Origin of the sequence: Streptococcus sp. ST16, assembly GCF_046098135.1 — a bacterium.
Lineage (GTDB): Bacteria > Bacillota > Bacilli > Lactobacillales > Streptococcaceae > Streptococcus.
This window is the reverse complement of sequence record NZ_JBJUSE010000003.1, coordinates 1-57,671: the sequence shown is the minus strand read 5'-3', so window position 1 is coordinate 57,671 and position 57,671 is coordinate 1. Positions and strand designations below refer to the sequence as shown.

At 41.2% G+C, this 57,671-nt stretch carries 55 protein-coding genes; 15 read left to right on the top strand and 40 right to left on the bottom strand.

Annotated features, from left to right (window positions below):
• Nucleotides 1–288: 288 nt before the first annotated feature.
• Both ACIY14_RS03055 and ACIY14_RS03050 read left to right on the top strand, forming a co-directional pair.
• Nucleotides 289–534 carry a MarR family transcriptional regulator gene (locus ACIY14_RS03055; RefSeq protein ID WP_409001487.1) on the top strand — a complete coding sequence of 82 codons (246 nt, stop codon included), beginning with the start codon at nt 289–291 and terminating at the stop codon, nt 532–534.
• A 214-nt stretch (nt 535–748) separates the two neighbouring features.
• Entirely contained in the window at nt 749–2,011 is a 1,263-nt protein-coding gene (locus tag ACIY14_RS03050; protein WP_409001486.1) for an NRAMP family divalent metal transporter, read from the top strand.
• An 80-nt stretch (nt 2,012–2,091) separates the two neighbouring features.
• Here ACIY14_RS03050 and nrdI read toward each other — a convergent pair whose 3' ends face one another.
• From nrdI to ACIY14_RS03025, 5 genes are all read right to left on the bottom strand, one after another.
• Nucleotides 2,092–2,562 carry a class Ib ribonucleoside-diphosphate reductase assembly flavoprotein NrdI gene (nrdI, locus tag ACIY14_RS03045; protein ID WP_007520838.1) on the bottom strand — a complete coding sequence of 157 codons (471 nt, stop codon included), beginning with the start codon at nt 2,560–2,562 and terminating at the stop codon, nt 2,092–2,094.
• 77 nt (nt 2,563–2,639) lie between these two features.
• The gene (locus ACIY14_RS03040) at nt 2,640–3,173 is read right to left on the bottom strand and encodes an ABC transporter permease (RefSeq protein ID WP_409001485.1); all 534 of its coding nucleotides are present in this window, start codon (nt 3,171–3,173) and stop codon (nt 2,640–2,642) included.
• 58 nt (nt 3,174–3,231) lie between these two features.
• On the bottom strand, nt 3,232–4,518 hold the full coding sequence (locus tag ACIY14_RS03035) for a response regulator (RefSeq protein WP_409001484.1): 1,287 nt from the start codon (nt 4,516–4,518) through the stop codon (nt 3,232–3,234).
• Nucleotides 4,519–4,529: 11 nt separating this feature from the next.
• A complete protein-coding gene (locus ACIY14_RS03030; RefSeq protein WP_409001483.1) occupies nt 4,530–6,200 on the bottom strand; it encodes a histidine kinase in 1,671 nt (556 codons plus the stop codon).
• Nucleotides 6,178–6,792: a YesL family protein gene (locus ACIY14_RS03025; protein ID WP_409001482.1), complete on the bottom strand. Its 615-nt coding sequence runs from the start codon at nt 6,790–6,792 to the stop codon at nt 6,178–6,180. Before ACIY14_RS03025 ends, ACIY14_RS03030 begins: the two co-directional genes overlap by 23 nt.
• A 133-nt stretch (nt 6,793–6,925) precedes the next feature.
• Here ACIY14_RS03025 and ACIY14_RS03020 point away from each other — a divergent pair, with 133 nt between their 5' ends.
• On the top strand, nt 6,926–7,495 hold the full coding sequence (locus ACIY14_RS03020; RefSeq protein ID WP_409001481.1) for an MptD family putative ECF transporter S component: 570 nt from the start codon (nt 6,926–6,928) through the stop codon (nt 7,493–7,495).
• 174 nt (nt 7,496–7,669) lie between these two features.
• Here the strand turns inward: ACIY14_RS03020 and dltD are convergent, their stop codons facing one another.
• The 17 genes from dltD to ACIY14_RS02935 form a co-directional block, all read right to left on the bottom strand.
• The gene (gene dltD, locus ACIY14_RS03015) at nt 7,670–8,842 is read right to left on the bottom strand and encodes a D-alanyl-lipoteichoic acid biosynthesis protein DltD (protein ID WP_409001480.1); all 1,173 of its coding nucleotides are present in this window, start codon (nt 8,840–8,842) and stop codon (nt 7,670–7,672) included.
• A 47-nt stretch (nt 8,843–8,889) separates the two neighbouring features.
• On the bottom strand, nt 8,890–10,044 hold the full coding sequence (gene dltB / locus ACIY14_RS03010; protein WP_409001479.1) for a D-alanyl-lipoteichoic acid biosynthesis protein DltB: 1,155 nt from the start codon (nt 10,042–10,044) through the stop codon (nt 8,890–8,892).
• Nucleotides 10,045–10,204: 160 nt separating this feature from the next.
• Nucleotides 10,205–10,897: a methionine ABC transporter permease gene (locus ACIY14_RS03005; RefSeq protein ID WP_409001478.1), complete on the bottom strand. Its 693-nt coding sequence runs from the start codon at nt 10,895–10,897 to the stop codon at nt 10,205–10,207.
• Nucleotide 10,898: 1 nt separating this feature from the next.
• A complete protein-coding gene (locus ACIY14_RS03000) occupies nt 10,899–11,960 on the bottom strand; it encodes a methionine ABC transporter ATP-binding protein (protein ID WP_409001477.1) in 1,062 nt (353 codons plus the stop codon).
• Nucleotides 11,953–13,326, bottom strand: a complete 1,374-nt coding sequence (locus ACIY14_RS02995; RefSeq protein WP_409001476.1) for a M20 family metallopeptidase — start codon at nt 13,324–13,326, stop codon at nt 11,953–11,955. The genes ACIY14_RS03000 and ACIY14_RS02995 overlap by 8 nt, the downstream gene beginning before the upstream one ends.
• Nucleotides 13,327–13,449: 123 nt before the next feature.
• Entirely contained in the window at nt 13,450–14,304 is an 855-nt protein-coding gene (locus ACIY14_RS02990) for a MetQ/NlpA family ABC transporter substrate-binding protein (RefSeq protein ID WP_000694518.1), read from the bottom strand.
• A gap of 153 nt (nt 14,305–14,457) precedes the next feature.
• Nucleotides 14,458–15,300, bottom strand: coding sequence for a transporter substrate-binding domain-containing protein (locus ACIY14_RS02985; protein WP_409001475.1), 843 nt, complete (start codon nt 15,298–15,300; stop codon nt 14,458–14,460).
• A 102-nt stretch (nt 15,301–15,402) separates the two neighbouring features.
• Nucleotides 15,403–15,726 carry an AzlD domain-containing protein gene (locus tag ACIY14_RS02980; RefSeq protein WP_000253936.1) on the bottom strand — a complete coding sequence of 108 codons (324 nt, stop codon included), beginning with the start codon at nt 15,724–15,726 and terminating at the stop codon, nt 15,403–15,405.
• Nucleotides 15,716–16,411: an AzlC family ABC transporter permease gene (locus ACIY14_RS02975; protein WP_409001474.1), complete on the bottom strand. Its 696-nt coding sequence runs from the start codon at nt 16,409–16,411 to the stop codon at nt 15,716–15,718. Before ACIY14_RS02975 ends, ACIY14_RS02980 begins: the two co-directional genes overlap by 11 nt.
• Nucleotides 16,412–16,569: 158 nt before the next feature.
• A complete protein-coding gene (locus ACIY14_RS02970) occupies nt 16,570–17,796 on the bottom strand; it encodes an MFS transporter (protein WP_409001473.1) in 1,227 nt (408 codons plus the stop codon).
• Nucleotides 17,797–17,866: 70 nt separating this feature from the next.
• Nucleotides 17,867–18,532 carry a lysostaphin resistance A-like protein gene (locus ACIY14_RS02965; protein ID WP_409001472.1) on the bottom strand — a complete coding sequence of 222 codons (666 nt, stop codon included), beginning with the start codon at nt 18,530–18,532 and terminating at the stop codon, nt 17,867–17,869.
• A gap of 11 nt (nt 18,533–18,543) precedes the next feature.
• A complete protein-coding gene (locus tag ACIY14_RS02960) occupies nt 18,544–19,218 on the bottom strand; it encodes a lysostaphin resistance A-like protein (RefSeq protein ID WP_409001471.1) in 675 nt (224 codons plus the stop codon).
• Between the two features lie 322 nt (nt 19,219–19,540).
• Nucleotides 19,541–20,404, bottom strand: coding sequence for an XRE/MutR family transcriptional regulator (locus tag ACIY14_RS02955; protein WP_409001470.1), 864 nt, complete (start codon nt 20,402–20,404; stop codon nt 19,541–19,543).
• Nucleotides 20,405–20,506: 102 nt separating this feature from the next.
• A complete protein-coding gene (tsaD, locus tag ACIY14_RS02950) occupies nt 20,507–21,517 on the bottom strand; it encodes a tRNA (adenosine(37)-N6)-threonylcarbamoyltransferase complex transferase subunit TsaD (protein ID WP_409001469.1) in 1,011 nt (336 codons plus the stop codon).
• Nucleotides 21,507–21,944 (bottom strand): ribosomal protein S18-alanine N-acetyltransferase, encoded by a 438-nt coding sequence (gene rimI, locus ACIY14_RS02945; RefSeq protein ID WP_409001468.1) that lies wholly within the window; start codon nt 21,942–21,944, stop codon nt 21,507–21,509. The genes tsaD and rimI overlap by 11 nt, the downstream gene beginning before the upstream one ends.
• Nucleotides 21,941–22,624, bottom strand: coding sequence for a tRNA (adenosine(37)-N6)-threonylcarbamoyltransferase complex dimerization subunit type 1 TsaB (gene tsaB, locus ACIY14_RS02940; RefSeq protein ID WP_409001467.1), 684 nt, complete (start codon nt 22,622–22,624; stop codon nt 21,941–21,943). The genes rimI and tsaB overlap by 4 nt, the downstream gene beginning before the upstream one ends.
• A gap of 332 nt (nt 22,625–22,956) precedes the next feature.
• Entirely contained in the window at nt 22,957–23,172 is a 216-nt protein-coding gene (locus ACIY14_RS02935; protein ID WP_000492029.1) for a hypothetical protein, read from the bottom strand.
• 1,002 nt (nt 23,173–24,174) lie between these two features.
• Between ACIY14_RS02935 and ACIY14_RS02930 the strand changes: the two genes are divergently transcribed.
• The gene (locus ACIY14_RS02930) at nt 24,175–24,408 is read left to right on the top strand and encodes a DNA-dependent RNA polymerase subunit epsilon (RefSeq protein ID WP_409001466.1); all 234 of its coding nucleotides are present in this window, start codon (nt 24,175–24,177) and stop codon (nt 24,406–24,408) included.
• Nucleotide 24,409: 1 nt separating this feature from the next.
• A complete protein-coding gene (rnjA, locus tag ACIY14_RS02925) occupies nt 24,410–26,089 on the top strand; it encodes a ribonuclease J1 (protein WP_409001465.1) in 1,680 nt (559 codons plus the stop codon).
• A 142-nt stretch (nt 26,090–26,231) separates the two neighbouring features.
• On the opposite strand, the gene mnmG is transcribed toward rnjA, so the two are convergent.
• The 7 genes from mnmG to ACIY14_RS02890 form a co-directional block, all read right to left on the bottom strand.
• Nucleotides 26,232–28,145: a tRNA uridine-5-carboxymethylaminomethyl(34) synthesis enzyme MnmG gene (gene mnmG / locus ACIY14_RS02920; RefSeq protein WP_409001464.1), complete on the bottom strand. Its 1,914-nt coding sequence runs from the start codon at nt 28,143–28,145 to the stop codon at nt 26,232–26,234.
• Between the two features lie 8 nt (nt 28,146–28,153).
• Entirely contained in the window at nt 28,154–28,609 is a 456-nt protein-coding gene (locus ACIY14_RS02915; RefSeq protein ID WP_409001463.1) for an NUDIX hydrolase, read from the bottom strand.
• 140 nt (nt 28,610–28,749) lie between these two features.
• Nucleotides 28,750–29,871: a tRNA 2-thiouridine(34) synthase MnmA gene (gene mnmA, locus ACIY14_RS02910; RefSeq protein ID WP_409001462.1), complete on the bottom strand. Its 1,122-nt coding sequence runs from the start codon at nt 29,869–29,871 to the stop codon at nt 28,750–28,752.
• 161 nt (nt 29,872–30,032) lie between these two features.
• Nucleotides 30,033–31,424, bottom strand: coding sequence for an argininosuccinate lyase (gene argH / locus ACIY14_RS02905; RefSeq protein WP_409001461.1), 1,392 nt, complete (start codon nt 31,422–31,424; stop codon nt 30,033–30,035).
• A 27-nt stretch (nt 31,425–31,451) separates the two neighbouring features.
• Nucleotides 31,452–32,648 (bottom strand): argininosuccinate synthase, encoded by a 1,197-nt coding sequence (locus ACIY14_RS02900; protein WP_000031910.1) that lies wholly within the window; start codon nt 32,646–32,648, stop codon nt 31,452–31,454.
• Nucleotides 32,649–32,663: 15 nt separating this feature from the next.
• Entirely contained in the window at nt 32,664–33,470 is an 807-nt protein-coding gene (locus ACIY14_RS02895; RefSeq protein WP_409001460.1) for an ABC transporter substrate-binding protein, read from the bottom strand.
• 277 nt (nt 33,471–33,747) lie between these two features.
• The gene (locus ACIY14_RS02890; protein WP_000060311.1) at nt 33,748–34,353 is read right to left on the bottom strand and encodes a LysM peptidoglycan-binding domain-containing protein; all 606 of its coding nucleotides are present in this window, start codon (nt 34,351–34,353) and stop codon (nt 33,748–33,750) included.
• A gap of 241 nt (nt 34,354–34,594) precedes the next feature.
• Between ACIY14_RS02890 and sdaAB the strand changes: the two genes are divergently transcribed.
• The 3 genes from sdaAB to ACIY14_RS02875 are packed head-to-tail and all read left to right on the top strand — an operon-like array spanning nt 34,595 to nt 36,798.
• The gene (gene sdaAB / locus ACIY14_RS02885; protein WP_001191181.1) at nt 34,595–35,266 is read left to right on the top strand and encodes an L-serine ammonia-lyase, iron-sulfur-dependent subunit beta; all 672 of its coding nucleotides are present in this window, start codon (nt 34,595–34,597) and stop codon (nt 35,264–35,266) included.
• Between the two features lie 8 nt (nt 35,267–35,274).
• The gene (gene sdaAA, locus ACIY14_RS02880) at nt 35,275–36,147 is read left to right on the top strand and encodes an L-serine ammonia-lyase, iron-sulfur-dependent, subunit alpha (protein WP_242746408.1); all 873 of its coding nucleotides are present in this window, start codon (nt 35,275–35,277) and stop codon (nt 36,145–36,147) included.
• A gap of 21 nt (nt 36,148–36,168) precedes the next feature.
• Nucleotides 36,169–36,798 carry an HAD-IA family hydrolase gene (locus ACIY14_RS02875; RefSeq protein ID WP_001139318.1) on the top strand — a complete coding sequence of 210 codons (630 nt, stop codon included), beginning with the start codon at nt 36,169–36,171 and terminating at the stop codon, nt 36,796–36,798.
• A gap of 95 nt (nt 36,799–36,893) precedes the next feature.
• On the opposite strand, the gene ACIY14_RS02870 is transcribed toward ACIY14_RS02875, so the two are convergent.
• Nucleotides 36,894–38,744 carry a nucleoside-diphosphate sugar epimerase/dehydratase gene (locus ACIY14_RS02870; RefSeq protein ID WP_001035719.1) on the bottom strand — a complete coding sequence of 617 codons (1,851 nt, stop codon included), beginning with the start codon at nt 38,742–38,744 and terminating at the stop codon, nt 36,894–36,896.
• Between the two features lie 75 nt (nt 38,745–38,819).
• The gene (locus tag ACIY14_RS02865) at nt 38,820–39,650 is read right to left on the bottom strand and encodes a glycosyltransferase (protein WP_409001459.1); all 831 of its coding nucleotides are present in this window, start codon (nt 39,648–39,650) and stop codon (nt 38,820–38,822) included.
• A gap of 221 nt (nt 39,651–39,871) precedes the next feature.
• Here ACIY14_RS02865 and ACIY14_RS02860 point away from each other — a divergent pair, with 221 nt between their 5' ends.
• The 6 genes from ACIY14_RS02860 to ACIY14_RS02835 all read left to right on the top strand — a co-directional run bounded on the left by ACIY14_RS02860 (nt 39,872) and on the right by ACIY14_RS02835 (nt 46,431).
• Nucleotides 39,872–41,038 carry a CynX/NimT family MFS transporter gene (locus ACIY14_RS02860; RefSeq protein WP_409001458.1) on the top strand — a complete coding sequence of 389 codons (1,167 nt, stop codon included), beginning with the start codon at nt 39,872–39,874 and terminating at the stop codon, nt 41,036–41,038.
• Between the two features lie 297 nt (nt 41,039–41,335).
• Nucleotides 41,336–43,387 carry a retron Ec67 family RNA-directed DNA polymerase/endonuclease gene (locus ACIY14_RS02855; RefSeq protein ID WP_409001457.1) on the top strand — a complete coding sequence of 684 codons (2,052 nt, stop codon included), beginning with the start codon at nt 41,336–41,338 and terminating at the stop codon, nt 43,385–43,387.
• Nucleotides 43,388–43,574: 187 nt separating this feature from the next.
• Complete coding sequence (locus ACIY14_RS02850; RefSeq protein WP_000273860.1) at nt 43,575–43,901, top strand: PadR family transcriptional regulator; 327 nt, start codon at nt 43,575–43,577, stop codon at nt 43,899–43,901.
• Nucleotides 43,888–44,481, top strand: a complete 594-nt coding sequence (locus ACIY14_RS02845) for a DUF1700 domain-containing protein (protein WP_409001456.1) — start codon at nt 43,888–43,890, stop codon at nt 44,479–44,481. Before ACIY14_RS02850 ends, ACIY14_RS02845 begins: the two co-directional genes overlap by 14 nt.
• Complete coding sequence (locus tag ACIY14_RS02840; protein WP_409001455.1) at nt 44,474–45,406, top strand: DUF4097 family beta strand repeat-containing protein; 933 nt, start codon at nt 44,474–44,476, stop codon at nt 45,404–45,406. Before ACIY14_RS02845 ends, ACIY14_RS02840 begins: the two co-directional genes overlap by 8 nt.
• Before the next feature lie 62 nt (nt 45,407–45,468).
• Entirely contained in the window at nt 45,469–46,431 is a 963-nt protein-coding gene (locus ACIY14_RS02835) for a DUF6574 domain-containing protein (protein ID WP_409001454.1), read from the top strand.
• A gap of 62 nt (nt 46,432–46,493) precedes the next feature.
• Here the strand turns inward: ACIY14_RS02835 and ACIY14_RS02830 are convergent, their stop codons facing one another.
• The 8 genes from ACIY14_RS02830 to ACIY14_RS02795 form a co-directional block, all read right to left on the bottom strand.
• Nucleotides 46,494–47,354 (bottom strand): DUF4299 family protein, encoded by an 861-nt coding sequence (locus tag ACIY14_RS02830; protein ID WP_409001453.1) that lies wholly within the window; start codon nt 47,352–47,354, stop codon nt 46,494–46,496.
• A 121-nt stretch (nt 47,355–47,475) separates the two neighbouring features.
• On the bottom strand, nt 47,476–48,462 hold the full coding sequence (locus ACIY14_RS02825; protein WP_409001452.1) for a rhodanese-related sulfurtransferase: 987 nt from the start codon (nt 48,460–48,462) through the stop codon (nt 47,476–47,478).
• A 129-nt stretch (nt 48,463–48,591) separates the two neighbouring features.
• Nucleotides 48,592–48,888 carry a bacteriocin immunity protein gene (locus ACIY14_RS02820; RefSeq protein ID WP_409001451.1) on the bottom strand — a complete coding sequence of 99 codons (297 nt, stop codon included), beginning with the start codon at nt 48,886–48,888 and terminating at the stop codon, nt 48,592–48,594.
• A 66-nt stretch (nt 48,889–48,954) separates the two neighbouring features.
• Complete coding sequence (locus ACIY14_RS02815; RefSeq protein ID WP_409001450.1) at nt 48,955–49,644, bottom strand: lysostaphin resistance A-like protein; 690 nt, start codon at nt 49,642–49,644, stop codon at nt 48,955–48,957.
• Nucleotides 49,645–49,804: 160 nt separating this feature from the next.
• On the bottom strand, nt 49,805–51,289 hold the full coding sequence (locus ACIY14_RS02810) for an ABC transporter substrate-binding protein (RefSeq protein WP_409001449.1): 1,485 nt from the start codon (nt 51,287–51,289) through the stop codon (nt 49,805–49,807).
• A 107-nt stretch (nt 51,290–51,396) separates the two neighbouring features.
• Nucleotides 51,397–52,320 (bottom strand): carbohydrate ABC transporter permease, encoded by a 924-nt coding sequence (locus ACIY14_RS02805; protein WP_409001448.1) that lies wholly within the window; start codon nt 52,318–52,320, stop codon nt 51,397–51,399.
• A 13-nt stretch (nt 52,321–52,333) separates the two neighbouring features.
• Nucleotides 52,334–53,263, bottom strand: a complete 930-nt coding sequence (locus tag ACIY14_RS02800) for a sugar ABC transporter permease (protein ID WP_000714584.1) — start codon at nt 53,261–53,263, stop codon at nt 52,334–52,336.
• 211 nt (nt 53,264–53,474) lie between these two features.
• Nucleotides 53,475–54,590 carry a DUF4767 domain-containing protein gene (locus ACIY14_RS02795; RefSeq protein WP_409001447.1) on the bottom strand — a complete coding sequence of 372 codons (1,116 nt, stop codon included), beginning with the start codon at nt 54,588–54,590 and terminating at the stop codon, nt 53,475–53,477.
• Between the two features lie 742 nt (nt 54,591–55,332).
• Between ACIY14_RS02795 and ACIY14_RS02790 the strand changes: the two genes are divergently transcribed.
• Nucleotides 55,333–55,593, top strand: coding sequence for a hypothetical protein (locus ACIY14_RS02790; RefSeq protein ID WP_000542374.1), 261 nt, complete (start codon nt 55,333–55,335; stop codon nt 55,591–55,593).
• A gap of 254 nt (nt 55,594–55,847) precedes the next feature.
• On the opposite strand, the gene ACIY14_RS02785 is transcribed toward ACIY14_RS02790, so the two are convergent.
• Nucleotides 55,848–57,671 (bottom strand): mucin-binding protein (locus ACIY14_RS02785; RefSeq protein WP_409001446.1); only part of this gene is annotated, 1,824 nt, incomplete at its 5' end.

The following is a 57,671-nucleotide window of genomic DNA, read 5'->3' as shown; positions in this document are numbered from 1 at the left end:
TATATGCGGACTAGCTAACTGCTTCACTAGTCAGGGGCCCCTAAATATAATCGATTTAGAGACCCTGACGTCGTAACTACGGTAATTTGGCTAGGCGCTTCACTAATTCACCGAACCAAATAATTTCGATTTATTTCAAGATATGTCGTAATCTTTTAAATCACTTAATTGTGAAGCAATCTGAAAGGTTGAGGCAAAATAATATTCATATTTTGTTCGGCCTTGCAGTTGTTCAATGAAACAATGTATTCACTTTTACTATTTCTTTATCATACTGGGAGATACCTTATGAGCCAATATGCTTATATCCTCGTTGTACTTAGCTTGGTTTTCCTTTTTCTGCTCAATAAGTACGAGAAGGAAAGACTTCAAAAGCTCTACCAAGAGCAACTCTTGAAGGATGAAATATTTAAGGCTGACATCAAAGAGAAAATTCACACGACTGACAACATCAATGATGTCATTGCACATATCAATAAAACTTACCATCTGGGAATGTTGCTATCAAAAGATATCACAGATCGATTAAAATGACCAAAGTCCGAGAAGAAAACTTCTCGGATTTTTATTCACTCTAGTCAACATTATCCTCTCGAAACAGTCATAGTTATTTTCATATGATTTTTGTGAATCTTTTCATGATTTCCCAACTTTTTTCAAAATATTCTTGCATTTCTCCTAAATTTTTTGTAGAATAGAAGCTACCTATTCAGATTATTCTGAAAATTCAAAAATAGGAGTGTTTATTATGTCACAAGTTACTTCATTAAATCAGTCAACCTGGACAAGCAAACTAAAGGCAATGGGGCCAGGTATCCTCATGGCTTCTGCCGCCGTTGGAGGTTCTCACATCGTATCCTCCACTCAAGCTGGTGGTTCTTATGGTTGGTCGCTACTCCTCTTAGTTATCTTAGCCAATGTTTTCAAATATCCATTTTTCCGTTTTGGTGCCGAATATACTGCCGATACTGGTAAAACCTTGGTCGAAGGCTACGCCGAAAAAGGCAAGTTCTATCTCTGGATCTTCTTTATCCTCAATGTCTTTTCTGCTATGGTCAACACAGCTGGGGTCGCTATCCTTTGTTCAGCCATCATCGCTAGCGCCTTCCCTATGATTGGTCTTAGCATCACTCAATGGTCCCTTATCCTTGTTGCGGTCATTTGGGCCATGCTACTCTTTGGTGGCTACAAACTGTTGGATGGTATGGCAAAATGGATCATGTCAGCTTTGACTATTGCAACTGTTCTTGCAGTTATCATTGCAGCAATTAAGCATCCAGAATACAGTTCTGATTTTGTCGAGAAGACACCTTGGCAAATGGCAGCCCTCCCTTTTATCGTTTCCCTCCTAGGATGGATGCCTGCCCCTATTGAAATTTCAGCCATCAACTCACTCTGGTCTGCTGAAAAGAAAAAGACTGTCAACTTTAATACAGAGGACGCCCTTTTCGACTTTAACGTTGGTTACATTGGAACTGCTATCCTGGCTGTATTCTTTGTAGCACTCGGAGCACTCATTCAGTATCCTACAGGACAAGCAGTTGAGGCCGCTTCGGCCAAATACATCTCTCAATTCGTGGGTATGTATGCCTCTGTTCTTGGAGAATGGTCCCGTTACTTGATCACCTTCATCGCCTTTCTCTGTATCTTTGGAACAGTCATTACTGTTATCGATGGCTATTCCCGCGTTAATCAGGTTTCCCTACGACTCTTGTTAAGTCAAAAAGAGGATGATAGCAAATCTTTGAACATCTGGATGACCCTCACAGCTGTTATCGGTATCATCATCATCAAGTTCTTTGCTGGTCAGGTATCAACCATGCTTCGCTTCGCCATGATTGGTTCTTTCCTGACAACACCATTCTTCGCTCTTTTGAACTATGTATTGGTGACACGTGAAAATAAAAACCTTCCTTCTTGGCTAAAACTCCTCGCTATCGCAGGATTGATTTTCCTCTTTGGCTTCGCTATCTTCTTTATCTATGCACTTGCTATCGGAAAAGCAGGATAGTTTATAAATGGCACCCTTACGGGGTGCTTTTTGTATACACAAAAAGCAGTTGAAAATCTCAACTGCCCCTCAGTACTACTTTATTTTTCTGTTTCTAACTCATACAAGTCTGCAATGATCGCTGCGACCTTTTTAATATCTCCCAGCATACCACGCATTTCAAAGTCAGCCAAAACTGGGAAACCAAAGCGCTGACTATACTGCTTGGCTGTCAGGCAGTATTGATTGTTAAAATTGCGATTACCAGATCCCACTACCCCAAAACACTTACTAGCATTGTCCCCATAGGCGATAAAGTCGCCCAGTGGAGTTGTTAGAATCTCAACATCGCCGTTATCGACACCATTCCCACCTTCTAGATAGGTCGGCAAAAAAGCGATATAGGGATGTTCCATTTCAAAGAATTCTTGACCTTCCTTGACTAGGTCCTTGATATGGATTTTTTGGACCTCAATCCCTTCGTACTGGGACAAGAGATAGTCCTTGAGTCGGGTTACAAAACTCTCTGTATTCCCACTCAGACTGATATACACTAAGGATATTTTTTTCATGTTGACCTCGATTTTTATGTTTACGATATAAAAAGAACTACCAAAATTGTAACTTGATAGTTCTCTTTTGTCAATACTTAGGCAACATCTTCTGCTTCGACTTCCTCAGTCAAGTCCTTTTGTTGGCGCCACATCTTGTAAAAGACTAAGGCTAAAAAGAGAACATTGATGATGATGAACAAAATATCCGTCCCTTTTGCTAATGCTCCCATTCCTAAGCCAAGGGCACTATCTTTGATTAATTGAACTGCATCTTGAATGTTCATATAGCTATAAACCAGACCAACAATAGCTAGTAAAACATAGCCAATATAAGTATAGTTTGCAAGTTGCACGTTTTTACGTACGAGAAATACAAAGGCTACTACAACTAAAATTGCAGATAAAATAATCAACAACATATTAAAAATAGAGTGAGAGGATTCTGACACTTTGTAAGTATAGTTGACCGTGTCTTCTAATTGCTGGGCAGTAAGCGTCCCGCTATTCGCCAGGCTAGCACGAAGCGCATCTTTACTTGGCAATGGACTCAAGATTCCAAATAGTGACATAGATGAAATGAGGGCTGATAGGACTAACAAAACCCAAAGATAAATAGGATTCTTTTTCATGTTTTCCTCCATAAGATATTTTGAACATTATAGCATTTTTTGTACAGGAATACAACTTTTACAAGTTGGTTTCAACTTGTTTCCGATAGGCTTTCGGTGATTTTCCGCACAATTTACGGAAAACCTTGTAGAAATATCCAACATTACTGTAGCCAACTGCATAGCAAATATCTTCGATGCTATCACTGGTCGAAAGTAAGAGTTGCTGCGCTGCCTTAATTCGCTGTTTATTGAGCAGTTCCGCAAAGGTTGAGTTGGTTTCCCTCTTGATCAGCTGACCGAGATAGACAGGATTGATAAAGAGATCCTTGCTAATATCCTTAAGTGAGAGCTCTTTCTGGTAATCACGCCCAATCACTTCCAGAACGCTCACCACATTTTCATTCATGCGGTACTGGCCAAAGAACTTGGTCAAGGTGTCCTTGATATAGGCAACCAATTCTTCAAAGGTGTTAATGGCATGGATGGCTTTGACAATCTCGGTCATATCATCTGCTTTTAGGTGTTCAAACAAATGAAAGACATCCATGACAAACTGGGTGAAGAGCTGCTTCGTGATGGCCACGCGCGGGGTATTTTCCAAGACGACCTTCTCTAGCAGGGTTAATTCTTCGATGATTTGATTGATATTCCCTTGGATAATCACCCGATAAATCGGCTCGTAATAAGCAAACAAACTCTCGGATTTTTCTAGATTGACTGAACCGTAGAAGAGGGCTTTTTCAGCATTGATCTTCCAATTCTCAAAGGATGGCTGATAGGGTGCTTCAAATGGTGTCACGACGATGCCATCGAGCGGTTGATCAGAGATGAAAATCTGCCAGTCTTGCCCCAAAACATAGTAAGGAATGGTAAAAGAGCCTTGCTTTTCCTTTGAAAGTCCTATCCACCAGTTTTCTTTACCTGCTAAAAAACTGATAAAGCCTTCTTCATCTAATTCTTGACTGAGGGTCTGACTTTGCTCCACCTTTTCTTGAAGCTGTCGCGCAATCTTTTCTAGTAAATTGCCCAACTCCACCTTGTCTACTGGCTTGACCAGATAATCCACGACACTAAGGTTCATGGCTTTTTTGACATAATCAAACTCCTGATAACCAGACAGCAAGATATAATAGGTATCTGGAAGTAGCTCTTTCATTTCCCTAATCATCTCAAGCCCTGTCTTATCTGGCATGTTGACATCGGAAATGATCACATCTACTGGATTTTTCTTAACATAGTCCAAAGCATCATCTGCGTGATTAGCTGTCGCGACGACTTGCATATCCCATTTTTCAAAGGGAATTAATCGCTTGAGCCCCTCTGTCACCATGTACTCATCGTCTACTAATAAAACTTTATACATTTCTACCCTTTCTATTCATCTTGGATAGTGATCTGGTAACGAACACCTTCTTGCTCAGCTGACTCTACACTGATTTGGTAGCGATCCCCAAAGTAGAGAACAAAGCGTTCGTGTACATTTACTATTCCAATTGATTGCCGCTCTCCACTGTAGCTTGCTTCGTGTTCAAAACTTCGCCGAGTTAATTTTTCTTGCAGGCTAGCTAGTTTCTCAGAAGACATTCCCCGACCATTGTCTTCCACTAAGATTTCAACGAAACCTTGGCCCTTCAAGGCTTTGATACTGATGACATTATCTGTTCTGCGATGGTCAACACCATGGGCAAAGTAGTTTTCTACTAATGGTTGGAGTGTAAATTTTGGAATCCTCATTTCTTCCAATTCTGGTGCAATCTTGAAACCATAGGCAATGGATTTAGGATAACGCACCATGCAGAGATAGCTATATTTTCGGCAGAATTCCAACTCCTGCTTCAGCGTGGTTTCCCGCTCGTCGGAGATATTGTTGCGTAACAAGCTACTAAATTCATAGATAATATCTGCCAGTTCATCCTGACTTGCCATAACGGCATACATCCGTAAAAACTCTAGAGTATTGTACATAAAGTGAGGATTGATTTGAGCCTGCAGGGCTCGCATATTGGCATCCTTTTGACTGAGCTCTAGCTGATAGATATCGTGGATATTTTTTTCCAGGCGATCCAACATATCATTGGTTGTTTCTGCAATGAGAAGCAACTCTTGGTCTTTTTCAGAGGTATCAATTCGAAGTCCTTCTTCTCCTTGAGCAATCACCTCGATCGAATCTACTAGATCTACGACTTGTTTTTGGTAATTTGAGAAAGTCTGTCTAAGAGTCACGTACAAAATGATGATAAAGAGGATACTTAGCCCAATAATAATAGCTGAACTCGTCAAAGTTCCAGTAAGAACAAAATTTTTAGGAACAGCAGCTCGAACCTGATAACCGTGAGAGGTAACACCTACAAACCAGTTCTCCCTCTCGACTGATACCTTCTCCCCAATATGGAACATCTCAGTCTCAAAAGGCGAAGTTACTGTTACAGCCATCGGGATATGGCCCCTTGTATTGTCAATAGCTCCATGGAGAACATCTGGCGATAAGGAGATATAGATCACTCCTAAATCCTTGTCAGACACAGGATCGGAAACGGGAATGGCAAAACTGTTGGCTGTCGGCTTAAAATCCTCCGCAGGGACTTTCTCTCCGCTGCGTTTTTCTCTAGTCGAAACATACACTTCCTTATAGTCCTGAAGGACAATAGCCACTCCAGTCACAAAATCATTCCGAACATAGATATTATCAATATTTTCATACAAGGATACAGAAATATAAGGCGAAGTTTTACGCTCTAATTGCCAATAGAAATAGTCTGGGGTGCTAAGACTGAAATACTTGTAAATCCCTTCAATTCGGGCTTGATTTTCAACCAAAGACTGAGCGAGTTGAGTTGACTCTCTGTGATAATATTCCACTTCACTCACTGTCCGAGTGGTCACACGTTCTGCAACCCTTTGGGCCTCTTTCTCACGCGAGTCCCAGTCAGCATACGATAGCATAATCGCAAAACTGGCAATGACCACGATCATAACCAAACTATAAATCCGTAAAAGAGAGTGAAGCCAGAACTGCTTCATTCTATTTTGTCGCCAATTTTTCATGGATACTTTCATAAATAGGTTCCAACATATCACTGATAAAGAAATGCCATATTCCAATTCCTACAAAAAAGAGCAAGGCAGGCATATAATAACCAACTCCTACAAGGAGAGTCGTCCCGAGTAAAACCTTGGCAATCGCAGGTAGGCTCATGAAAATCCCGATAAGGGACAGTTTCAAGGTATTTTGGTAGGATAAATCAAAGTACACCTGAAGTTTCAAGGAAACAGTATAGGCTAGAAAGACAAAAACAACTACAAGGACATTGAGAAAGGTCGCCAAGAGATGGAAAATCGTCTGGTGGGGCAATTGAACTAGAAGATACAAACCATAAACTAGGACAAGATCCACAAATACAAAACTATAGAAAGCTAGATTGCTCTTGACAAAATTACTCTTATACAATTCCCAAGCTTCCTTCAAATGGTATGCTCGATAGGTATAACCATGCTCCGCATACAAACTCATAAGGGTGGCGCTAGCCGGTGCCAAACCAAAGACCACTCCTCCTGCTAGTGTTAATAGCCAGAAATAAGCCGTCGCAATCATTCCCAAAAAGATACGATTAAAGACAAATTCTAGAAATTTTCCCATATTACTCTCCTTAAACTAACAATGTAACCATTATATCATATTTCAAACGTTTTCAAAAACATAGAGCACCCATTTACAATCCTCAAAAAGCGTGATACAATTGGTTTTGTTAATTTGCATCAAGGAGATTCTCATGAAGAAAAATATCTTAACCACCCTCTTGGCCGCCGTCCTCTACTTCCTCTGTGTGGGGATTGGAGTCTTCCTAGGACATCTGGTCGACCAGACAGGCAATATGTTCTACGCGCCTGCCTTTTCTGTCCTTGTCGGTGGCAGTGTCTACATGCTTCTTTTGACGAAGGTCCCTCGTTTTGGCGCTATTACAACTCTAGGACTTTTTATGGCACTTTTTTTCCTAGCTAGCAAGCATGGTGCTGGTGCTTTTCTTCCAGGTATCGTCTGTGGTCTTGTAGCAGATGCTATCGCTTGTCTAGGCAACTATAAAGACCGAATCAAAAACATCCTCTCCTTCCTTGTCTTTGCTTTCAGCACAAGCGGCCCTATCCTCCTCATGTGGATCAGTCCCAAAGCTTACATGGCCACCTTACTCGCGCGTGGAAAGTCACAAGAATACATCGACCGTATCATGGTCGCTCCAGAGTTGGACAAAATCCTTCTCTTTGTTTCAAGCATCCTCCTAGGTGCCTTGATGGGAGCTGTGATGGGGCAATTTCTAAGTCAAAAAATCACCGATAAAATGTAACGTAAAAGCCCTGAAGACTAGCAATGTCTAGTTCCAGGGCCTTTTTGTATACAATCTTAGAATTCACTATAAATAAATTCTTGAATATTCGAAAAATCAGTCACAAAACAGTAAATCACGATGCTTAAGATAACCGTATAGAAAAATAGTGTCCACAAGATTAAACGCTGTGTGTTAGTTAGCTTGGTTTGCAAATTTGTAAAGTTCTTTTTCAACTTCCATCCATCCTTTCACTCCAACGTGCATCACGTCAAATAAAAAGTAATCATCATACTCTCTGTTTCCATAGTTTAATACAGTTGCACCATGGCTTTTTGCGACATCTTCTATTTTTTTATAAGTTTTTTCTCGCATCTCTCTTGATACACCAGTGTAGTCATTCCATTTCCCGTTTACTGGGAAAATAATGACCTCAACTTCGATTCCCAATTCCTTAGCAACTGTCAAGAAGAGTTCCATATCTGAATACTCTGGTGACTCTAGGTAACTCAAATCTTTATTAGAATCTTTCAGTGATGCATAGCGGTCTTTTAAGTAAGTATTGTAGTAATTATTATCAACAGCATAGTCATTATTGTCTGTTTTCTTTTTGACCTCTTCCACAAACTGATTCGTCATTTTCTCCCAATCATAGTCTGGGGTTTTGTCTCCTGATGAGGGATAATCTGATTTCTCATGATTTTCATAAAATTTTCGTTTGAGCTTAAAGGAATACATCGCGTTATCTAACTCTAGTAGTTTTTTATCAATTATAGTTCCTTTTCCATCTATGAAATAACTTTTGTATTTTTTGTAGATATCATTTTGTTGCTTATTTCCCTTGGTAATCTCGATAATGCGATTGATTATTTTTTCTTTCGTTTCCTTACTAATCTTGTCATTATCTAGCATGTGGAAGATATGTTCCTGAGAAGCCTTGTTCAAAAAGGCGTCTTGATGAGTCCCATCTTTTTCAAACCACTGAACAGACTCTACTATAGCCACTTTTCGCTTACTCATAGATCCTTCAATAGAGCCCAAGGTCGTAGCCTGAATGATATTTTGAGAATAACTGGTTCCAATCTGCATGATGTTGAAATCGTTGTAGTTAAAAATTCTATTGGGATGATAATCTTCATCCTTTGTCGCAACCAACTCGGATGAGCCCAATAAAACCAGTGTATTGGGAGTGATATTGCTTGTTAAAATATCCCTACTTTTATACTTTTCATACGAGGTGCTATAACGAATACTGTTATCCTTGACTTTATAATAATCATCAATCTTCTTGACATACGTCACATTTAAAAGGGCAAGCGTCGCAATTACGAGCACAAGCGATAGTAAAAATGCTTTTAGTTTAATCATCTCGTTTTATCCTATCCCTTCGATTCTTCCAATCTCTTTTCAATTTCTTATCTCTTTAAAATCGTAAGCAAGATTTTATAGGGTTCACCTGAGAAGATAAAGAAACCAACCATAACCAAATGCATGGTCACAAACCAACTTAGTAGCTTATACCAGTTTTTGTTTTTATTTTTCTTATAAAAATTGCTTTTCTTTTGATACACTTCAAATCCAGCCATCAAGACACCGTGATAAAAACCATAAACAATGTAGCTAACACTAAGACCATGCCAAAAACCCATGACCAACATATTGACCATATAGGCATAGGTTGCATTGTGTAGTCTATTTTTAAACCATTTTTTCCTGATAACCTGCATCAATACTCTTGAAAATACAAAATCTCTCAACCAGGTCGACAAGGTGATATGCCATCTGGTCCAAAAATCCTTGATATCGACACTCAAGAAAGGTTTGTTAAAGTTCATCGGTGTCTGGATACCTAGAATATTACTACTTCCAACGGCCATTAGACTGTAGCCTGCAAAGTCAAAGAACAGATACAAGGTATAGAGGTACATATACTTGATTGAGTAAACGACTGTACCAGTATTATTTAGAGCGAGTAACATCTGGTAAACATAGGTTGATAAAACAACCTTGTAAAGAAGGCCTAGAACGATACGATACACACCGTCCCCTGCTAACTCTAGATACTCTTTTCGAGGCATGACCTCGTTTATCTCTTTTAAAAATCTCCTACTCCGATCAATCGGACCAGCACTAACTGTTGGGAAAAAGAGTAAAAACTGTAGATAATCTTTTACACTGACTTTTTCTTTGATCAAGCCATCCGATATCTCTAGCATAATCTGAATGGTCTTAAAGGACATGTAAGAAATTCCAATAAAGGCCAACAAATGCAGAGAAGTCAGGGCAAAGACTTTATTGATTACCAAAGGAAGAATGGAAAGGAAAACCAGTGGTTTCAGCCGCTTTGCCTCTATCCTCTGTGCTAGAAAAACCAGAAAATATTGATAAATGACAAAGGCAAGCAAATAGACTATCATCGCCCGACTCTTACCATAGATAGCTCCTGCAAAGAAGAGGGAGAGCACCAAAATATAGTAGTCCTTACGTTTTTCAAAAAAGTTTATCATAAAACCAATCAGTAAAACTACAAACAAAAGAAGGAAAAACTCATTCCCCTCGAAATAATTCATACCAGCCAAACTCCTTTACATTATCATCCCTCCCACAGCAAACTTTCTGATTTGCTAATTGAGGGGCCTTTCTTTATTATAGCATATTTCTAAAAAGAAGCTTTACTCTTCTTGCATTTCATTGAAAAAGCAAAAAGGAGTCCCTTTGAACTCCTTCCATTTATTTATGACTCAATTTCTTGGTCAAGAAATCTCCCAAGAACTGGATTGTAAAGATAATCAAAATGATAATAATGGTTGCCAAGATAGTCACATCGTGATTGTAACGATTAAATCCATAGGCAATGGCTACGTTACCAATACCGCCAGCTCCAACCGCACCGGCCATAGCTGTTTCCCCAACAAGGGAAATCAAGGTTACAGTCGTCACACGAATCAAATCTGGAAGACCTTCGGATAGGTATACCCCAACGATATCCCAGAATGTCGCTCCACTAGCCTGCGCCGCCTCAATGACACCGCCGTCCAGTTCAGCCAAAACAACCTGCACCTGACGGGCAAAGAAGGCAAAGACTGCAAAAGAAAGTGGGACAAGGGCTGCATTTGGCCCGATACTAGTCTTGACGATCAAGTGAGAGAGTGGCGACATGATTGCCAAGAGAATGATGAAAGGAACCGCACGGAAAATAGAAGTAATCTTGTCTAAAATCCAAAAGATAATCTTATTTTCCAAGACACCACCTGGCGCTGTCAAGACGAGAAAAAGACCTGCCACCAGCCCCAAGAACCCTCCGATGATAAAGGAAAGAACGGTCATATAAAGAGTGAGGTAAATGGCTGTTCCCCAGCCTGCTTGACCAGCCCAGCCCATTTTATAGACATTTGGTAAGTAAGTTTGAATCAACTCTGTCATTTTACTGTCCTCCCTTCAATACTTTTAGCTGTACACCTGCTTGTCGAATGGCTTCTTGAGCACCTGCTAGTGCTGCTTTTTCACCTGATAAGACTACAATCAATTCTCCAACAGGAGTTCCATCGAGGATTTCGATATTTCCATAGAGGATATTAGCCGTTACTTGGTAATGCTTGTACAATTCATTCAAAAGTGGCTCGTCTGTCGAAGCCCCAGCGTATTTGAGTTGCACTAAGATACTGTTCTCAGATAAATGCTCTACGATTTCTTGCTTCTCAATCTTAACCATGGCTTCGTCAATACCCGTGGCTGTTGAGATAAAGTCCTGAGTCAAAGGTTGTTTAGGATCCGAGAAGATTTCAAGGACACTGCCTTCTTCAATCAAACGCCCATCCTGCATGACTGCCACACGATTGGCGATGTCTTTGACAATCTGCATTTCATGCGTAATCAGGACAACAGTCAAGCCTAGTTTTTGGTTCAAATCTTGCAGTAAAGCCAGAATTTGCTTGGTTGTCTTAGGGTCAAGGGCAGAAGTTGACTCATCTGAAATCAAGATTTTTGGATCATTGGCCAAGGCACGCGCAATGGCCACACGCTGTTTTTGCCCTCCAGATAGTTGAGAAGGGTGGTTTTCAGCACGATCTGCCAAGCCAACCAAATCCAACAACTTAGCAACTTTAGCTTTCTTTTCTTCCTTGCTGAGTCCAGAGTGTTTGAGGGCAAAGGCCACATTCTCCTCTGCTGTCTTTTGACTCATCAGATTGAAATGCTGGAAAATCATCCCGATATCTTGACGCTTGCGACGCAACTGCTCTGCCGTCAAGGTAACCTTACCATCAAAAATCACATCGTTATCAATGGTAATTTTCCCTGCAGATGGTTTTTGCAAGAGATTAATCACTCGGACAAGAGTGGATTTTCCTGCTCCAGAATATCCAACGATACCGTAGATATCCCCTTCTTGGATGCGAATGGTCACATCCTTGACTGCTGTGATGGTTCTTTTCTTTTGGTGAAAAGTCACATCGATCTGATCTAACTTGATAATATCTCTACTCATAGCTTCTAATCAGCTCCTCTACTAATTCAATATGGGTGTAGTAATCGGCGATTCGGACGTTTTCATCTCCACCGTGGTCCCGGCTATTGGCATTTCCTAGACCGAAGGCTACCATTGGCACCTCTAGGGCATCAAAGACCGTATGCATAGGCCCTGTTCCAGCTGTAGTCGGCAAGACTGAAACTCCCTGTGGATAGAATTTCTTGGCCAACTCGATTACGTTGAGAATAGCTGGCGCGCTCATATCGCTTCGATAGCTCATCTCTCCCAAGGTATAGTATAATTCTACCTTATCAAAGCCATTTTTGTCTAGCTGTTTCCGAATTTTTTCCAGAACATCATGCGGTTCTAGGCCAGGAACCAAACGAACCTCTAACTTGGCACTGGCTTCTGCTGGCAAAATCGTTTTAACCCCTTGCCCTTGATAACCTGACTGAATCCCTTCGATATTGAGGGCTGGCTCGAAAAAGAAACGTTTTAGAAAGGCTGCACGTTCCTCTTGTAAGAGAGGCAATTCCAAGCCATAAATGCGACTGATTTCCTCAGGATTACGTTGGGCGTAGGTATCCACCAAGGCTAGTTCTCGTTCATTTGGCTCTTGAACATCCTCGTACAAGCCTTCTACTAAGATACGCCCATCAGCAGCTCGCAGACTACTTAAGGCCTGGATAAGATACCATGGAGCTGATTCCACGACACCACCATAACTCGAGTGGATATCCACATCCGCACTTTTTACCTTAGCATCAAAGGTTACAATCCCCTTGTTTCCACCAGAAATTTCTAACTGCTCCAAGGCGTTCTTGGTTCCTTGTTCCCAGACTAGCAAATCTGCTCCTCGAAGTTTGTCTGCGTGTTTCTCTAAATACTTATCTAGATCCATGGAAGCAGATTCCTCTGCCCCTTCCATGATAAAGCTGATATTGACAGGCAGGTCATCGTGGTGCTGCATATACTTTCTCAAAGCACTCAAACGAGCCGTGATATGGCCCTTGTCGTCGTCAACACCACGCCCATACATAAATCCATTACGCACAGAAAGTGTAAAGGGATCCTCTGTCCAAATCTGATCTCCGTCCGCTGGTACAGTGTCATAGTGGTTATAGAAGATCAAAGTCTTAGCATCTGGACGCGAACTCTTGAAATGCGCCATGACAAAAGGCGCTGTGTAGCTATCATCAATCTCGACTTCAGCTCCCACACGCTTGAAAATCTCACCCAGATAGTTTGCGACTTCCTTGAGCCCGACCTGCTGGGCAAAGACTGATTTCTTAGAAATCAAGGTACGCAAAACTTCAAAGTAATGCTGGGCTACATGATCCTTTTCAAATTTTTCAATCTGTTCTTGTTCGCTAGGAAAAACCATTTTTTCTCTCACTTTCTACTGAGGACTTGTGTCTATGGACGGACTACAAGATCGTCTTCTTCAAAACCAACAGTCTAGACAAAAGCAAGAGGTGGAAACTCTCTCCCACCTCCCTGTGTCTTATTACCAAACTGGTTGGTCCAAACCGTCTGATGTTTCTTCGATAACTTTTTTCACTTCATCAGTGTGGTAAGCTGCGATAATTTTCTTGATGGCATCAGCCTTAGGTGATGATTCCCAATCTTTTTTCGCAACAATGATGTTGTACCATTGTTTTGAGTTTTCATCAGCTTGTTCTTTGAAGAGTGCTTTCTTGTAGTCCAATTTTGCTTCTGTAACGAAGGTATTGTTTACAACGGCAGCGTCAACTGATGACAATGAACGAGCTGTTTGAGTAGCATCCAATTCAGTAATCTTCAAGTTCTTTGGATTTTCTTTGATGTTTGCGATTGTAGCAAGTTCAGTTCCTGAAACATCCAACTTGATCAAACCAGCTGATTGAAGAAGGTAAAGAGCACGGCTTTCGTTAGTAGCATCGTTTGGTACTGCGATTTCACCGTTATCTGGGATTTCTTCCACTTTAGTGTACTTGTTTTCTTCTCCATTTTTACCTGAGTAAAGGCGGATTGGTGAGATATAAGTCTCTGCAATCGCTACAAGATCTTTTCCGTTTTCTTTGTTCCAGTTGTTCAAGAAGTTATAGTGTTGGAAAGCGTTCAAGTCTACTTCACCATCAGCAGTTGCCTTGTTTGGTTGTGAGTAATCTGTAAACTCTGTGAATTCCAATTTAATGCCGTCTTTTTCAACTAATTCTTGGACTTTGTCCCAACGTGCTTCTTCTGAGCCACTACGGTTAACAGTCGCAATTTTAACTGTAGTTGTATTGTCTGCTTTCTTGTCCGAATTTCCGCAAGCTGCAAGTGTAAGGCCTGCTACTGTAGCAATAGCTGCTACGCCTAACCATTTTTTAATTTTCATGATTCTTTCTCCTTTAAAAATAATACCGTAATAGTATCTCATACTTTATTTGATTTCGCAAATTGTTATTAGATAGGCAGACATATAGTTTGAAACTATAAGTCTAGAAGTTGCAAAATCATCCACCTACGAGAGAATGGATGATTTACAAACTTATTTAATATCAGCTTCTGCTGGTAGGTAAGAACCGCCAAAGAACTGTTGAGATAATTTTTCAAGAGTTCCGTCTTTGTATAGTTCTTGGATGCGTTTATCCACAAATTCCTTCAACTCATCTTGGCCTTTTGCAAGAAGTGGGTATACGTAAGGTTGTTGGTCGCTTGGAAGTTCGATGACTTTCAAATTATCCAAACCTTGGTTTTTGATAACTGTCTCTACACCGATTTTATCAAAAATCTTGTAGTCAAACTGGCCATCACTCAAACGAGACATGATTTGTTGGAAATCTGCCTTAGTGTAGTTAAGAACCGTTGGATTATCTGCGTGTTGTTTGTTGTATTCTTCCAATTGTTTAGCTGAGGTTGTTCCTTGAACGACTTCAGTTGATTTTCCACCGATATCATCAAGAGACTTGATGCTGTTGTCGTCCTTTTTCACAACAAGAACGTTAGGATTTTTAGCAATTGGTGCTGCGTAGAGGTATTTTTCTGCCCGTTCTTTTGTATAGCTGATATTGTTAACCGCCATTTGGTAACGATCTGCGTCAAGGCCTGCAAAGATACCTGACCATTCTGTCTTTTCAAACTTAACATCATACTTGTCAGAGTCTTTAAAGATAGCACGGACTACTTCAATCTCATAACCAGTCAACTCGCCATTTTCTTCGTAGTTAAATGGTTTTGGTGAAGCATTGGTTGCAACGATAATTTCTTTCTTAGCAGATGCTGCTTCGCTAGTTGCAGTATCTTTCTTATCTCCACCTGAGCAAGCTGCTAGTACACCTGTCGCAACAAGCCCTAGAGCAGCAAGTGATGAATACTTAACGATTTTTTTCATGATATTTCCTCCAAAATAGAATACCTTACTATCTTATCAGAAAATAATTTTTTTCGCTATTATATGATATCTATCTCGGTGATAGGTTTTTTTTATGGCTGACTAAAAGACCAGACGCAAGACTGCAATCAAGACCACTCCAAAAAGAACTGTGCCCACTAGATTGCGGTAGCGAAAGGCTACCCAAGCCGTTGGAAAGACTGCTAAAAAGTCCAACCATTTGATTTGAGGAAGACTCCCAACCTTGCCTGTCACCACGCTTGAAAGGATCAAGGCAAAGATAATAGAAACAGGCAAAAACTTCAAAAAACGCTCGACGATTGCTGGCAACCCCTTGTACTTGACCAAGATGAAAGGAATCATACGAGGTATCCAAGTCACTAGGCCTGAAAAGATAACGGCTAACAAAAGATATTTACTGACCATCTAAGACCACCTCCATTGTACATCCAAGTAGCGTCGCAAATAGAACAGCTAGAGACTGAGACACCACTGTCAAGAGCAAAAAGAAAGACACCGTAACAACTGCTAGGATCTTCAGCAGATTGCGGACAGGAATCCGTCTTTGCATAATCTGGAACTGCGAAGCAAAAATCCCGATAAACATTCCCACAAGGGCAAAATCAAGGCCAAAGATTTCTGGATTTGGCAGTAAACCACCTAGAGCTGTCCCAACAACTGTCCCAACAAACCAAGCTACATAACTGTTGAGATTATTCCCATGCATCCACATAGGATTGACCTTGTCTGTATGGGCTAATTCTCCCATCAAAACCCCGTAAGTCTCATCTGTCAAGAGACTAGACATACCGATATTTTGCCAGAGACTGGTATGACGGAAATAAGTCGACGCATGCAGACTCAGCAAAAAGAGTCGTAAATTGATTAAAAAGACCGTCATAGAAATAGCAGCAACAGGCGCTTGTACCGCAATCAGTGCCAGCATGGCAAACTGGGCGCTCCCGGCATAAACAAAGAGGCTCATCAAGCCCATCTCAACAGGTGTTACATAGGGTGCACCAATAATCCCACAGGCCAGTCCGATACTAACATAGCCAAGGGCAGTCGGAATGGCCGCTTGCACTCCCTCCCAAAATCCTTTTTCTTTCATCCTTCTCCTCATATTCTCTCCAATTGAGTCTGTTCGTCATCACAGCCACAGCACGGACTATTATAACATATTCAAAGAAGAGAAAAAAGTTTGCTGATTTTGGCCATCATAAAAAGACTGGTAATCCAGTCTCAAACACCTATTATACAAACTCCCCACTAAATGCTCTCATGGATATTCAAGAGCATGATAAATGCGGTTAGGAGTAATAGCAATAGAATAAAGCTGACCGCTAGGGTTCCAAAACTTGTAGCAATCGTTACGAAAACAATTGTGAATAGACTTGGTAAAACAACCGTAATAGCACCAATAGAGGATTGAACCGCTCCCATTGATTCCTCAGGTATTTGTTTAAAGACGAGTTCTTGCAATCTAGGAGAGAGTAACCCTGCGATGAAGGCATCCAAGGAGCTGAAAAGCAAAATCAAACCAAAGTGACCTGTGGCAAATCCTACTAAAAGGAGTAACTGGATGACGACTGAGGCATATAGAGCTAGTTTTATGGAGATTGTATTCTTCAGATAGCCACTAACGAGACTTCCGACAATAAGTGCTGATAATTCTAGTGTTGATAACAAAGCGAGTGATTGACCGGTTTGTAAATTCAAAAACGGTTGGTTTCTTAAAAAAAGAGTCGAAATAGGAACAGTGACATTGATCACAGCTTGGCTGATAGAGACGATAAATAAAATGAAGATCACTCTATCCATATTCCAGATCAATTTCGATGATTGGAACAAATGCTGGCAAAACGATTTTACAGAAAGACCTTCTTGATAGCTAATTGTTTTTTCAACTTTCAAAAGATCATTTTTTATGAAAAGAATACCTACAAATGCTATCAGAAACGTCAGAGCGTTTAGCAAGGAAATGAACTGAATGGAAAGAATTCCTAGTAAAATCCCTCCTAGAATATTACTGATTGTCCGAACTAAACTAACTGTTGATTGTTTAAAGCCAATAGCTTCTGTCAGATGTTCTTTCCCAATGATTCTTATAAAAATAGGAGTTAGCATGGCTCCTGAAAAGTAACTCAATGTATCCGACAAAAGGTTCATCAAACAAATAAAGAATACTAGCCATAAGGAAAAGGACTGCCCTGAAAGCGAAAGTGCCACTATAGAATAAAGTACAAATTTGACAAAACTAATAACCGTATACTTTAGAACACGATGGTGTTGAAAGTCAGCCAAAACTCCCATAAAGATTTGCAGAACTTGAGGAACAGTCTCTGAAATCGTAATGAGTAAAATTGCCAAAGGGGCAAATGACGCATCTGCCACATAATTCAAAAAGGCCAAATAAAAAATCGTATCCCCAACCGTCGAAATCCACTGGTTGATGGTTAATTGCCTAAAATCTCTATTTTGAAGAAATACTTTCATCACAACTCCTTTTTGAATTCAAATGGGAACTTTTCCCCAAGAATAGACCGATATTATTGAGCACCCCAAATTACAGCAACGGTAAAATTTGACCAATGGCATTGTAGACTATATGCAGTCCAATTGGCCAATAAATGGACTTTGTCACTCTAAATAAGACTGCAAATATGAGACCACCACCCATATATGAGAAAAAGTCTGTCAAAACCCAACCATGATTACTAATGTGCAAGATTCCAAACAAAGCAGCCGAACCGAGCACATCCAGTCCCCATTTCTTCCCTTTTTCCAGAGCGGTCATCACCAACCCACGATAAATTATCTCTTCAAAAATGGGACCTGCAATTACAGGATAGAAAAAATACATTAAAAATGCCGTAGCTCCTGTAAAGGTAGGAGCAGCATGTTGATAAGAAATTTCATTTCGAGTAGGTGGGAAAAGAAAAAAGGTAACGAAATTCCAAATAACAAAAGCAAGAAGAGCTAAAAAGGAATAAAAAAGATAAGAACCTTTAAATTTTCTACTGTTAATTTTCTGCCATTTCCCTGACCAAACCATAACAATAAGAGCAAATAAAACCACAAGAAAATTCAACATCATATCCGACAAATAATAGGCAAAGTCAGATAGACCAGCAGCAAGGTCGCTGTGTAAAAGCAAACGAATCAAGAACTGGTCAGCAATGACAAGTAAAATAGCTATAAACAAGTAGTAGCGTGAGATTATCTTTTTCATATTTCATCTTTCTAATATCCAAACACCAATAAGCTCACGATAATTAAAAAGGTATTCCACAAGATGTGAAGGGCCATTGACCAATAAATTGAACGTGTATAACGAAAGAGCATACAGAGTAGTAGACCTGCTCCTGCATAAACGATGAAGTCTGTTGACACCCATCCATATTGCAAAACATGGATGAGACTAAAGAGTGTGGAAGAAATGATAACATCAATATAGTATTTTTTAAATTTAGATAGGGCTGTCATCAGAAGTCCACGGAAAACTAATTCCTCAACTATCGGAGCAATAAGACTGCCGTAGAGAATACGTGTCACAAAATAACTAATTCCTGTCAAATTGGCTACGGTTTCTTTTATAGCACTACCATTTTGCGTGTTGGGAAAGATCCGAGTCGTTATATTTACCCACAAAAACATCGATATAAAGGAAAGAAAGAAGATACCCAGATAGGACCAACGAAACTGGAATCGACCGTACTCTTTCCAACGTTGACTCTTAACAAGAACCACAGTAGCAGCAATTCCTTCAATTATTATCAATAAAATTTGAATCCCATAAAATCCAAAATCTGATAATTGATCCATAAACTCTAATCTCACTACTAAATTAAAAATCAAGTAATAAGACATAAGTACCAAAATGGTCCCTAGGTAAAATTTCGTTTCTTCCCTTTTCATAGTTTTTTCTCCCAAATGTTAGTTACGACGTTTTCCAAACAGTCCTTCAATCAGCCCATTCGACCAATCAAATGCCCCATAAGGTCTGGGACTAATACCTCTACCTCCCCAAGCAGGCAAAGCACTACCACCACAACCAATATTTTCACCCACACAAGCCATAGTGAAATTTCCGACGTAAACCTTCTCCAACTCCGCTTCTGCTATCTAGGATTTGCTTCAAGTATCTTATGAGGAAAGTATAACATGAAAACTGCCCTATTTTAGAAAATCGCATATTTGACATTTTTTCTCATAGAAATCTCTCATTTGCGATTGTGGACTAATCGATAAGTTCTTTATATTGCCGTAAGCGTAGTTCAAAAAGGGCTATCAATTGTGGATTTTCTAATACTTGCAGAGATTGGATAAAGTTTTCAATCTCTTTTTGATTGCTCCCCTTAGTTTGAAGGAAAATGCTCATCTTCTTTAAAAATTGCCACAATAATTTTTCAAAAACATCATACGGACGAAGCATGCTCTCCAACTCGGACTCAAAGATTAGGATGTAAGAGAAAAGCTTACGCTCCATAAGCTCTGATATGATATTCAGAAAGCCACTTTTCATATACAGTCTATTGTGTGCCAATTCTTTAAATTCCTTGGATTTTTCAAGTAAAGAGGTTGATAAAAAAATCAGGTCTTGATTGCTCAAGAAGGGCATGGTATTGCAAAAAAGATAGAGTTCAAACCAGGTCCAAGACTCAATAGCATAGAGGTAGGTGGTCAAAAACTCACGATCCTCCTCTTCGAGTAGATAGCTTTTATCCAAGGAATGGATAGCATTTTTAATCACAATAGCGTTCAAACGACGATAGATCTGCGCCATCTGTTCTTGCTCGACTTCCTTCAACAATTGCTCTAAACCAGCTATATCCTGATGGGCAAAACGATCCACAACCCTTCTACCAAATTTCATATGTGGAGATTCTTGATAGTTGTTGAGCTTATGCCCAAATTCATCGAAGGTCACATTTATCCCTTGGATAGCTAGGATCAACTTATCCGCAGACAGCATAGACTGCCCTAGTTCAAACTTGGATAGCTGGGATGCTGTTAGTCCAGCACAAGCCACATCTGACCGCTTGAGTTTTCTCGCCAAGCGCAATTCCTTGTAAAATTCTCCCAATTCCATTCTCTCAATCATCTTGCCACCTCTTATTTTTTATATATTATATCATTATTTGTAATCATTTGTCAAAATATTCTGACATTTAAGGAGGCAAAAAGCCAGCTTCAAGCTGACTCTTTATTCCATGGTATCAAAGGCAAGACTTGGTTTGGCATTGAGGTCCAAGTCTGCAAAGTTTTCTTTGTTCCACTCGCTGACGCTGGCATAGGCAATCATTCCTGCATTGTCTCCACAGAGACGCAAGGGTGGAATAATGACCTTGACATCAGTGATTTCGGCTGCCAAGCGTTCTCTAAGACCTTTATTGGCCGCCACACCACCTGCGACAACAAGGGTTTTAACAGGGTATTTATCTAAAGCTTTCTTAGTTTTTGCCATGAGAATATCCATGACAGCTGCTTGGAAGGAAGCACACAAATCCTCTGTAGACAAGCTTTCTCCCTTTTGCTCAGCATTGTGGTGAAGATTGATAAAGGCAGACTTCAAACCTGAGAATGAAAACTCCAGATTGTCTTCCTTGATCATGGCACGAGGGAAGTCATAAATATCCTGACCTTGATGGGCCAACTCGTCAATCTCGCGACCTGCTGGATAAGTCAAGCCCATGACACGGCCGACCTTATCATAAGCCTCCCCAACTGCATCGTCTCGTGTCTCCCCAACAATCTTGTAATCACCAGCCTCTGACACATAGACCAACTCGGTGTGTCCACCGCTGACCAAAAGTGCCAACAAAGGAAACTCCAAAGGCTCCACACTCTGAGCTGCCATGAGGTGGCCAGCCATGTGGTTGACGGGGATCAGTGGCAGGCCATGTGCCCAAGCAAAGGCCTTGGCAGCTGACAAACCAACTAGTAAGGCTCCAACTAATCCTGGTCCATAGGTAACGGCAACGGCTGTTACGTCCTCTTCGGTAATTCCTGCTTCTGCCAGTGCTTCCTCGATACAGGCTGTAATAACCTCGACATGGTGACGGCTAGCCACTTCTGGCACTACGCCCCCAAAACGTTTGTGACTCTCAATTTGACTCGCAATGACATTGGACAAGAGCTCATCGTCGTTTTTCAAGACGGCGACACTGGTCTCATCACAGGATGTCTCAAATGCTAAAATATATCTATCCTTCATCTATTTCTCTCTTCATGATAATGGCGTCCTCAACTGGGTCATGATAGTAAGCCTTTCGCTCAGCGATGATCGCCATCTTTTCTTTCTTGTAAAATGCTTGCGCTTGATGATTTGATTTTCTAACTTCGAGGAAAATCTCCTTGGCTGTCGGCAATGTTGCAAACAAGGCTGACGCAATCCCCTGACCCTGATAGGCTCCTTTGACAGCGATTTGCAGGACTTCTGCCTCAAAGAGATTCTCCTGCACAGCTAGAAAGCCAATCACTTCTGCCCCATCATAAGCTAGAGCGTACCAAGTCTGGTCTTGGGACAGGTCTGCTTGGATTTGTTCCAGCGTCCAAGGGCTGACTGGGTAAACAGCTACCATGACAGCATAGATGGCTTGAGCTAGTTCAGGCTGTTTTTGGATTCGTTTGATTTCTATCATAAGCGTTTAATGTAAGACTCGCCAGACTCGGTGTGGTTCTTGAGCCAATTTTCCTCGGCTTCGACACGCTTGAGGTAATTTGGCACAAAGTCGTGCAAGGAGTCTTCTTTCTTGTCCCATGCCCAAAGAGCTAGATTAGCTACATTTGGCAAGGTTTCTTGGTAGCTAGCTTGTGGTAGCTGTTCTTGGATCTGCTCCACAAAGGGACCAACTTCTCCGACAAAGGTTACCTGTTCAGCATCCTTGACCTGCTCTAGCACTTCCGCAAAGGACAGGTGCGCTTCTGGAAAGACTGGCTGGGCATTTTCATAAAATCCTGCATACACATTGTTACGACGTGCATCCATGATAGGAATCACCAAGCCTTCTTGCTGACGTGGCACCAGAGCCAAGAGACTGGACATGCCAACCAACTCAATGTTCAGAGTATGAGCCAAGGTCTTGGCAGTTGCTACCGCAATTCGCAAACCTGTGTAGCTACCTGGCCCTTCAGCGACCACGATTCGATCCAAGTCCTTGGGCGTCCAATCCAGACTGGCCATCAAAAAATCGATGGCAGGCATGAGGGTAATACTGTGATTTTTCTTGATATTAATAGTCGTCTCGGCAAGAACCTGCTTGTCCTCTAAAATAGCGAGAGACAGAGCCTTGCTGGACGTATCAAAAGCTAATACTTTCATAACACATTCCTATCTTTTTGTCTGTTTACTATTATACTACAAAAGCCAGCGCATGGGAATTTTCTTTGTTTTGAAACAAAAGGGCCTGTCACTTAGAAAAACAATTCTGCACAAAAATTTAAAAAAAGTTGTAGCTTTTGGAATAGAAAAGTGAACAAGGAAATTGAAAGGTTCTTCGTAAAAAATTTGGATCAGGCATATATGTTTCAACTCGATTTTCGATGCGAGAAATCAACATTGTAACAATAAAGATCTCATCTAAATATACAGAAAGTTCATCCCATCTATCGAGACGAGGTGGATTTTCTCTATATTTAGATGAGTACTGGAGCTTAAGCATTTAAACCAAAGTAGAAAACGAGCCAGACAACATAGGTTACAAGAAGGAGAAAAATTGAATAGAGCGTCACAAAAGCAAGCTTCCAAAGGAATTTTGTTTTGCGGTGTTCCAGATGCACAAACAGGGCATTCCCCCCATAGACACAGGCTACAAAGACTACAAACATCAAGAGGCGAACCCCTACTGCAAATTCAAACAAACTAAACATTCTTAATCCTCCTTTTGTATTCCTATTTTCATATAAACCGTTGACAATGTTGGTCTATCAATGTTAAAATGTAATTCAACACTGGTAGGAAAATTAGGTTGAGTCGTTGACTCTTCGGGTTGCAGTGCTATCCCTGAAACTTTGGTTTCTAAAGAACTGAAATTGCGATTGAACAATTCGCCCCCAGTGTTTGACGGCTCTTGACTTCGGTCAGGAGCTTTTTGATGCTTTCAAAATTGATTCCCTCAGTAAGTTATAGTAAAATATAGATATTGAGAGGATAACGTAGGGCGACTGGTAACAGAGCGTTCAAAGGTACCAACTTCTGGTACGGGTGTGGGACTACCTTCAGCTTTGAGCTGTAAATACCCCTGACTACCATTGGTCCTCTCTTTTTGCTTACTCTTAAATTAAGGGCTTTTCTTTGCCTGTTTAGTAAGCACTCCACTCCATCTTGCTATTTCTACATCGTTATACTTATAGATTGACTTCTTAGCCTCATAGATGATAGAATTAAGTAAAGGCTGAGATCGAGTTTGATTTGGTGACAAGTCATTCAAAGGTTGCGATACATTCGCTTCAGGTAGAGGTGCTGCCATCTGGACTGCTCCAGGAAAATCCCCGAGTTTTGTCTCAGCCTTTTTGGTTGCTCTTGAGATTACTCAGGAGCTTTTTCTTTTTTCAAAGATATCATTCTTCCCAACCATCTACTCTAACGATTAATGAAACTAGAACTATATTCTTCCTTAAATCTACTATCTCCTCAGATTCCCCCTTTAATTATAACACCTAAGCGCTCTCCGACCAAATCCTACCTGTCTTTTTGCTCCCTCTTTCCCTCCCTACTTTCTCCATTTCCGTCTTTTACTAATTTTTCATTTTGTGGTATAATTGAAATAATTGTAACGAATCAAGGTCAATCTAGACACAAAATGGAATGAAATTAAGCAAATCTCTGCTAAAAGTTTGGAATAAGTTGACCTATAAATAGAAAGGAACTATATGATTTACAAAGTTTTTTATCAAGAAACAAAAGAACGTAGCCCACGTCGTGAAACAACACGAGCACTTTACCTAAACATCGATGCCAGCTCAGAACTTGAGGGCCGTATCGCTGCTCGCCAACTTGTCGAAGAAAACCGCCCAGAGTACAACATCGAGTATATCGAACTCTTGTCTGACAAATTGCTAGATTACGAAAAAGAAACTGGCGTCTTCGAAATCACGGAGTTCTAATATGGCCTATACTCTTAAACCTGAAGAAGTCGGCGTTTTTGCCATCGGTGGTCTAGGAGAAATCGGGAAAAACACATACGGAATTGAATACCAAGACGAGATTATCATCGTCGATGCTGGAATTAAATTCCCAGAAGATGACTTGCTGGGTATCGACTATGTTATCCCCGACTACTCTTACATCGTAGACAATATTGACCGCGTCAAGGCTGTCTTGATCACACACGGACACGAGGACCACATTGGTGGAATTCCTTTCCTGCTCAAGCAAGCAAATGTCCCTATCTACGCTGGACCACTTGCCTTAGCTTTGATCCGTGGAAAACTCGAAGAACACGGTCTCTTGCGCAACGCCAAACTTTACGAAATCAACCACAACACTGAGTTGACCTTTAAAAATCTCAAGGCAACTTTCTTTAGAACCACTCACTCCATTCCAGAGCCTTTGGGGATTGTCATTCATACCCCTCAAGGAAAAATCGTCTGTACAGGTGACTTCAAGTTCGACTTTACACCAGTTGGTGAACCAGCGGACTTGCACCGTATGGCTGCTCTTGGGGAAGAAGGCGTTCTCTGCCTCCTCTCTGACTCGACAAATGCAGAAGTGCCAACCTTTACCAACTCTGAAAAAGTCGTTGGCCAGTCCATCATGAAGATTATCCAAGGCATCGAAGGTCGTATCATATTTGCGTCCTTTGCCTCCAATATCTTCCGTCTCCAGCAAGCAACGGATGCCGCTGTTAAGACTGGACGCAAGATTGCAGTCTTTGGTCGTTCTATGGAAAAGGCCATTGTCAATGGTATCGACCTTGGTTACATTAAAGCTCCTAAGGGAACCTTTATCGAACCAAATGAAATCAAAGACTACCCTGCAGGCGAGGTTCTGATCCTCTGTACAGGTAGTCAAGGTGAGCCAATGGCGGCCCTCTCTCGTATCGCTAACGGAACCCACCGTCAGGTGCAACTCCAACCCGGTGATACTGTTATCTTCTCTTCTAGCCCAATCCCTGGAAATACCACTAGCGTCAACAAATTGATTAACACTATTTCTGAAGCTGGTGTCGAAGTTATCCACGGTAAAGTGAACAATATCCATACATCTGGACACGGTGGTCAGCAAGAGCAAAAACTCATGCTCCGCTTGATTAAGCCAAAATACTTCATGCCTGTCCATGGTGAATACCGCATGCAAAAAGTCCACGCTGGACTAGCGGTGGATACTGGTGTCGAGAAGGACAATATCTTTATCATGAGCAATGGTGATGTGCTTGCCCTTACTGCAGACTCAGCTCGTATCGCAGGTCATTTCAACGCCCAAGACATCTATGTCGATGGAAATCGTATCGGCGAAATCGGTGCGGCTGTCCTCAAAGACCGTCGTGATCTATCCGAAGACGGTGTCGTTCTGGCAGTTGCAACTGTTGACTTCAAATCGCAGATGATTCTGTCTGGCCCAGACATCCTCAGCCGAGGATTTGTCTACATGAGAGAGTCTGGCGACTTGATTCGCCAAAGCCAGCGCATCCTCTTCAATGCTATTCGTATCGCACTGAAAAACAAGGATGCTAGCGTGCAATCTGTCAATGGTGCCATTGTCAATGCTATTCGCCCCTTCCTTTATGAAAATACAGAACGTGAACCGATCATCATCCCTATGATCCTCACACCAGATGAAGAATAATACTCTTCGAAAATCAAATTCAAGCCACGTCAGCTTCGCCTTGCCGTACTCAAGTACAGCCTTCGGCTAACTTCCTAGTTTGCTCTTTGATTTTCATTGAGTACAAGTCAACAAAACAGCCCCGTCTTCGGAGCTGTTTTTTCTATGCTTTCTTTTCTTGATTTTTAGAAATACTACGATTTTTACCTTCCAGATACACCATCAAAATAGAAATATCTGCTGGGTTTACACCAGAGATACGGCTGGCTTGGCCGATAGTTTCTGGATTGATAAGTTTGAACTTCTGACGAGCTTCTGTCGCGATAGAATCAATATCATCCCAATCAATATTGGCTGGAATGCGTTTTTCTTCCATGCGTTTCATCTTGGCAACCTGATCCATGGCTTTGGAAATATAGCCTTCGTACTTGATTTCTGTTTCAATCAATTCGATAGTCTTGTCATCCAAGTCCTCAGCAGCTGGCCCGATGAAAGCCACCACATCTTGGTAAGAAACTTCTGGACGGCGAAGGAATTCCTTGGCTGTCACGGCATCAGTTAACGGCTTGAAGCCCATCTTCTCAACCTTGGCATTGGTTTCCTTGACTGGCTTGAGTTTGATGCTGTCTAGTCGCTTCATCTCATTGTCAAATTGATTTTTCTTGATTTCAAAGCGAGCCCAGCGTTCATCATCCACAAGTCCAATCTCGCGTCCCATCTCTGTCAAACGCATATCGGCATTGTCATGGCGAAGAATGAGACGGTATTCAGCACGGCTGGTCAAAAGACGGTAGGGTTCAATGGTTCCCTTGGTCACCAAGTCATCAATCATCACTCCGATATAACCGTCACTGCGCTTCAAAATCAACTCAGGCTTGCCTTGGATTTTCAGAGCCGCATTGATACCAGCGATAATCCCTTGGCCAGCTGCTTCTTCGTAACCTGACGTTCCATTTGTCTGACCAGCAGTGAAAAGACCTGAGATTTTCTTGGTTTCCAGAGTTGCACGCAACTGGTGTGGTAAGACCATGTCATACTCGATAGCATAACCTGTTCGCATCATTTCAGCATTTTCTAAACCTTTGATGGAATGAACCAGCTCACGCTGGACATCCTCAGGAAGACTGGTTGAAAGTCCTTGGACATAGACCTCCTCTGTATTGCGCCCTTCTGGCTCAAGAAAGAGTTGATGACGTTCCTTGTCCGCAAAGCGTACAATCTTATCCTCAATTGATGGACAGTAACGAGGTCCCACTCCCTTGACCACACCTGTAAACATAGGCGCACGGTGGAGATTGTTTTGGATAATCTCATGACTGGTACCATTGGTGTAGGTCAACCAGCATGGAACTTGGTTCTTGACATAATCCTCATCACGTGAAGTGTAGGAGAAGTGATTAGGCGCTTCATCTCCTGGCTGAATCTCTGTCACGTCGTAGTTGATAGAAGAAGCCTTGACACGTGGGGGGGTTCCTGTCTTGAAACGACCGATTTCGAGGCCCAGTTCCTTGAGATTGTCAGCAAGGTTAATAGAAGCTAGGCTGTGGTTAGGACCTGATGAGTACTTGAGATCTCCGATGATGATTTCCCCACGGAGAGCAGTTCCTGTGGTCACGATAACAGCCTTGGCAGCATACTCTTGATGGGTCGCCGTACGCACACCGACAACCTTGCCATCTTCCACCAAAATCTCATCAATCATGGTTTGACGAAGGGTCAGATTTTCTTGATTTTCAACTGTCTTGCGCATCTCCTTAGAGTAAAGCTCCTTGTCAGCCTGCGCACGAAGGGCGCGAACAGCAGGTCCTTTCCCTGTGTTGAGCATCTTCATCTGTATGTAAGTCTTGTCAATATTCTTGGCCATTTCACCACCGAGGGCATCGACTTCACGCACAACAATCCCTTTGGCAGAACCACCGATAGAAGGGTTACAAGGCATAAAAGCCAGCATTTCAATGTTGATGGTCGCGAGCAAGACCTTGCAGCCCATACGGCTGGCAGCCAAGGAAGCCTCGACCCCAGCGTGTCCCGCACCGATTACAATAATATCGTATTCTTCCGTAAAATTATAAGTCATTTTCTCTCCTATTCCTCAAGATGAATGTGTCTTAGTTGGCCGTCCCATTCTGGTAGGGCTGTTTTTAAAAAGGCTGGAACGAGCTGGATATTCTGGAGCTGATCCAAATCAATCCACTCACAGGGCTGCGTTTTTTCATCTTCCTGCATGGTCAATGGGGCATCCTCAAGCAAGTTCACCAGATAATGAAACTCAATGTTGTGATAGGAAACACCGTCCTGTTCAAAACGATTTTCGACCACAAAAGCTAGCTGCCCAGCTTGAGCTTTGACACCCAGCTCTTCCCTCACTTCACGAACTACCGCTTCTTCCGTTCTTTCGTTCACTTGGATTGCTCCGCCGATAGTGTAATACTTGCCCTTGTCTTTGGTGACTAGAAGCTTGCAATTTTGGAGAATCAAGGCTGTCGCCCGAACACCAAAAACCGTATTTCCTACTTTTGTCCGAAAGTCTTGTTGAGTCATTTTTATCCTTTCCCTTAAACGACACAAAAACAGTCAAAACTCCAAAGAAGTGCAGGACAAAAAAGCCTGCAACATCCATGAGCTTTGACCATCATTTCTATTGCTTTTATTATTGTAGCAAATTGAGAAAATTTGTCAATCTAAATGTACTGACAAACTTGTCCATCTCGATAAGCATTATCAATCAAACCACCACCTAGACACTCTTCGCCATCGTAAAAGACAACTGCCTGTCCTGGTGTGATGGCGCGTTGCGGTTCTGCAAAGATGACCTCAGCCTTGTCTCCTTTGACATGTACGGTCACCTTAGAATCGGGCTGACGGTAGCGGAATTTAGCTGTACATTCTAACGTAAACTCCTCTGGCATCTCACGAGTAAAGTGAACTTGACTGGCCTCTAGGCTTGTTGACATGAGCGAATCATGGTAGAATCCTTGTCCGACATAGAGGATGTTCTTGCTCAGGTTTTTTCCAACAACGAACCAAGGGGCATTGTCACCGCCGTGTTGGCCACCGATACCGAGTCCGCCACGCTGACCAATCGTATAATACATCAGACCTGCATGCTCACCCATATCACGTCCATCCACAGCCATCATGCGACCAGGATGGGCTGGCAGGTAGTTACTGAGAAAGTTTTTAAAGTTCTTTTCTCCGATAAAGCAAATCCCTGTCGAATCTTTCTTCTTGGCAGTCGCAAGACCTGCTTCTTCTGCTAGTTTTCGTACCTCAGGCTTTTCCAGATGTCCCAAGGGGAACATGGTTTTTTGGAGTTGTTCTTGCGAAAGTTGACTGAGGAAATAGGTCTGATCCTTGCCATTGTCCACACCACGAAGCATGTGAACAGTACCATCCTCATCACGCGCCACTCGAGCATAATGCCCCGTCGCTACATAGTCTGCCCCCAAGGTCATAGCATAGTCCAAAAAAGCCTTGAACTTGATTTCCTTGTTGCACATAACATCTGGATTTGGCGTACGTCCTGCACGATATTCCGCTAGGAAATACTCAAAAACGCGGTCCCAGTACTCTTTTTCAAAATTGACAGAGTAGTAAGGAATGCCGATCTGGTCTGCCACAGCAGCCACATCCTTGTAATCTTCGGTCGCCGTACAGACGCCGTTTTCATCTGTGTCATCCCAGTTCTTCATGAAGATACCAATCACATCGTAGCCCTGCTCCTTGAGCAAGAGAGCCGTCACCGACGAATCAACACCACCACTCATCCCCACGACAACACGTGTTTTAGAGTTATCACTCATGGTAAGTCTCCCATCTATTCGTTTATTCACGATTGAAGGTCGTGTGTGCTTCAACGATTGAAGGTCGCTTGAGCAGTATTCATTATAACACGCTTGGTTATAGAAGACAAGAAAGAGGCTGATAAATCATCTCAGCCTCTCTTTCATACTTTGCAAATGAATCAATTTCCCCCTTTAAGTTCTTTCTTCGCTTGTTCTATCTGGAATTTCACTTGCTCAAAGCCGGTTCCTCCCAAGGAATTCCGTCTCTGAACAGCGGTTTCTGGACGCAAATAGATATAAATATCCTCTTCAATCAAGGGATGGTAGACTTGCAACTCCTTCAAATCCCAATCTTGGATATTTTTACCATGCTTGATAGAGTCTAGAACCAATTTCCCTACTATTTCATGCGCTTCTCTAAAGGGGAGGCCTTTTTCTGCCAAATAATCTGCTAGTTCAGTCGCATTCGAAAAGTCATTCTCTGTAGATTGCTGCATTTTGGCCTTATGAACCTGCATGCTTGATAGCATACCTGCCAACACATCCAGAGAATTCAAAATCGTTTCTACTGTATCAAACATGCCTTCCTTGTCCTCTTGCAAATCCTTATTGTAAGCCAGAGGCAAAGACTTCATGACGGTCAATAGTCCAAGCAAGTGCCCGTAAACCCGTCCTGTCTTCCCTCGAATCAATTCGGCCATATCAGGATTTTTCTTCTGGGGCATGATAGACGAGCCCGTGGAAAAGCTATCGGACAAGCTAACGTACTGATACTCAAAGCTACACCAATTAATGATTTCTTCGCAAAAACGACTCATATGCATCATCAAAATGCTGGCGTTTGACAGAAATTCCAAGATAAAATCACGGTCACTCACTGCATCCAAGGAATTGGTATAGGGTTGTTGGAAGCCCAATAAATCACTCGATAATTGACGATCGATTGGAAAAGTTGTCCCTGCCAAGGCAGCTGCACCCAGTGGAGATAGGTCCGTATGTTTCAGGTTAAATGCAAAGCGCTCGCTATCCCTTTGAAACATATTGTAATAAGCCATGAGATGGTGGGCAAAACTAATCGGTTGGGCGTGCTGCAAATGGGTATAGCCTGGCATGATGGTTTCCACATGTTTTTCAGCTAAATCCAGCAAAACACTGTTCAGGTTCGCCAACTTATCCAAGACATGGCCAAGCTGCTCCTTTAGATATAAGTGCATATCCGTTGCGACTTGGTCATTCCGAGAACGAGCTGTATGTAGTTTTCCAGCCAGAGGACCGATTTTCTCTGTCAGCAAGACTTCCATATTCATATGGATATCTTCATTTGCAATGTCAAAATGAAGATATCCTGCCTCTAACTCTCGCAACAAAGCTTGCAGACCATCTTGGATCTGCTCCGCCTCTTCCAAGCTCAAAATGCCAGTCTGTCCTAGCATTTGAACATGAGCTAAGGAACCCATCAAATCAAATTTTGCCAGCTGGTGGTCAAAGGAAATACTCGCACCGAACTGTTCTACCCAATCTTCCACAGTGCCTTCAAATCGACCACCCCATAATTTTGTATTTTTCGGCATATCCTGTCGTCCCTTTCTATCGCGTCACTACTCAACATTTTTCTGAACTTCTGAATAAACCTTAGTCGGAAGCCCCCAAAGCTTGATAAAACCAACAGCCGCATCTTGGTCAAAGGTATCCGCACTGGTATAAGTCGCCAAATTTTCATCGTAAAGAGAATTTGGAGATTTCCGAGCCACTACCTGAGCATTCCCCTTATAGAGTTTAACTTTTGCAGTTCCATTGACAACTTTCTGTGTCTCCTTGATATAGGCAATCAAAGCCTGAGTTGCTGGGCTAAACCACAAGGCATTATAGATGAGATTGGACAACTCATTTTCGATAATAGGTTTGAAATGAGCCACTTCTCTCACAAGAGTCAAGTCCTCAATCTCCTTATGAGCTGCCAATAAAGTCACAGCACCTGGGCACTCATAAATCTCTCTTGACTTAATACCGACTAGGCGATTTTCCACATGGTCAATACGACCAACACCGTGTTTGCCCGCAATTTCATTTAGCTTTTGAATCAAAGTAGCCACTTTCATCTTCTCTCCATTGAGGGATATAGGCACCCCGCAACTAAACTCAATGTCAATAAATTCTGGACTGTCTGGTGCCTCTTCTGGAGAAGATGTGATTCCAAATGCTTCTTCTGGTGCTTGGTTCCAAGGATTTTCCAAGACACCACATTCATTTGCACGTCCCCAAAGATTTTGATCGACAGAGTAAGGATTGTCAAGGTCAGCTGGAACTGGAACGCCGTTTTCTTTGGCATATTGGATTTCTTCTTCACGAGACCATTTCCACTCACGAACAGGCGCAACTACCTTTAAATTGGGATCCAAAGCTGCAATAGAGACTTCAAACCGAACTTGGTCGTTTCCCTTACCTGTGCAACCATGAGCAATTGTGGTTGCCCCCGTCTGATGAGCTATTTCAACGAGTTTTTTTGAAATAAGAGGGCGGCTCAGAGCGGATACCAAGGGGTACTTTTGTTCATAGTAGGCATGAGCCTGAAGGGCCACTAAAACATAGTCATTAGCAAATTCTTCCTTGACATCAATGACATAGGACTCTACAGCCCCAACCTTGAGAGCTTTATCATGGATGAACTCCAAATCTTTTCCTTCGCCCACATCCATACAAACAGCGATCACATCATAGTCTTTTTTTAACCATGTAATAGCAACTGATGTATCCAATCCACCTGAATAGGCTAAAATGACTTTTTCCTTACTCATTTCTCTTCCTTCTTTCTATTTTTCGATAGAGGCTTTAAAAGCATCGTCAATCAATTTGTCCAATTCCCCAGAATCCTTCAACTTCTGGATAGTTTTGTCAACCGCCTCTTTTAATTCTTTACTGTCTTTTTTCATCGCAACAGCGTAGGAATCTTCTGTAGCATTGTCAAAATCAAACTCAGCGATGGCTAGGTCTGGATTATTCTCTACAAATCCTTTCGCCACTGGTTCCTCAAAGATAACCGCATCCAGTTGCCCTGACTTCAAATCTGTTATCAAATTTCCATTTTTAGGAAGTGAAACGAGAGAAGAATTCTGCAGGGTTTCTTTAGCCAGAGTTTCCTGGATAGAACCTTTCTGCGCTCCAACCTTTTTCTGAGCCAAATCCTTCACTGATTGGTAATTCGTTAATTCAGATTTTCTTACGATAACCTTATTTTTCGAAGTGTAGTAGGGAATTGAAAAATCGTAAACTTGACTTCTCTCCTCCGTTTTAGAGACACCTGATATGGCGAGATCGGCCTTGCCTGAATTAAGACTAGCCAGTACATTGTCAAAACTCATTGGAGAAAACTCCACTTCTACACCTAGTTCCTTTGCGATGGCTTTGGCGAGCTCAACATCTGAACCTACAATCTGATTTTTCCCATCAACCAATTTCTGGTATTCAAATGGAGCAAACTCTGGATTTAGGGCCACCACCAATTTTCCTTTAGCCTTAATGGCTTCAACACCTTGGGACTGACTGTTACTACAAGCAAATAACAAGGGAAACATAAGCAAACCAAACATCGTCATCAACACCTTCTTCACTTTATTCATAGAAGAGCCTCCTTTTATTTTTATACTTTATTATTGTATAAATAATACTCCTCTCGCCCTCGTTTGTCAAGAGGAAACTGTATTTTATTTCATTTTAATCAAGAAAAAGCTTATTATATGATATATTTTTTACATATAATAAGCTTATTTATACTATTTGATTTTTAAAACAATTTGAAGGATTTCGTTGGAATTATACAAACAGAGCATTGCTGAGAATATCGTTACACCTTTTGTTATAGAGAAACAAAAAGAGCCCTAAAGGACTCTTGTATTCTTAATACCAACCGTTGTTAAGCCAGAAGTTCTTGGCAGCTGTCCATGAGCCGTAGCGTCCTGCAACGTAGGCATCTGCTACACGTTCTTGGTTTTCAGCTGAGTAGTCACCGTTCAAGTATGAATCTGTCAATTGGTAACGTCCGATGTATTGGCCATTTGTAGCTGTGTAACTACCACCTGATTCTTTTTGAGCGATCCATTCTTTGGCTTCTGCTTCAGAACCACTTACAGTAGATGTTGCTACAGTGTTGCTTTCTGCTGCTGGTGCTTCATAAGTTGTAGTTGCAGCTGGAGCTTCTTCAACTGTTTCTGTAGCTACTGGAGCTGTTTCTTCCGTTGTTGCTGCTGGAGCTGCAGTAGAAGCTGTCCCTTCGATGACCAAAACTTGGTCAACATAGATAAGGTGGATATCTTTGATATTGTTTTTTGCTGCTAATTTTTCAGCAGTCGTGTTGTACTTCTCAGCGATTTCTGAAAGAGTATCACCTGATTTAACAGTGTAAGTTACAGTTTCTTGTGCAGATGCAAGAGCTGGGGCAAAGAAAGCAAGCAAGGCTGCTACTCCTGCGATAGTTGTTTTGATTTTTTTAGTTGTTAATGACATATCTAAAAATTCTCCTTCCATTGAATATATCTATGATACCTTTTAAATGTTACCGTTGTTTAACGGTTATATGTAGAAATATTACAAAAATGTTTTATATTTACCGTTTTAAGGAGGTTTTTGTCACAAAAGACCTTATTTTATACTATCTTTAATCATTTTGAGCTTTTGATAAGGGAAATAAGCGCAGAGGTCCATTCTTTGGTATAATAGATATAAGAATCTTTGTAAGGGGAAACAGATGCAATCACTTCGTTTTCAATCTGTCTTTGATATTATCGGACCAGTCATGATTGGCCCATCAAGTAGCCACACAGCTGGAGCTGTTCGTATTGGGAAAATCGTCTCCTCCATCTTTGACGATACGCCAACAGAGGTAGAATTCCAATTGTTTAACTCATTTGCCAAGACCTATCGTGGTCATGGAACTGACCTTGCTCTCGTCGCTGGTATTTTAGGTATGGACACGGATAATCCCGACATTCCAAATAGTCTCGAGATTGCCCATAAGCGTGGTATCAAGATTGTCTGGACCATTCAGAAAGACAGTAACGCACCTCACCCTAACACCACTAAAATCACTGTGAAGAATGACCATAAGTCCATTAGTGTGACAGGGATTTCCATCGGTGGAGGGAATATTCAGGTAACCGAACTCAATGGCTTTGCCGTCTCTCTCAATATGAATACACCGACTATCATCATCGTTCATCAAGATATTCCAGGTATGATTGCCCTCGTTACAGAGGCACTTTCACGCTATGATATCAATATCGCCCAGATGAATGTGACTCGGGAAAAAGCTGGAGAAAAAGCCATTATGATTATCGAAGTCGATAGTCGAAGTTGCGAAGAGGCGATTGAAGAAATCCGAAAAATCCCTCATCTCCACAATGTCAATTTCTTTAAGTAGGAGGAAACATGTTTTATTCTATCAAAGAATTGGTCGAGCAAGCAGATCTAGACTTCCAAGGAAATGTCGCAGAACTCATGATTGCGACAGAATATCAATTAACCGGTCGGGAACGCCCAGAAGTTCTCCTCCTCATGGAACGCAATCTAGAAGTCATGAAAGCCTCTGTTGAGCTCGGTCTCAGTGAAAATAAATCCCGTAGTGGCCTGACAGGTGGCGATGCTGCCAAACTAGACCGCCATCTCAAAAGTGGCAAGGCCTTGTCTGACTTTACCATCCTATCAGCAGCCCGAAATGCCATCGCGGTCAACGAACACAACGCTAAAATGGGTTTGGTCTGTGCCACTCCAACCGCAGGAAGTGCTGGCTGTCTGCCAGCTGTTCTCACTGCTGCTATCCAAAAACTTGATCTCAGCCACAAAGAACAGCTCGATTTCCTCTTTGCTGCGGGTGCCTTTGGATTGGTTATCGCAAACAACGCTTCTATCTCAGGTGCTGAAGGTGGCTGCCAGGCAGAAGTTGGCTCTGCCTCTGCCATGAGTGCCGCAGCCTTAACCTTGGCTGCAGGTGGAACCCCGTATCAGGCTAGCCAAGCCATCGCTTTTGTCATTAAAAATATGCTGGGCCTCATCTGCGACCCCGTCGCTGGTTTGGTTGAAGTTCCCTGTGTTAAGCGCAATGCCATGGGAGCCAGCTTTGCCTTTATCGCAGCAGATATGGCCTTGGCAGGTATCGAGTCTAAGATCCCTGTTGACGAAGTCATCGATGCCATGTACCAAGTCGGATCAAGTCTTCCAACTGCCTTTCGTGAAACGGCTGAAGGTGGACTCGCAGCCACCCCGACTGGTCGTCGCCTACAAAAAGAAATCTTCGGAGAATAAGCTTATCTATTAGGAGAAACTATGCCCTCTATCTCAGCAATCTTTTTTGATCTAGACGGAACTCTGGTTGACAGTTCCCTCGGGATCCACAATGCCTTTACCCATACCTTTGAACAACTAGGAGTTCCAAGCCCTGATGCCAAAACCATTCGTGGTTTTATGGGACCGCCACTTGAAAGTAGTTTTGCAACATGTCTTCCCAAGGAGCAAATCTCAGAGGCTGTTCAAATCTACCGCTCTTACTACAAGAAAAAAGGAATCCACGAAGCGCAGCTCTTCCCCCGAATGACGGAATTGCTTCAAGAACTCTCGAAAAACTATCCTCTCTACATCACTACTACAAAGAATACTCCTACTGCTCATGATATGACTAAAAATCTGGGAATCCATCATTTCTTTGATGGTATTTACGGCTCTAGTCCTGAAACGCCTCACAAGGCGGATGTCATCCGTTACGCCTTGCAAACGCATCAACTTCCTGCAGACCAAGTCCTTATCATCGGAGATACCAAGTTTGATATGATTGGAGCCCAAGAAACTAGCATTAAAAAGTTCGCTGTTACTTGGGGATTTGGAGAAGAGGCTGATTTACTCAGCTATCAACCTGACTGGATTGCCCATACCATTGACGATATCATTAAGCAACTATAAATAATACAACGATTTGAAATTACAGAGTAAAAAGGCCAAGGTCCTGTACAAACAGAACCTTGGCTTTCTATTTATAATTAATTGGTTGGACACTCTTACTCAACGTGGGTTGTCTCATTTGCAAAGGAAATAATCGCTTCTTTGAGCTCATCTCCGCTGAGTGAACGGAACTCTTCAATCTTTTGATCGATGGCTTCTAGAGGCATGACGTTTACCTTACCAACGAAAATCTTATCCATGACTTGGTTATCAACCAATTCGGTCGAAACCAAGAGTTCTTCATAGAGTTTTTCACCTGGTCGGATACCGACCTCAACGATTGGAATTTCACTTTCCGTGTGCCCGCTTAGAAGGACCATTTTCTTAGCCAAGTCGTAGATCTTAACTGGTTTGCCCATATCAAGGATAAAGACTTCTCCGTCCTTGGCATAAGCACCAGCATGGATGACCAGACGGCTAGCCTCTGGAATGGTCATGAAGTAACGTGTCATACGGAAGTCTGTCACCGTTACAGGACCACCTTCAGCAATCTGACGTTCAAAGACAGGAATCACGCTACCACGACTACCGAGAACATTCCCAAAACGAACTGCACAGTAGGTTGATTTACTACGTTGGTTAAAGCCAGTGACAATCAACTCTGCCACGCGCTTAGTCGCACCCATAACATTCGGTGGATTGACCGCCTTGTCTGTCGAAATCATGACCATCTTAGGTACTTTGGCTTCATCAACAGCCTTGGCAACATTGTAAGTCCCGAGGATATTGTTCTTGAAGGCTTCTTTTGGATTGCGTTCCATCATCGGAACGTGTTTGTGGGCTGCAGCATGGTAGATGATAGCTGGTTTGTACTGTTCAAACACTTGTAAAAGACGATCATAATCCTGAATATCTGCAATGACAGGAACATAATCAATCCCTTGGAATTTACGAATCAACTCATGATAAATAAGGTAGATTGAATTTTCACCATGTCCAAGCAAGACGATACGCTCTGGGTTGAAGCGACTAATCTGGCGACAAATCTCCGAACCAATCGAACCACCGGCTCCTGTCACCAAGATGGTCTTACCTGTAATTTCTGCACCCAGACGTGATTCGTCAAGGCGAATTTCCTGACGGCCCAAAAGGTCTGTGATATCAATTTTTTGGAAACCACTACCTGATTGATGTAATCCTTGAACAACTGTCTCAACTTTAGGCATCTTGTAACATTTGACACCTAGTTTATTACACATTTGCAAGATACGTTCATACTCTGATGGATCAAGCGAAGGGATTGCTACGATAACACGCTCGATTTGGTGACGTTTGGCCAATTCAGGTAGATTGTCATAAGAACCTAGAACTGGGATTCCACCTAGTTTTTGCCCTTTTTTCTTTTCATCGTTGTCCAAAATCCCCACTATCTCAAGCTCACTGGTTGGATGTTGGTAGCTATTCATAAAGAGGGCACCACCATCTCCCGCACCAATCAAGAAGGTACGACGATGCTCTCCATCTCCACTACCCTTTTTACGTTTGGAATAAATCAACTGCCAGGTGATGCGAGGAAGCAAGATGAGGAAGGTACTCAACAAAATGAAGAGCACGATGAAACGGATTGAAAATAATGGAAGAAAGGCATAGCAGATTCCATAAGAAAGAACACTACTGAGTGTCACTCCAAAAAAGATTTTCATAAAATCCGTAATCTTACTGTAGCGACTAATACTAGCATTCAGCCCCCAAAATGCAATTATGATTTGATAGAGAAGGAAGGCTAAAAGAGTGTAGATCACATAGTCCACAGGCGCAGGATTTATTAGGCCGTAAAACAAGATATAAGACACGATGATGGAAACCACCATACTCAGAATATCGAATATCCCCCAAAACACTTGTTTTTGCTGTTTATTTAAAATTTCAACCAGATCAATCACGTAATCTGTTAGTTTTTTATTCATAGGAATTTACTCCCCCTTAAAAGAGTCAGATGATACTATTGTTATGATAACCCGAATCGTTCAATCTATCAGGTCTTACTTGCTCTTTCTTAAAAGTTTGACAAAGATAAACTGACGTACAAAGCCTGGACAAAGTGCAACAATTGCCTGAATGAACATACTTTTAGCATATTCCATGTAAGAAATTTGCCCTCGCTCAAGCATCCGTTTGCGAGCTTGACGGTAGAATTTAAGGTAACGCAAGCCACCTCGACGCTCAAACATCCCTGCACCTACACGAACCTTACACAAGATTTGATCTAGGTTGCCAGTCTTGGCACCTGCCGTAATCATATTGAGCCAAAGGAGATCATCCTCCATGTAAAGCCCGTCTTCGTAGTTGCCCGCTTTGAGGACCATGTCTTTTTTGAACATGACTGTCATATGGTTAAAGGCGCTTCTCATTCTCTGATAAGCTACAATGTCTGCGTGCTGAGTTGGAACACGACGATAAGACACAATCTCATCTGGATTGTCAATGAACTCTGCAATCTGCCCACCTAAGAGATCGAGATCTTCTTTCTCCATTAGCTGAAGCTGTTTCTCAAAACGATCCGGAACGGCTAAATCGTCCGTATCCATCCGTGCAATAATGTCATACTGACACTGTAAAACACCGTATCGAAGAGCCAAGCCTAAACCTTGATTTTGCTCTAAGGGGCACCGTTTCACTGGAATTTCTGACTGAGCTTCCACTTCATCTAGCACCTGATAGAGCTCTGGCGTGAGGGGCCCATCCTCAACAAGAACAAGTTCACTCGGTTTCAAGGTTTGATTTTGAACACTTTTGATAGCATCTCTCAAAAACGTCGGGTTTTCCTTTACATAGACCGACATCAAGACGCTGATTTTTTGCTTTTCAGGCACCGTTTTTCTCCAATATATAGATTTCCTTCCACTATTTTATCACAAATTTTCTCACTTTCCTATTTTTATATCAAATCAAGGAAAATTCTAGTAAAGAAATGTATCTCCTTTCACTCTATTCTCGCTTAAATCAATCGAACTTTCTTAGCTGTCATTACTTGACATTATATAGAAAAAACCTTAAAATAAGCTGTTATTAAAATCATCCTATCGAGGTTTTTATGAAAAAACAATCGCTCTTTTTTGTTCTAGGAATTGTCTTAATCGGTACCGTTTTACGATCTCCTTTTACTGCTCTTCCAACCATTTTAGGAGATATCGCTCAGGGACTAGGAGTGGAGGTTAGCTCTCTTGGGATTTTAACCAGTCTCCCTCTCTTGATGTTTGCTCTTTTCTCTGCTTTTGCAAGCCGCTTGGCACAAAAAATCGGGTTGGAACATCTCTTTACTTACTGTCTCCTCCTCTTAACTATTGGCTCTGTCATTCGGATTTTCAATCTTCCCCTTCTCTATCTAGGGACCCTAATTGTGGGAGCAAGCATTGCGATCTTCAATGTACTCCTCCCAAGTATGATCCAGGCAAATCAGCCTCAAAAGATTAGTTTCCTAACAACTCTCTATGTCACTGCCATGGGGGTTTCAACGGCCATCGCTTCTTATCTTTCGGTCCCTATCACTCAAGCTAGTTCTTGGAAGGGCCTCATCCTCGTGCTCAGCTTTCTCTGTCTAGTCACTCTTCTAGTCTGGTTGCCAAATCATCGCCACAACCACCACCTAGAAGGCCAAAAAGAAAAGCAAGCCAAAGAAAATATTCTAAAAAGTAAAGATGTCTGGGCCATCATTATCTTTGGTGGTCTTCAGTCCTTGTTCTTTTATACAAGCATGACCTGGTTGCCAACTATGGCTATTAGTGCTGGTCTTTCTAATAGTGATGCGGCTCTTCTGGCTTCTATCTTCTCGCTGATCAGCATTCCTTTTTCAATGACTGTTCCAAGTCTGACAACTCGTCTGTCAGATGGTCATCGTCGAATCATGCTGGCAATTATCTCTATCGCTGGTATGACAGGAATTGCCATGCTCTTGTATCCAAGTAGCAGTTTCCTCTACTGGTTAGTCGTCCACCTCTTGATCGGAACGGCCTGCAGTGCCCTCTTCCCCTACCTCATGGTTTGCTTCTCGCTTAAGACCAGCTCGCCTGAAAAGACTGCGCAACTCTCAGGTCTAGCGCAAACAGGGGGCTACATCTTAGCGGCCTTTGGTCCTACCTTGTTTGGTTACAGTTTTGAACTTTTCCAATCTTGGATTCCAGCTATCCTTGCCCTTCTAGCCATTGATATCATCATGACTATCTCGCTCTTTATGGTAGATCGCGCGGATAAAATCCTTTAATTTTTCTAAAATACTTCTCAGATACAAACAATGCAAAGCCAGACTCTGTCTGGTTTTTTTGGTCCATACAAAAATCTAGTTTAATACACCTTAAAACTAGATTAATATCTTGTTTTGTGATAGAATGTGTTTGCGTATGATTAGATTTTTGACTTGTGTGTTCGCAAGTATTAACAGCAATGTTATAGGAATGTTTGGCTTCACCTAGTTTTATTAGCTAGGGATTTTCTTGGATTTCTTCTGGAAATCTTGTTCGCGTAAGAGTTATCATACGCTTTTTTTTATGAGGAAAAAATTGTGACTAAATTCAATCAACTACAAACAAAAGATGACTTTGCTAAACTCCTCGGTTTTAAAAATGCTAGATACATTAACTATTTATTGTACAACGTACAAACTGATAATTTATATACCACCTTCACTATTCCTAAAAAGAATGGTGGAGAAAGAGTTATACACGCTCCTTCAAAAGAGTTAAAATTTCTTCAGAAAAAATTAGCTAATATTTTATGGGAGTGCTACCTTGAAAGCTTGGAATCTAAATCGAAGGATAAGAACTTTAAAACACCTGTTCTGTCTCATGCATTTGAAAAGGGGAAAAGCATTATTACCAACTCTCAGATGCATCGAAACAAAAAATACATTCTGAACATTGACTTGAAAAACTTTTTCGATTCTTTTAATTTTGGAAGAGTAAGAGGCTTCTTTATAAAAGACAGGGATTTTGCTGTTTCACCAGAAATTGCTACAGTAATTGCTCAAATTGTATGTTACCAAGGTAAGTTACCACAAGGAGCCCCTTCTTCTCCCATCATCACAAATTTAATTACTAGAATTTTAGATTATCGGATTGTCAAAATTGCTAAAAAATATCGTTTTACATATTCTAGATATGCCGATGATATGACTTTTTCAACAAATCGTGAATTAAACTCTAATAAATTGAGGGCAAGCAAAGAGTTAGATAACTTTTTAACTGAATTAGAGAAGGTAATCATCTCATCTGGTTTTGAAATCAATCCTAAAAAAACACGATTGAGTAATAATATGCAGCGCCAAGAAGTTACTGGGCTAGTTGTAAACAAGAAGATAAATGTAAAAAGAGAGTACATAAAAAATACTCGTGCAATGGCTTTTCAATTATACAAAGATGGTGCTTTTGAAATAGATAAAAAACCAGGAACGCTGAATCAATTAACGGGACGATTTGCTTTTATTTTTCAAATAGAACAATACAACAACTACTTACTTTATAAAAAATCCCTGATACAAAATAATCTAGATTCACAAAAATATTTATTAGGAAGAAATTTATTAAAAAAATCTGAATCGAAATATTATTGGAAGTATATCTTTTATAATAAAGACTTACAAAAAGAATTGTTTCATAACACCAAACATCATACATATAATTTACCTACAGAATTTTACAGTATCGGTAAAGAAGAAAAGAAAATATACATGTCTTTATTTAATTCTAGAGAAAAAGAGTACAAGAAATTTCTATTTTATAAATATTTTTTCGGAAATGACAAACCGATAATTGTAACAGAGGGAAAGACCGATCCACGATATATTAAAGCAGCTTTAAAAAACCTTTATCAAAAGTATCCAGAACTTGTTGAAAAAGATGGAAATGATTTTATATTTAAAATTGAATTTCTGAATCATACTAATACGATAGAATATCTTTTTAATGTTCCAGAAGGGGGAGAAGGTTTTAAATTTTGGTATAATTATTTTTCTGATAAATTTTACTATAATGAGAAAAAAGAGAAAAAATTTTTTGCACTAAATTCAGAAGAAAGAATTTTATACACAAACTATATTACTTATTTCAAACAATTAACCAATAGTATTCCCAAATATCCAACAATATTTTTATTTGATAATGAACCGAATAATAGAAATGGCAATGATAAATCGCCCTTATTTTTATTTGCAAGTCACGCAAAAGACTTGATGAACCCTCAGAATGAAGAATCGGAGGGTTCAAAGAATAAAAAATTAGAAGATAAGATTTCAGACAATTTAGAAAAAGTTAGAAGAGAAAAACCTTCGCGAATTAATAAAAAGGATAGTCTATATATAATGGCAACTCCTCTAATACCTAATAAGAATGACGGTAACTCGTCTGATATTGAAGATTTATTATTTTCGTCGTCTCGAAATTCGCCACCTATTTTAAAAGGAAAGGAATTTCATAAAGATGGTGGAGCAAATTATTATGGAAAAGAAATTCTTTCAAAGCATGTTCTGAAAAATTATAAAGAATTCGATTTTACTGAGTTTATCCCTTTGCTAGACGGCATAAGAGATAATATCCTAGATTATAAATCATTATTCTAGCTTATCTTTAAAATATAGAATTCTGCCGAATAACTGATGTAAAATCCTCTAAACTCCTAGTTTTTAATAGGAGTTTTTTATATATAAAATTTTTACACATATTTCTTGACAGGGCTTTCATATTGAGATATAATATATTTGAAAAGAGTATATATAAAATTTTTATATAATATAAAGGAGGTTTCCCATGTACTTCCCAACATCCTCTGCCTTGATCGAGTTTCTCATCTTGGCTGTACTGGAGCAGGGGGATTCTTATGGTTATGAGATTAGTCAAACCATTAAACTCATCGCCAATATCAAAGAATCTACGCTCTATCCCATTCTCAAAAAATTGGAAGCCAGTGGCTTTCTGACCACCTACTCTAGAGAGTTTCAGGGGCGTATGCGCAAATACTACTCCTTGACCAATCGGGGCGTAGAGCAGCTCGTTACTCTAAAGGAAGAGTGGACGCTCTATACCGACACCGTCAACGGCATCATAGAAGGGAGTATCCGCCATGACAAGAACTGACTATCTGACTCAGTTAGAAACCTATCTCCATAAACTACCTGAAGCTGACCGCATCGAAGCCATGGACTACTTTAAGGAACTATTTGACGATGCCGGCCCCGAGGGCGAAGAGGAACTCATTGCTAGTCTAGGAACCCCAAAAGAAGCGGCTCATGATGTCCTCTCTAACCTCCTCAATAAGAAGGTCAATGAAGCCCCTGCTCAAAAGAATGACCGCCAACTGCTGCACATTGCACTCTTGGCCTTACTAGCAGCCCCTATCGGCATTCCTGTTGGAATTGCAATGATCTTAACCATCATCGGGCTTTTTATCGCGGCTGTCTCCGTCATTCTAGCTTTTTTCACCGTTTCTGTGACGGGTATCCTGCTGGGCGGAGTCTTTATCGTAGAGAGCTTTAGTGTCCTAGTCGAAGCCAAATCTGCCTTTATCTTGATTTTCGGGGCTGGTTTGCTTGCTATCGGTGCTTCTTCTCTTGTTCTACTAGGTATCTCCTATGTAGCTCGTTTCTTTGGCCTTCTGGTCGTTCGCTTGGTGCAATGGATTCTTAAAAAAGGAAAGAGAGGTGACAGACATGCGTAAATTGACAAAAGGATTTCTCATCTTTGGTGTGGTTTCTACAATCCTTGGTTTTATCATGATCATTGTAGGTGCCCAGTCCAATGGTATTCAAAGTTTACTTGCCATGTCAAAAGACCCCGTCTATGACAATCGTATCGAAGAAGTAACCTTTGGAAATGAAGTGGAAAAACTTGATTTGGCCCTTGAAGAACATAGCCTGACCATCACAGAGTCTGTAGATGATAGGATCCACATCACCTATCATCCTTCCGTGTCTGGTCGTCACGATCTGACTACTGGCATGAGTGACAAAACACTGACCGTCACTGACAAACAAGCCTCCCAACATCGCTTTCTAGGTTCAGGAATCGAAGGCCTACTTCGTATTGCCAGCAGTTATTCTCACCGTTTTGACGAAGTCATTCTCTCCCTCCCTAAAGGAAGAAGTCTGCAAGCTATCACCGTCTCAGCCAATCGTGGACAAACCACTATCCGGCAAGCCAACCTTGAAAATGCGACAATTAAAACAAAAGGCTATCTTTTAAGGCTAACAGAAAGCTCTATCAAAAACAGTACACTAACGACACCTCGTATTATCAATATCTTTGATACCGAATTGACAGATAGCCAGGTCAAGACCGAAGAGGAACACATCTATGCTGAAAATATCAAGGTCCGTGGTAAGGTTGAGCTAGACTCTCATAACGACTTAAGACTCTTTCTTTCTAAGGCAGAATTCGATCGTATCAATCTAGACATTTCTTCTCAGCATGGCGGTATTTATCGTAAAGCACAAAGAGAACATCCTAAACAAAAAGAGAATGAACTTGCCAACCCTTATAAAACGGAAAAAGCAGATGTTAAGGATATGCTCATTATAAAAGCCAATCAGGATATCTACCTACCCAAGGAAGAAGAGTACTCTGCTCCACCTAGAAACCATTGACAAAAACGCTTTCATCTGCTAGTCTAAAGATAGAAAACGACCATAAAAAAGGAGGTTCCACCATGACACAAGAATGGTTTGAAAGTGCCGATCTTGAGAAGAAATCAGCTCAGACGAAATCGGAAATCCAGCCCGACGAGCCTGAGACTTCGGAAACTGTGGAGACCGAACCACAAGCAAGCGAAGAAATACCTGTCTCACCTAAAGAGTTGGAAAGGCATGAGGAGGAAGCTCCCGAAACGATAGAAGAAACCCAAACCGAGGAAGAGGGAGAAGGGAAGGAGGAAGAGGAACACAAGCAAGAAAAACCTGCAAAAGAGAAAAGCATCTTCAGCAAGGCTTTAGAAAGCCCCTATATCCCAGATATTGACCCTCATAAAACTGCCAGATTCAAAGAAGAAATCGCACTATTTTGGTCTTGGCTGCTGGATGCTATCCAAGAACCAACTACCAGCAAGACTACGGACCAAAGGCATCGTTATAGTGTCTTTGGCCTACTCACCTTGCTGTCGTCAATCAACCTTTTCTTTAGTATCTATCATATCAAGCGCCTCTACTATGGCTATATGATTTCTATTGCTAATAGTTCTCCTAACCAGCTCCCACCTTTAGATCTCTTTGCTGGCCTTTCTATATTGGTCGCTAGCGCTCTATTTTACTTTTCCATCATTTTGGGAGGCTTTACTGTCCGACGTGTGTTGGACCAGGAGAGCGACTTCACATTCCAAGAAGCCTTTGATCGGTATAGCAGACTCTTTGCTATCCCACTTGTCCTAACAGCTCTAGCAAGTTTCTTTGCACTCTTTGGTGGCTTGCGATTCGCTGGCATCCTCACTCTTCTAAGCATGGCCATCTTTGCTCTTGGCAATCTCTTTGTGATTAGCAAGCCAAGTAAGACCAGTAGCCTCGACCCATTTTATCGATTCTTGCTAGCTGTCTTACTTGATGCTGCTATTCTCTTACCCTTCTTCATTGCAGAGCTTGCGCTGACAGTGGACTACCTTCGCATCCTGACATTCTTTTAACCAAAATCCCTGCCATTTATTAATGACAGGGATTTTTATGCTTACTCTTTTTTGAGCCGTGGCTACTTGACAGTTGCCAATTTCTCAAAGTCTTGTCCTAGGATGGATTGTACTTCTAATTGATTAGCATCTAATTGCTGGTAAAATGCTTCTGGTAGTGACTCTAGGAATTTTGCATAATCCAAGCGAGAGATGGCTTCATAGTCTTCTGCTTTTGAGCCGTCACCAGAAATCTTCACTAGGTCAATCTCCCAAACAAGCTCCTTGCCTACCAGCTGCTCGGAATAAGACACTGGTACAAAGGGCTCCTTTGGCAAAATCGTCTTGACTCCCTGAGCGAGGTGATAGATACCGTGCACCTTGCCTTGGGCGTCTGGGTAAAATTTCACACTGGCAAGGTAGGCATCAGAACCTTGAACCTTCTTGACCAACTCTTCAAAACGTGCCAATCCATCCTCTGCTAAAAAGCTCTTGAGGTATTCCTTATTGAGATAGATAGGGGACAAGAGCCCTTGGCAATATACTAGACGAGCTACTTTATCATCTAGATAATTCTGAACTGTTTGTCGGAAATAAGCTTCAAAGTTAAAGCCTTCTAGCCCTTCTACCGCTTGCCCCAACTTACCAGATAGGGCCTGGAGGAGAGTCTCTACAATCTCCCAGTCCGCTCTAGTAAGAAAATCTGGAATCACCACTTGATAACCTTTTCGACTATCCGCATAGTTGACCTTGAAAAGAAATTGCGACTGCCCTACAATCCCACATTCGATATACTCGAGACGATTGAGGGGCTGACGGAGATAGACGGCATCATAACTGTGTGACTCCAAGCTCTCCACCAAGGCCAAGATGGACTTGGCAGTCAAGACCTCCTGTTGTCCTAGAATGCTTTCTTTATTTGGGATAAAAAATGTTTTCGCCATAACCGGCCTCCTTTGAAATCGTTTGCACATAGTATAACCTATTTTCCTGAAAGATACAGAAACAAATTTTAGATTTTTAGATAAAAAGCATAGAAAAACAGCCCCTGAAGGCTGTTTGATGTTATACAGTAGCGACTTGATCCAAGCTTTCACCGATAGCAGCTAGGCGCTCAACAACTTCTGCTTGTGTCAATTCATTTTCTGAAACATAGCGGTTGCGTGGGTGAACACGACACTCGTATGAGCATCCACGAAGGTACTTGTCTTCATTTTCTTCTGATGTTAGGATACGACGGTTACAGAAGGGATTTCCACAGTTGACATAGCGTTCACATGGTGTTCCATCAAACCAGTCTTTTCCTACGATGGTTGGGTTAACATGGTTGACATCGACTGCGATACGCTCGTCAAAGACGTACATTTTCCCATCCCAAAGCTCACCTTGAACTTCTGGGTCTTTACCGTAAGTTGCGATTCCTCCGTGCAATTGGCCGACATCTTTGTAGCCTTCACGAACCATCCAACCTGAGAATTTCTCACAGCGAACTCCACCTGTACAGTAAACTACGACACGCTTGTCCATGAATTTTTCCTTGTTATCACGGACCCACTGTGGTAACTCACGGAAGTTGCGGATGTCTGGACGGATAGCCCCACGGAAATGTCCTAGGTCGTACTCATAATCGTTACGCGTGTCAAGGACCACTGTATCTTCATCAAGAAGGGCTTCTTTGAACTCTTTTGGAGACAAGTAAGCACCCGTCGTTTCAAGTGGGTTGATGTCATTATCAAAGTCGTTGTCTTCCAAACCAAGGTGGACAATTTCTTTCTTGTAGCGAACAAACATCTTCTTGAAGGCTTGTTCATTTTCTTCGTCAATCTTGAACCAGAGGTCTTCCATTCCTGGGAGGCTGTGAACGTAGTCCATGTATTTTTGAGTTGTTTCGTAGTCACCTGAAACTGTTCCGTTGATTCCCTCGTCAGCGACTAGGATACGGCCTTTGAGACCGATTGATTTACAGAAAGCCAAGTGATCTGCCGCAAATTGCTCTGCATTTTCAATTGGAGTATAGAGGTAGTAAAGTAAGACACGAATATCTTTTGCCATAAGATTTGTTCTCTTTTCTATTCTTAAATTTTCAGAATTTTTCATTCAACTATTCTAGTATACCCACTTGAAAAAACGAATGCAATTTATTTGACCGGAAATTGTAGAGAGACCTGCCATTGCACTTCATCAGTAACCATAGCGAATCGCCGATAATTCTCTCAATTTTTTGATCTGCTCGGCTTGACTTTCTGACAAACTTAGCTTGTTTTCAATCAATACACGCGAGATGTCAACATTCATTTGGCTCAGAATAAATGGAGTAGAGGTCCCACCATCCTCTAATCGTTTTTTATAAATCACTAACTGATTTTTCAAGGGAGCAAGTTGAGGCGCAGCCTTTATATCTTCCAATAGATGATCAATGATAGTCATGGCTTCACAACGTCTTTCACTTCCTCCAGCAAACCATTTTAATGGTGTCATACTCATTTCCCTCCTGAAATTCGCTTATAAATTGAAACACTATAATTCCTAACTCTCGCCAGTATTTTATCCAAACACCCTATGTAAAAAAGTCAGCAAAAATGGTAATGTCGCTACAATATTATTGATCACATGCACCGCATAGGAAGGATAAATGCTCTTGGTATAGCGGGTCAAACCAGCAAAAATGATTCCAAATGTTGCAAAGACGAAGATATCTAACAGACTAGGCAGGCTTGAAAAATGAGGGAGAGCAAATAAAATAGACGGAAGAAGCAAATCAAGAGCAAATCTCGAATCTTTAAAAAAGGCGTGTTGCAGTAATCCTCTATAGATTAACTCTTCCATCAGTGGAATCAGAAAGAACAGGGCTATATAAATACCTAGCTCTGCAAAGTTAGTCCCACTATAACCAATCAATACAGCCCAACCTTCCGCAGTTGACTGAACATATTTAGCTGTCTGAACGTTAAAAGAGATCTGGAGCACTACCACTAATACTGTCAAAATCGAATACCAAAGCCATTTTTCTCTTGGAATGCGAAAGAGATAACCATGGCCTGTCTTAAGCAGAATCCAAATCATGACTCCACTAAATAGCATACTTAAGATATTTTGAATCCAGAAGAAATTTCCTACCTGAGAAGAAAATTGCCAATAATTTTGAACAATAGACGTCAGCTGAGAAAGACCAAATACGAAAAATAGGTAAGAGAAGACAGCACTCATTTTGAAAAGAAGACGATATTTTTTCATAACGGACCTCCTGTAGATACATGTATATCACATCTCCAAAACTCTTAGAACTACCCTTTTCATTTTTACATCCTAAAAATCACTACCTCCCCTAGAGAACTAGAGAAGGCAGTGATCACATTTTTAGGAATTAGGAATGAATACACGAAATCAATCGAGCTTATGATTTTTTGTTTTTCAAGAATTCGTCGTATTGTTTTTGCATTTCGTTCAATACTTTTTCGTAGGCACCTTCAGATTTCAATTTTTCCATCAATTCTGGAATAGCTTTATCTGGGTCTACAGTACCAGTGTTGATAGCTGTATCGAATTGTTGCATTGTGTTAGAAATTGCTGAAATTTCAGATTTCACACTGTCAGTGTTAAAGATGAATCCAAGCGCTGGAGATTCTTTGGCTTCTGCCAATTGTTTCTTAGAATCTTCGATTTGTTGGTCTGTAACGTTTTCGTTGATGTAAAGGATCCAGTTGTTACCTGTGTTCCAACCTGACATGTGAGTATTTCCTTTATAGCCATCAAGAACGCGTACACGGTTTTCTTTACCTTCAACTTTTTCCCAGTTCTTGCCTTCTGGACCGTAAACAAGACCGTTCAAGAGTTCTGGGTTAGTGTTCAAGAGGTTCAACACTTCCATTGATTTTTCTTTGTTCTTAGAGTTGTTTGAGATAACAAAGTTGGCAACTTGTGTTGTTTGGTTTTTCTTGATAAAGTTAGTGATTGGTTTGATTTGGATGTCTTTGTTAGCAACACGTGAAAGCAAGCTGTTACCGTAGTCAGCTGGTCCTACTGTTTCTTCACGAACGAACCAAGTATCTTGTTGAAGGTCAAATGAAGTGTCGCTTGTTGCTACGTCTTTTGGAATGTATCCAGCTTCATAGAATTTGTGAAGAGTCTTCAAGTGTTCTTTGAAACGAGGTACTTCGTAACGGTTTACGATCTTAGTGGTGTCTCCTTCAAGGTCGATAACAAATGGAAGTCCGTTTGGTACTGGGTAGTCAAAGTTATCAGATGGGATAAAGTTCTTCGTAACCGCAAATGGCACTACATCTGGAGCTTTTTCTTTGATTTGTTTCAAGACTGGTTCAAGTGTTTCGTATGAAGTGACACCTGAAATGTCGATACCATATTTTTCAAGAAGAGTTCCGTTGAAGGCAAAGTTTTGAGATGACGCAACGTTAGCTGCAACTGGTACTGCATAGATTTTACCGTTTACAGTGTTCCCTTTGATGTAAGCTGGGTCAAGTGCTTTGTAAAGCTCTGCTCCTTCTTTCTTGTACAAATCAGTCAAGTCAGCATAAGCACCTTTTTGAGCATTTACGACATAGTTAGATGCAAATGCGATATCATAGTTTTCGCCAGATGATGTGATAACGGACATTTTCTTATCATAGTCACCCCATCCGAGGTATTGGATATCCAATTTAGCACCGACTTTTTCTTCGATGATTTTGTTTGCATTTTCTAGCAATTCATCCAAGTTGTCTGGTTTGTCACCGATTTGGTACATTTTGATAACAGGTTTTTCACCTGAAGTAGTATCAGCAGCTTTTTTGTTGTTACCTGTAAGGTTTCCACAAGCAGCAAGACCTGCAGCCAAAGCGACTACGCTAGCAGATGCAAAAGCATATTTTTTCCAGTTTTTCATGATAAAAACTCCTTTTTTTGTTTTTAAACTTATAAACGATTTAATGATTTTTACTTCAATCACTAAGATGAAGTTGGGAAGAGAGAAATGGTGTTTCTCAGCAAGTGCTATTCTTTCACACCACCGATGGTCAAACCTTTAACAAAGTAGCGTTGGAAGAAAGGATAGAGAATCGCGATTGGAAGGGTTGCAACCACAACCATGGCCATACGACCTGTTTCTTTTGGAAGAGCAACTCCCAGTTGACCAGATAGGCCGACTGCTTTTGCGATGTAGTCCATATTTTGCTGGATTTGCATGAGCAAATATTGCAATGGATACAAGTTGTCACTCTTGATGTAAAGAAGGGCGTTGAACCAGTCGTTCCAGAAACCAAGAGCTGTCAAAAGCGTGATGGTTGCGATACCTGGAAGGGACAATGGCAAACAGATCTGGAAGAAGATCCGGGCTTCGCTGGCACCATCGATACGAGCAGATTCAAGAATAGCTTCTGGAATGGTCTTCTTGAAGAAGGAACGCATCAAGATGATATTGAATGGTGAGAGAAGCATTGGAACAATCAAGGCCCAAACGGTATCACCAAGTTGAAGCAAACGAGTGACCACAATATAGCCTGGTACCAAACCAGCATTGAACAACATACTAAGAAGGGCAAAGATCGTAAAGAATCTGCGGTACTTAAAGGTTGTCCGTGAGATGGCGTAGGCGTAGGTTGTCGTGATGAATACGTTGGTCACTGTCCCGACTACTGTTACAAAAACTGAGATAAAGAGCGCTTGGAGGATCTTATCTTTAAACTGAGCCAAGAACTGGAATCCATCTACACCGAACTTCGAAGGGAAAAAGCTATATCCATACTGGAGAATGCTCTTTTCGTCTGTCACCGAAATGATGATAACGAAGATAAAGGGCAAGATACAAGAAAGAGCGATCAAACCAGAGATGATACTAAAGAAGATATCTGCTTTCTTACTGAAGGAGTGAATGCCGACATTATCGATTTTTTCTTTTTTAATTTTCTTTTTTGTCATATTCTCCTCCTTTCTAGAACAAAGCGGAGTTTGGATCGACTCGTCTTGCAAGCAAGTTTGATAGGATAACCAGTATCAAACCAACAACGGATTGGTAAAGACCGGCTGCTGAAGCCATACCGATATCTGCTGTCTGAGTCAAACCATTAAAGACATAGACGTCCAAAACGTTAGTTACATTGTAAAGCTGACCAGCATTGTGTGGGATTTGATAGAAGAGACCGAAGTCTGCGCGGAAGATGTTTCCGACTGCAAGAATTGTCAAAACTGTTACAAGTGGAGTCAACTGAGGAATGGTTACGTTGCGTATACGTTGCCACTTGCTAGCCCCGTCCACTGTTGCTGCTTCGTAGTAGGTTGGGTCGATTCCCATGATTGTCGCATAGTACATGACACTGCTATATCCAAAGCCTTTCCAAATACCTAGGAAAAGGAGAAGGTATGGCCAAATGCCTAAATCAGCGTAGAAGTTGACTTCCTTCATGCCAATGGATGTTAGGAAATGGTTGAAGACCCCTTTGTCAATGTTTAGGAAGGCATCTGTAAAGAAACTGATGATAACCCATGACAGGAAGTAAGGGAACAACATAGACGTTTGGAAAATCTTAACCATTCTCTTAGAGCGGAGCTCGCTGAGGATAATGGCAATCCCTACTGATACAATCAAACCGATAAAGATAAAGCCGAGATTGTAGAGGACAGTATTTCGAGTGATGATAAAGGCATCTTTTGAACTAAACAAGAATCTGAAATTATCTAACCCGACCCATTTACTATTCACAATACTATCTATGAAACCATTACTGGTCATATGGTAGTCTTTAAAGGCGACCACATTCCCAAATACTGGAATGTAAAAGAATAGAATCAACCAGAGTGCCCCTGGTAAAACCATCAAGAGAAAGATCCAGTTATCTCTCAAGGTCTTTGAAAACTTTTTCATAATTTCCTCCCTTTTTATTCCTAAAAACTGATTTCATCGAATTTTTAGGTTTGATAACGATTACATTATTAGTATACTCCTAATTGATGGCTAGGTTAAACTACTAATTATAGAAAAAACTCCACAAATTATTTTATGTGGAGAAGTTTTTTCTATAAGAAGTGTGTTTCACGAGAAACGTCTTGCTTGCAAGAGGTATTGCCCATATTTGTTACTTGAAAACTTGTTCTAATATTGGGTGATGAAACTCGACAAAATGAACCTGGGCATTTATGATAGCCCCTGATTCATTTTTATCAATCTCTGGTCTTCCTTCGGTGTGTAAAAGAGCAGGGTTACCATCCTTGTAGCCAAAGAGAATCACCTCTGTCTCTGCTTCATTCACATAGCAAGCTAAGATTTCAAACCGCCCAGAACCTGAACCTGCAATATACCCATACCATTTAAAAGTATAGTTCATTCCATCCACTTGCCCAAATTGCATAATCTGGTCTGGCACTGCAAGCCCATAATAACGACCATATGTTGCTAGGCTAGTCGACTTAAATCTTTCACCTTTACTATCCGAATAGGATTCCATGGCTGTTTTTATCTTGTCTATTAAAGAACTATTATCTGTATCTAGCTCGCTCTCTGTAGTTACACTTGTTTTTAATAGAAATTCCTTAAAACGTTGCGCTAAATCTGTATTCTCAGTCTCTTCAAAATTTGCAGTAGAGATAGTTTCCAGTGTCTTATCGGTATGCAAGACCTGTGCTTGCCCATCCTTCAGTGTAAATAGGTAGAAATGTTTGTCCTGATTGTCATAGTAGGCATCCAAAACCAAGTAATCATAGGCATTGTCACTCGATACTCCAAAAACATTCCATTTGACACTTTTCTGAGAGACAGTTGTTGCTTCTAATTTTTTGATGAGATCATTCTTTTCATCAAAATTTCTATGCTCTAGTCTATGATAGAACCGCCCCATAGAAGAAGCCCAACTTGCAAACTCTTCTTCCCACTTTTCGGTGTTGTATTGGATCAGCTTATGAAAATCTGAGTAGTTCTTCATAATCAAGGCTTGATCAGTCGGATTAGATAACTGGAGTTCTTCCATGGCTGCAACTGTGGCAGCCATCGATGACTGAACAGTTGTATCCTTGGATTCTTTTTCGTGCGAAAGAGCTTTTCGATAGGAATCTGCTAAATAGTGAAAATAGTTGGTTGTTTCCTTGGTTTGTTGCTCCCTTGGTATTGACGGACTAGTTGCTCCATCCTCTGTCATTTTATGGCAGGCAGATAAGACTAGCATGCTAGTAGCTAGGACTAGTAGTAGCTTTTTCATGGTCAGACCTCCAAACTATCTTTATACCTTCATTATACTCCTTCCAAGCTATTTTTTCTATTGTACTCCTTGCTCTCAGAGATAGCTCTGAAAAGAATGGGGATAATAGTCAGTTCAAAATATCTTATATAGATGTTTTAGAACTTAGGAATAAGAGGGTAGCAATCCTCCATCTCTCTTAAGCATTAATCTCTTGATTGACTTTTTTATTTAGTGTTACTTTCAATATGAAATGGGTATTCTGGAGACTGTAGGTAAAGAAACTGCGCTTATAAGCTCCAATACATCTATTCCTTTGATTCGTCTGACATAGTAACGTCTGAATATCAAAATGATGGAGGGAGTTGAAACAAATGAGAACCGTAATCGTTTCATTTATCATATTGCCAATCCTGACTGGAGGAATCCTATTACAGATTTTTCTCTCCAAAAAAGAAAGTAAGTAGCTGAGTTTCATACTGCCAGGCATAACTTATTGCTTTTCTTTATTGACAATCTTCTCTCTGGCCTTAACTAACAACATAACCTGGTGGGAGATTTTCTGTCTGATTTCCTTAACTTTTTTGTTTGCAAATATCCCTACCTTTATTCTTTTGGCAATTTACTTCGCTTGTCGAAAACATTATTGAAACAATGATTATACCGGATTTGGGACAGGAGGTTGAACACGAAACAATTGATTAAGACGCCTTTTATGCCCTCGTGCTATTGTTGGGGATTAAGTAGGATTATAGGGGAAGAGATGGGCTACAGCCTGCTTTATTTTTACCTTTTGGCTCCTAGTGTCGAATTGTTATGTGGCTTTTCTGCTGGTAAAAGAAGGGTTTGTTATAAATGGTTCTTCCCATTTACAGGGATTTTTAACTGGCTCATTCCATTTGTCGTTTTTGGTGAACGGTTTATTACAGCAGAATGGGTTTCACTAACACTTATTGCGGTAGCACCAGCTATTCTCGGTCTTTTAGCAGGAACCTTTTACAGTAAGAAAAACCGAAAGATATAAGCTCCGTGCAAGATTTAAAATAGAAACGAGGCGGAATCATTTAGTGATTTCGCCTCGCTTCTATTTCAGCGACCAAAAGTCTCTATTTGCACTTGCTCCTTTCTGAGTCTCATTCCTCAAAACAAGGGAAAAGCCCCACAAGTCAACTAACTGAGGTTGCCTGCGGGGCTCATTTTTCCACTAAATCATTCATCTTTAAACTATTTCTAGTATTTCTTCAATGAAAGACCTGACTTTTTACAACTTATAAAAAGTTATTCGTCCTCTTTTTTCTGACGTCCTGCCAAACCAAGAACTGATAGAAGCAAGCCTAGACCTGTCAGCGTCACAAGGCTTGAACCAACCTGAGATTCACCTGTTCGTGGGAGAGTATGTGCTGGGTGTTCTGGTGTGAACGGTGTCGTTGGTGCCCCTGGTTTAACTGGAGTATCAGGAGTATTAGGGACTTCTGGTGCTACTGGAACCGTAGTATAATGAACATCTTTAACAATGTTTTCTTGGGTAACAACTTCTGATGGAACAATCGCAACATCCACAGTGTAACCTGGAATCACTGGTGATGGAACTGCATCGTAGTTTGCCTTGTCGCTTCTCCAATCCGTCGTGCTCACAACAGAGCCAGTTACCTTGTCTGTCGTTACGGTACGTGTCCAAGTCGCTGTTTGTACCTTGTCTGCTGGGGTTTGACCACCTGCACCATGGTAGCGAACAGTCATGCTTACTTGTTTGGTTTCCTCAACTGAAACAGTTTTGTGTTTCAAGCGAATTACCACGTTTTGGTCTACGCTACTGTCGGTATCAAACTGAGCTGGCAATTCATCCTTGGAAACCACTTCGTAACCCTGTGCCAAATAACTTGCAATCACAGTGTCGTATTTCGTTTGAGCAGCAGCTGGAAGAGAAGTACCTGACTCACCGTTTGTCAATTCAACTTGATTTTCCAGAGTCTGACCGGTTGTCTCATCTACAACTGTGTAGGTAACCTTTTGGGTTTGAGCTGTATTCTGAGCAGTATAATGAACGTCTTTAACAATGTTTTCTTGGGTAACTGCTTCTGATGGAACGGTCGCAATATCCACTGTGTAACCTGGAATCACTGGCGATGGCACAGCATCATAGTTGGCTTTGTCACTTGTCCAATCTGTGGTGTTCACAACAGAGCCAGTCACCTTGTCTGTCGTCACGGTACGAGTCCAAGTCGCTATTTGTACTTGGTCAGCTGGTGTTTGGCTACCTGCACCATGGTAACGAACGGTCATGCTTACTGCTTTATTTTCTTGGCTAGAGCTTGTACCATGTTTCACATGAACTACTACATTTTGGTCATAGCCACTATCAAGGTCAAACTTGGCTGGAAGCTGGTCTTTCGAAACCAATTCATAACCTTGAGCTAGGTAAGCAGCTACGATTGAATCATACTTCGCTTCTGTACCATTTGGAAGAGGAGTATCAGAGTTCCCACTTGTAAGCTCTTTCTTATCTTCCAAAGTGGTATTAGTTGTATCATCGATGATGGTATAGGTTACTTTTTGCTTGTCGGCCTTGTATTTAACCGTAACCTTGATGTCAGCCTGATCCGCAGTTACGTTTTCTGCGTCAACTTTAGCCTTATCTGGTGTGTAGCCATCAACAGTTGGAGAAACTACCTCTGGGAAGGTGCCAGTAGATGGTGCCCAAACCCCCGGTGTAACATCCTTCGTCACTTCATCTGTTTTCACTTCTCTAGAGAAAGTCAAGGTCGTTTTCTTCTCTGGAGCTGCTGGTGTATTATCATCCTCGTAGACGTAGTTAATCGTTTGCGTTACAGTCTTGGTTTCTGTAGAAGTTGACACTTTGTGTTTCACGTGAACTACTACATTTTGGTCATAGCTACTATCAAGGTCAAACTTGGCTGGAAGCTGGTCTTTCGAAACCAATTCATAACCTTGAGCTAGGTAAGCAGCTACGATTGAATCATACTTCGCTTCTGTACCATTTGGAAGAGGAGTATCAGAGTTCCCACTTGTAAGCTCTTTCTTATCTTCCAAAGTGGTATTAGTTGTATCATCGATGATGGTATAGGTTACTTTTTGCTTGTC

What these genes read in the sequence shown, in the direction of transcription:
- ACIY14_RS02980 (WP_000253936.1), bottom strand. Translation starts at nt 15,726, where the DNA reads ATGGTCAGTAAATATCTTTTGTTAGCCGTTATCTTTTCAGGCCTAGTG.
- nrdI (WP_007520838.1), bottom strand. Translation starts at nt 2,562, where the DNA reads ATGAAAAAAATATCCTTAGTGTATATCAGTCTGAGTGGGAATACAGAG.
- ACIY14_RS02805 (WP_409001448.1), bottom strand. Translation starts at nt 52,320, where the DNA reads ATGACAAAAAAGAAAATTAAAAAAGAAAAAATCGATAATGTCGGCATT.
- ACIY14_RS02790 (WP_000542374.1), top strand. Translation starts at nt 55,333, where the DNA reads ATGGGCTACAGCCTGCTTTATTTTTACCTTTTGGCTCCTAGTGTCGAA.
- ACIY14_RS02875 (WP_001139318.1), top strand. Translation starts at nt 36,169, where the DNA reads ATGCCCTCTATCTCAGCAATCTTTTTTGATCTAGACGGAACTCTGGTT.
- ACIY14_RS02810 (WP_409001449.1), bottom strand. Translation starts at nt 51,289, where the DNA reads ATGAAAAACTGGAAAAAATATGCTTTTGCATCTGCTAGCGTAGTCGCT.
- ACIY14_RS02845 (WP_409001456.1), top strand. Translation starts at nt 43,888, where the DNA reads ATGACAAGAACTGACTATCTGACTCAGTTAGAAACCTATCTCCATAAA.
- ACIY14_RS02860 (WP_409001458.1), top strand. Translation starts at nt 39,872, where the DNA reads ATGAAAAAACAATCGCTCTTTTTTGTTCTAGGAATTGTCTTAATCGGT.
- ACIY14_RS02840 (WP_409001455.1), top strand. Translation starts at nt 44,474, where the DNA reads ATGCGTAAATTGACAAAAGGATTTCTCATCTTTGGTGTGGTTTCTACA.
- ACIY14_RS02935 (WP_000492029.1), bottom strand. Translation starts at nt 23,172, where the DNA reads ATGTTTAGTTTGTTTGAATTTGCAGTAGGGGTTCGCCTCTTGATGTTT.
- ACIY14_RS02890 (WP_000060311.1), bottom strand. Translation starts at nt 34,353, where the DNA reads ATGTCATTAACAACTAAAAAAATCAAAACAACTATCGCAGGAGTAGCA.
- ACIY14_RS02820 (WP_409001451.1), bottom strand. Translation starts at nt 48,888, where the DNA reads ATGACACCATTAAAATGGTTTGCTGGAGGAAGTGAAAGACGTTGTGAA.
- ACIY14_RS02975 (WP_409001474.1), bottom strand. Translation starts at nt 16,411, where the DNA reads ATGAAAGAAAAAGGATTTTGGGAGGGAGTGCAAGCGGCCATTCCGACT.
- dltB (WP_409001479.1), bottom strand. Translation starts at nt 10,044, where the DNA reads ATGAATTATTTCGAGGGGAATGAGTTTTTCCTTCTTTTGTTTGTAGTT.
- rimI (WP_409001468.1), bottom strand. Translation starts at nt 21,944, where the DNA reads ATGATAGAAATCAAACGAATCCAAAAACAGCCTGAACTAGCTCAAGCC.
- ACIY14_RS02835 (WP_409001454.1), top strand. Translation starts at nt 45,469, where the DNA reads ATGACACAAGAATGGTTTGAAAGTGCCGATCTTGAGAAGAAATCAGCT.
- ACIY14_RS02960 (WP_409001471.1), bottom strand. Translation starts at nt 19,218, where the DNA reads ATGAAAAGGGAAGAAACGAAATTTTACCTAGGGACCATTTTGGTACTT.
- ACIY14_RS02825 (WP_409001452.1), bottom strand. Translation starts at nt 48,462, where the DNA reads ATGGCAAAAGATATTCGTGTCTTACTTTACTACCTCTATACTCCAATT.
- sdaAA (WP_242746408.1), top strand. Translation starts at nt 35,275, where the DNA reads ATGTTTTATTCTATCAAAGAATTGGTCGAGCAAGCAGATCTAGACTTC.
- ACIY14_RS03030 (WP_409001483.1), bottom strand. Translation starts at nt 6,200, where the DNA reads ATGAAAAATTGGCGACAAAATAGAATGAAGCAGTTCTGGCTTCACTCT.
- ACIY14_RS02800 (WP_000714584.1), bottom strand. Translation starts at nt 53,263, where the DNA reads ATGAAAAAGTTTTCAAAGACCTTGAGAGATAACTGGATCTTTCTCTTG.
- ACIY14_RS03055 (WP_409001487.1), top strand. Translation starts at nt 289, where the DNA reads ATGAGCCAATATGCTTATATCCTCGTTGTACTTAGCTTGGTTTTCCTT.
- ACIY14_RS02895 (WP_409001460.1), bottom strand. Translation starts at nt 33,470, where the DNA reads ATGAATAAAGTGAAGAAGGTGTTGATGACGATGTTTGGTTTGCTTATG.
- ACIY14_RS02915 (WP_409001463.1), bottom strand. Translation starts at nt 28,609, where the DNA reads ATGACTCAACAAGACTTTCGGACAAAAGTAGGAAATACGGTTTTTGGT.
- ACIY14_RS03035 (WP_409001484.1), bottom strand. Translation starts at nt 4,518, where the DNA reads ATGTATAAAGTTTTATTAGTAGACGATGAGTACATGGTGACAGAGGGG.
- ACIY14_RS02955 (WP_409001470.1), bottom strand. Translation starts at nt 20,404, where the DNA reads ATGATTGAGAGAATGGAATTGGGAGAATTTTACAAGGAATTGCGCTTG.
- ACIY14_RS02985 (WP_409001475.1), bottom strand. Translation starts at nt 15,300, where the DNA reads ATGAAAAAAATCGTTAAGTATTCATCACTTGCTGCTCTAGGGCTTGTT.
- mnmA (WP_409001462.1), bottom strand. Translation starts at nt 29,871, where the DNA reads ATGAGTGATAACTCTAAAACACGTGTTGTCGTGGGGATGAGTGGTGGT.
- ACIY14_RS02830 (WP_409001453.1), bottom strand. Translation starts at nt 47,354, where the DNA reads ATGGCGAAAACATTTTTTATCCCAAATAAAGAAAGCATTCTAGGACAA.
- sdaAB (WP_001191181.1), top strand. Translation starts at nt 34,595, where the DNA reads ATGCAATCACTTCGTTTTCAATCTGTCTTTGATATTATCGGACCAGTC.
- tsaD (WP_409001469.1), bottom strand. Translation starts at nt 21,517, where the DNA reads ATGAAGGATAGATATATTTTAGCATTTGAGACATCCTGTGATGAGACC.
- ACIY14_RS03020 (WP_409001481.1), top strand. Translation starts at nt 6,926, where the DNA reads ATGAAGAAAAATATCTTAACCACCCTCTTGGCCGCCGTCCTCTACTTC.
- tsaB (WP_409001467.1), bottom strand. Translation starts at nt 22,624, where the DNA reads ATGAAAGTATTAGCTTTTGATACGTCCAGCAAGGCTCTGTCTCTCGCT.
- ACIY14_RS03025 (WP_409001482.1), bottom strand. Translation starts at nt 6,792, where the DNA reads ATGGGAAAATTTCTAGAATTTGTCTTTAATCGTATCTTTTTGGGAATG.
- ACIY14_RS02795 (WP_409001447.1), bottom strand. Translation starts at nt 54,590, where the DNA reads ATGAAAAAGCTACTACTAGTCCTAGCTACTAGCATGCTAGTCTTATCT.
- ACIY14_RS02930 (WP_409001466.1), top strand. Translation starts at nt 24,175, where the DNA reads ATGATTTACAAAGTTTTTTATCAAGAAACAAAAGAACGTAGCCCACGT.
- ACIY14_RS03050 (WP_409001486.1), top strand. Translation starts at nt 749, where the DNA reads ATGTCACAAGTTACTTCATTAAATCAGTCAACCTGGACAAGCAAACTA.
- ACIY14_RS03040 (WP_409001485.1), bottom strand. Translation starts at nt 3,173, where the DNA reads ATGAAAAAGAATCCTATTTATCTTTGGGTTTTGTTAGTCCTATCAGCC.
- ACIY14_RS02900 (WP_000031910.1), bottom strand. Translation starts at nt 32,648, where the DNA reads ATGAGTAAGGAAAAAGTCATTTTAGCCTATTCAGGTGGATTGGATACA.
- ACIY14_RS02965 (WP_409001472.1), bottom strand. Translation starts at nt 18,532, where the DNA reads ATGAAAAAGATAATCTCACGCTACTACTTGTTTATAGCTATTTTACTT.
- ACIY14_RS02995 (WP_409001476.1), bottom strand. Translation starts at nt 13,326, where the DNA reads ATGGTTTTTCCTAGCGAACAAGAACAGATTGAAAAATTTGAAAAGGAT.
- ACIY14_RS02990 (WP_000694518.1), bottom strand. Translation starts at nt 14,304, where the DNA reads ATGAAAATTAAAAAATGGTTAGGCGTAGCAGCTATTGCTACAGTAGCA.
- rnjA (WP_409001465.1), top strand. Translation starts at nt 24,410, where the DNA reads ATGGCCTATACTCTTAAACCTGAAGAAGTCGGCGTTTTTGCCATCGGT.
- argH (WP_409001461.1), bottom strand. Translation starts at nt 31,424, where the DNA reads ATGCCGAAAAATACAAAATTATGGGGTGGTCGATTTGAAGGCACTGTG.
- ACIY14_RS02850 (WP_000273860.1), top strand. Translation starts at nt 43,575, where the DNA reads ATGTACTTCCCAACATCCTCTGCCTTGATCGAGTTTCTCATCTTGGCT.
- ACIY14_RS03000 (WP_409001477.1), bottom strand. Translation starts at nt 11,960, where the DNA reads ATGAGTAGAGATATTATCAAGTTAGATCAGATCGATGTGACTTTTCAC.
- ACIY14_RS03005 (WP_409001478.1), bottom strand. Translation starts at nt 10,897, where the DNA reads ATGACAGAGTTGATTCAAACTTACTTACCAAATGTCTATAAAATGGGC.
- ACIY14_RS02815 (WP_409001450.1), bottom strand. Translation starts at nt 49,644, where the DNA reads ATGAAAAAATATCGTCTTCTTTTCAAAATGAGTGCTGTCTTCTCTTAC.
- ACIY14_RS02870 (WP_001035719.1), bottom strand. Translation starts at nt 38,744, where the DNA reads ATGAATAAAAAACTAACAGATTACGTGATTGATCTGGTTGAAATTTTA.
- dltD (WP_409001480.1), bottom strand. Translation starts at nt 8,842, where the DNA reads ATGATTAAACTAAAAGCATTTTTACTATCGCTTGTGCTCGTAATTGCG.
- ACIY14_RS02970 (WP_409001473.1), bottom strand. Translation starts at nt 17,796, where the DNA reads ATGAAAGTATTTCTTCAAAATAGAGATTTTAGGCAATTAACCATCAAC.
- mnmG (WP_409001464.1), bottom strand. Translation starts at nt 28,145, where the DNA reads ATGACTTATAATTTTACGGAAGAATACGATATTATTGTAATCGGTGCG.